Here is a 57671-nt window from a genome sequence, read left to right as displayed (position 1 = left end):
AGTACGGCGGCACCCCGCTGACGGTCACCACGCAGGCGCGGCTGTTCGGGGACCTCCCGGTCGAGCAGAACGTCTGGATGAGCCACGGCGACGCCGTCAGCGCAGCCCCGCCCGGCTTCACCGTGACGGCGACGTCGACCGGTGCGCCCGTCGCCGCCTTCGAGGACGTCGACCGACGGCTCGCCGGGGTCCAGTTCCACCCCGAGGTGCGGCACACCGCCCACGGCCAGACGGTGCTCGAGCACTTCCTCTTCGACATCGCCGGGCTCCAGCCGACCTGGACGATGAGCAACGTCGTCGACGAGCAGGTCGCCGCGATCCGCGAGCGGATCGGCGACCGTCGGGCGCTGTGCGCGCTCTCGGGCGGGGTCGACTCCGCCGTCGCCGCGGCGCTGGTGCAGCGGGCGATCGGCGACAAGCTCACCTGCGTCTACGTCGACCACGGCCTGATGCGGGCCGGCGAGACCGAGCAGATCGAGCGGGACTTCGCCGCCACCACCGGCGCGGACCTGCGGGTCGTGGACGCGAGCGACCAGTTCCTCGCCGCGCTCGCCGGGGTCAGCGACCCGGAGGAGAAACGGAAGGTCATCGGCCGCGAGTTCATCCGGGTGTTCGAGCAGGCGGCCACCGACGTCGTCGCCGACGCCCAGGCGCACGGCGAGACCGTCGACTTCCTCGTGCAGGGCACGCTGTACCCCGACGTCGTCGAGTCCGGCGGCGGCAGCGGGACGGCGAACATCAAGAGCCACCACAACGTCGGCGGGCTGCCCGAGGACCTCACCTTCACCCTCGTCGAGCCGCTGCGCACGCTGTTCAAGGACGAGGTGCGCGAGGTCGGCCGGCAGCTCGGCCTGCCCGACCGGCTCGTGCAGCGCCAGCCGTTCCCGGGCCCGGGGCTCGGCATCCGCATCGTCGGGGAGGTCACCCGCGAACGGCTCGACGTGCTGCGCAAGGCCGACGCCATCGCCCGCGAGGAGCTCTCCGCGGCGAAGCTGGACGACGAGATCTGGCAGTGCCCCGTCGTCTTGCTGGCCGACGTCCGCTCGGTCGGCGTGCAGGGGGACGGGCGCACCTACGGCCACCCGGTCGTGCTGCGCCCGGTGTCCAGCGAGGATGCGATGACCGCCGACTGGACCCGCCTGCCCTACGACGTGCTGGCGAGGATCTCCACCCGGATCACCAACGAGGTGGCGGAGATCAACCGGGTCACCCTCGACGTGACCAGCAAGCCGCCGGGCACCATCGAGTGGGAATGAGGACCCTCCTGCCCCCCGACCCTCGCTGACGCTCGCGCCGGGCCCCTGCAGGAGGGCCGTACCAGCACGCCAGGTCGCCGCCGCGCGGACCTCGTGATTTTCTAGGCCTCCACAAGATCGCTGGAGGACGGAGGCGCGAGTGACCGCGACGTGGCCACTCGTGCCGAGCGTGCTCGCCCTGGTCGGGATGGGCGTGGTCATCGTCCTGGCCGGGGTGCGACTGACCCGCGTGGCCGACTCGCTGGCCGAGCGCACCGGCATGGGCGACGCCCTCGGGGGTGCCCTGCTCCTCGGTGCGGTCACGTCGCTGCCCGGCATCGTGACCACCGTGACCGGCTCCCTGGAGGGTGATCCGGGGTTCGGGCTCGCGAACCCGGTCGGCGGCGTGGCGGTGCAGACGGTCTGGCTGGCCATCGCCGACCTGATCTACCGCCGGGCCAACCTGGAGCACGCCGCGGCCTCGCTGGAGAACCTGCTGCAGGCCCTGATCCTGGTGGCGCTGCTGGCCGTCCCGGTCGTCGCCTACGCCACACCGGCTCTGCGGCTGGGGTGGATCCACCCGATCACGCTGCTCATCCCGGTCGTGTACGGGTACGGGCTCCACCTCCTCCGGCGCCTGCAGAAGTCACCGATGTGGGAGCCCGTGCTCACATCGGCGACCGAGAAGGAGGGCGACGGGCCGGAGGCGAGCCACGCCCGGATGAGCGCGCTCTGGCTGCAGCTGGCGGCCCTCGGCCTCGTCGTCGGGGTCGCCGGATGGGTCATCGGTCAGGCCGGCCTCGGCGTCATCGCGACGACCGGGCTGCCCAGCACCCTGGTCGGCTTCACCTTCACCACGGCGATCACGTCGCTGCCCGAGCTGGTCGTGCTCGTGACCGCCGTGCGGATGGGCATCCCGACCCTCGGCGTCGGCAACATCATCGGTGGCAACACCTTCGACACCCTGATGATCGGCATGGCCGACGTCTTCTACCTGGAAGGCCCGGTCTACCGGGACGCCGGCGACCCGAGCCTCGTCCTCCTCGGGGGCACCATGCTCATGACGGCCGTGCTCGCCGGCGGGCTGGTCGTGCGCGACCGCAAGGGCATCGGCTTCGAGGGCTTCGTGATCCCGCTCATCTACCTGGCCACGGTCGGGCTCATCTACGCGACGGGGTGACCGCAGGACGCGGCGAGGGCCCGGGAGCGGTCGCTCCCGGGCCCTCGCCCTCCGTCCCTCCTGCCGGTCAGCCCCGGCGGCGCGGTCTGCGGAGCTCCCGCACCAGCAGGGCCACGCCTGCCCCGACGAGGAGGAGCCAGAGGAGAGTGCCGTCCTCGAAGAGGCTGAAGGGCAGGTCGACGCCGACCAGCGCCGACAGCGCCAGCAGGATGAAGAGGACACCCGGGACGAGGGCGACCAGGTCGACCCTGCGCCGTGGCTCCGGGGCGGGCTGGTCCTCGGTCTCCAGGGGACGGACCATCTGCCACTGCTGCTCCTGCCACGCCGTCGGCGTGGTCGGGAACTCGCTGTAGTCAGCCACGGGACACCTCCACCTGTCCGATACCGCTGTGGATCTCGAGTTCGATCTCGGCCTCGCCGTCGTCGGTCCAGTCGGCGGTGCCGAGGCCGGCGACGTAGCCGCTCCCGGACGTGGTGGAGCCGAAGACGTCGACCTCGCCCACGCCGTGGTCCGCGGAGACCCGCACGTCGGCCGAGCGGGGGACGATCACCTCGACGTTCCCTATGCCGTGCTCGACCCGCACCTCGAGGGCCTCGTCGAGGTCGTCGAGGGGCACGTCGGAGAGGTCGACGGTCAGGTCGCCGATGCCCCCGCTGTAGACCTCCCGGACGTCGGCGGCGGTCTGGGGACGGTACGTCCGGTCGCCGACGCCGTCCCCACCGGAGGGCGTGGTCGTGGCGATCATCAGCGCCAGGGACAGGAGCACCCCGAGGGTGATCAGCCCACCGCGGGCGGTGCGGCCACCGGTGACGGCGGCGACGACCAGGCCGGCGCCGACGACGAGCAGCGCCGTGCCGAGGAAGGCGGCCGGCCCGGGGTCCCAGCCGGTGAGCCGGGACAGCAGGGCCAGCAGCCCCATCAGGATCAGCAGCCCGGCGATGGTGATGCCCGGGACCGGCGACCGCGGGGCCACGGGCCCCCGGGCCCGTGACGGCAGGAACGGGCGCCCGGGCGCCGACGGGGTGCCGTCCGCCGCGACCGGCATGAGCAGCCACAGCAGCAGGTACACCAGGACGCCGGTGCCGCCGGCGAGGGCGAGGGCGACGAAGCCGACCCGCCACAGGAGCGCGTCGACGCCGCTGTACTCGGCGAGGCCGCCGCTGACGCCGCCGATCACCTTGTCGCTGCGGCTGCGGCGCAACGGGGCGCGGTCGGGCGGGGGCGACCACGGGGGCGGCTCCACCGCGGGGGGAGCGGGAGGGGGTGCGGAGGTCATGGCAGCAAGCGTGCCGACCGGCGGGGCCGGTGACCATCAGGGAACCCCCGGAACCGACCCTGGTTCCCTTTCCGGGGTGATCACCGGTGTCGGCGGGCGGGCCGCCGGTGCGACGATCGGTAGCGTGACCACCGACCTGCGCCTCCCGCCGCGCCCGCCCCTGGCGCGTCCGCGCGAGGGGCGCCTCGTCGCCGGCGTCGCGGCCGGCACCGCCGCCCACCTGCGCCAGGACCCGCTGGTCGTGCGGGTGGCGTTCGTGCTGCTGGCGACGACGGGGCTCGGGATCATCGCCTACGCGCTGCTGTGGCTCACGATGCCGGTGGCCGCCCCCGGGGAGCCGACCGCGGTGACCGAGGGCTGGCGCCCGGCCGGTGCCCGGCAGTGGATCGCGCTGGTCGTGCTCGGCCTGATCGCCGTCAGCCTGCTCGGCCAGCTCAGCCAGTGGACGAGCTCCGACGTCGTGCTGCCGCTGATCCTGCTGGGCGGTGGGCTCACCGTGATCTGGCGGCAGCTGGACACCGACCGGACGCTCGCCGTCGCCGGCGTGCGCTGGGCCCTGGCCGGTGGGGTCGCCGTCCTCGGCGTCGGGTTGTTCCTCCTGCTCGCCACCACCGGCCAGCTGGCCAACGCACGCAACGGGTTCGCCGCCACCCTGCTCATCCTCACCGGGGTCGTCCTGGCCACCGCCCCACTCTGGCGGCGGCTGCTCGACTCCCGCGCCGAGGAACGCGCCGCCCGCATCCGGTCGGAGGAGCGGGCGGCCGTCGCCGCGCACCTGCACGACTCGGTGCTGCAGACGCTCGCCCTGATCCAGCGCAACGCCGAGGAGCCGCAGGCGGTGAGCCGGCTGGCCCGCAGCCAGGAGCGGGAGCTCCGGGCCTGGCTGTACGACCCCGCCGCGGTCCGCGAGGGCGGCACGTGGGCCGGGCTGGTGGCCGGCATGGTCGCCGAGGTGGAGGCCGACCACGCGTTGACCGTCGACCCCGTCGTCGTCGGTGACGCCCCGGTCGACGAGGAGCTCGCCGCCCTCGGCGCCGCGACCCGTGAGGCGCTGGTCAACGCGGCCAAGCACTCCGGCGAGCCGTCGGCGGACCTGTACACCGAGGTGACCGCCGACCAGGTGTCGGTCTTCGTCCGGGACCGCGGCAAGGGTTTCGACCCGGGCACGGTGCCGGACGACCGCCGGGGGCTGCGGGACTCGGTGCACGGCCGGCTGGCGCGGCTGGGAGGCTCGGCCCTGGTCCGGTCGACGCCGGGTGAGGGGACCGAGGTCGAGCTGGTCCTGCCGAGGAGGAGCGCGTGACGCCGGTCGAGCAGCAGAGCAGTACCCCACGGGTCTTCGTGGTGGACGACCACGCGATGGTGCGCACCGGCGTGCGCGCCGAGCTGGGCGGGGAGGTGGCCGTCGTGGGTGAGGCCGCCGACGTCGCCACCGCGGTCGAGGGGATCCGCACCACCCGACCCGACGTCGTGCTGCTCGACGTCCACATGCCCGGCGGAGGCGGCCGCGCGGTCCTGGAGACCCTCCGCGGTGAGCTGCCCGAGGTGAAGTGGCTGGCCCTCTCGGTGTCCGACGCCGCGGAGGACGTCATCGCCGTGATCCGGGCCGGGGCGCGGGGCTACGTCACGAAGACGATCTCGGGGCCCGACCTGCTCGACGCCGTCCGCCGGGTGGCCGACGGCGACGTCGTCTTCAGCCCCCGGCTGGCCGGCTTCGTGCTCGATGCCTTCGCCGCCGGTGGCGCCGCCGCACCGGAGCCGGCGGCGGAGGCGACGGACCCCGGCCTGGACCTGCTGAGCGCCCGGGAGCGGGAGGTGATGCAGCTGCTGGCCCGCGGCTACACCTACCGGGAGATCGGGTCCCGGCTGTTCATCTCGGTGAAGACGGTGGAGTCCCACGCCTCCAACGTGCTGCGCAAGCTGCAGCTCTCCAACCGCAACGAGCTCACCCGCTGGGCGGCGACCAACCGGTTGCTCTAGGTGCCGAACGCCGCGGCCCGGAAGGCACCGAACAGCGGGGGCGGCTGCGGCGAGGCCCACATCTGGTTGGTGAGCAGCACCGCCGTCACGCCGGTGACCGGGTCGCTCCACCAGGAGCTGCCCAGGCCGCCGTCCCAGCCGTAGGAGCCGGCGTGCCGGCCCCCGGGCTCGTCGGTGCGGCGGACGCCGACGCCCAGCCCCCACCCCCCGCCCTCGTCGTCGACCGGGCCCACCTGCTCGGTGGTCATGTCCCGCACCGCTGCCTCGCTGAGCACCCGTGCGTCTTCCCCGCACCGCCCGCCGTCGCCCAGCGCCCGGGCGAGCGCGGCGAGGTCGTCGACGGTGGACACCAGCCCGTCCCCGCCGTCGGGGAACGCGGGCGGGGAGGCCCACTGGCCCTCCGCCGGGTCGTAGACCTCGCGGCCGCCGTCGGGCCCGGGCGGCGTCCAGTGCGGCCCCAGCCGGTCCCGCGCGGCCGGGGGCACGCCGAACCCGGTGCTGCGCATGCCCAGCGGGTCGAGGAGGCGGTCGGCGAGGACCTCGGGCAGCGGCTTCCCGGCGGCGCGGGCGACGAGGACGCCGAGCACGCTCGCGCCCACGTGGTAGAGCCAGCGGGTGCCCGGCTGGTGCGCCAGCGGGACGCTGCCGACCACCCGCATCCACTCGTCGGGCTCCGGGGCGCGCTGCGGCGCCGGCGGGCCGACGGGCAGCCCGGCGGCGGCCAGCGCGGCCACCGTCGGCGTCGGCCACGGGGCGGCGAAGTCCAGGCCCAGGCCGAGGCGGGAGGTGAGGACGTCGCGGACGGTGATCGGCCGGGCCGCCGGCACCGTGCCGGCGCTCGCGTCGGAGGGGTCCCGCAGGACCTGCCGCTCGGCCAGTTCGGGCAGCAGGGCGTCGACCGGCTCGTCGAGGGCCAGGGTCCCGTCGTCGACCAGCGTCATCGCGGCCGCCGCGACGACCGGCTTGGTGGTGGAGGAGAGGCGGAAGACGCTGTCCGGCCGCACCGCGTCGTCCGCACCCGGGACGTGGACCCCGGCCGCACCGCGGGAGACCATCTCCCCGTGCCGGCCCACCCACCAGGCGGCGCCGGGCACCTGACCATCGGCGACCGCCCCGGCCACCGCATCCACCACGCGCTCCGCCCGGTCCCGATCAGTCCTCGCGCCGCTCACGGGGAGGAGACCACCGGGCCGGCCGGAACTCATCGGCGGGGGCCGGCCGGTGGTCCGCCCGTCAGCGGAAGTGGCTCTTGGGGATGACCGCGTGCACGCCGACGGTGCGGTCGACGACCTGCGAGACCTCGAAGTCGACCGCGGCCGACAGGTAGGCGTAGGCGACGGCGCGGTCCATCCCGAGGTCGTCCTGCAGGAAGTCCAGCGCGTGCACCACCGCCCGCCGGTTGGCGACGTCGAGGTCGCTGCCCTGCCCGAACCGGGCGCCGTCCGGGTCGGAGAGGCCGATCGGCAGCCAGGACTCCGGCGTCTCCCCGAAGGGGTAGCGGAACGCGACCGACGGGGCGTCGGAGGTGCCCGGGCGGCAGACGGTGAGCCGGAAGGTGAGGCGCAGCGAGCCCTCCAGCGCGGTGAGCGCGACCTCGCCGCTGCCCATCGACATGTGCGGGTCGCCGACGGAGAAGAGCGCGCCGGGCGCGACGACGGGGACGTAGAACGCCGAGCCGACGCCCAGCAGGTTCACGTCGATGTTGCCGCCGCCGACAGTGGGCGGGATGGAGTTGACCAGGGGGTCGTTGAGGGCCGCCGCGTCGCCGACCGTCGCCACCGCCATGAGCCCGGCGAAGGGGTCGACCGGCCAGGAGACCGAGCCCTTCGGGCCGCGGGGCAGCGACGCCCGCACCGCGCCGCCGCGGACCGCCAGCGGCGTGAAGATCGAGACGTTGCCGTACTGCAGCGGGTTCCCGGTGCTGCGCCCGTCGGGGGTGGTCGGCATGACCTCGCCGGCGGTGAGGTCGCCGGGAGCGGCGGCGAACGCGGCCGACAGCGCGCCCTTGCCGTGCCGGCTGGAGACGACGCCGTAGGGCACCCGCGGCAGCGCGGTCAGCGGCTCGATCTTGAGCACGTCGCCGGGGCGGGCGCCCTCGACGTGCACCGGGCCGGTGACCACGTGCGGCCCGTCGGCGTCGAAGTCCCGCGGGTGCCGGGCGTACTCCGCGGCGATGGCGACGGCGTCGTCCAGCACCTGCTCACGGGGCACGCCCTTGCTGCCGAACCAGGCGACGGGGTCGCGCCCCTGGTCCTCGAGGATCCCCTCGTGGCTGACGGTGTCGATGGTGATCGTGCCGCCCGAGCGGACGTGGGCCACCGGGGCGTCGGTGGTGCGCGGCAGGTAGCCCCAGCGGACCTGGTCGGGCAGGGAGGGCAGGTAGACCTGCCCGTCGATCGGGCCCTTGCCCGGCTGGAGCACCTCGCGCGGCAGGCGGGTCCGCGGTGCGGGGGCGGCGCCCGCCGGCCCGGCCGTCGCCGCGCCCGCGGCGAGCAGCGCCCCGGTCGCCAGGGCGGCCTGCACGAAGCCGCGGCGGCCCAGCCCCCGTTCGAGGCGCTCGGCCGCCTCCTGCGGGTCGGGGTGGGTGTGGTCAGGCGAGGTGGTCATGTGCTCTCCCGGTGCCGTGGGTGGCCGTCGGGGGAGTTGTACGGGCCCGGTGTTGCGTCCGCGTGGCGCCGGCGGGGCCCGGTGTTGCGGTCCCGTTTCGTCCCGGGGTCAGGCGGTGTGGACGACGTGGAAGGCCTCGGCGAGGCGGCCCGCCGGCAGGCCCAGCCGCTGCGCGGTCTGCCGCATCCAGCCGGTGAGGAAGTCGTCGAGGTCCTCGACGTGGCTCACCTGCGTGACGTGCCGGCGCAGCGCGGCGAGCTTGCGGTCGACGACGTCGGTGACGTCGACGGCGTGGTCGGCGCGCGGGCTGGCGCCCAGCCAGACCTCGGCGACGGTCCAGGCGTCGAGCCCCTCGTCGGCCAGCAGTTCGGGGAAGGCGAAGGGGTTGCGCGCATCGGGGTAGACCGCGCGCAGCGTCGACTCCCCGACGGTCATGTGGTCGGGGTGGCTCGCGCCGATCCGCTCCCAGAACCGCTCGGGGGAGCTGGTCAGCACCCGCTGCGGACGCACCTGCCGGATGACCCGGGTGATGTCGCGGCGCAGGTCGAGCGTGAGCTCCAGCCGGCCGTCGGGGTAGCCGAGGAATCGGACGTCGGTGACGCCGACCTCCTTGGCCGCCGCCACCTGCTCGGCCCGGCGCAGCGGGCCCATCTGCTCGCGCGGGGTGTCGTCGAACCCGCCCGCGTCGCCGTCGGTGACGATCAGGTAGGTCACCTCGGTGCCGGCCGCCGTCCAGGTCGCCACGGTGCCGGCGCTGCCGAAGTCGACGTCGTCGGGGTGGGCCAGGACGCAGAGAGCGCGCTCGACGTGCTCGGCGGGCTTCGGCTGGGGGAGGGTCACGCGGCGAGCCTAGGTGGGCCGGGCGCGGAGCCCGGGCGCCGCTCCCGCAGACTCGGGGGGTGCCCGGCTACACGCTCACCGTCGCGCTCCGGTCCTCCGCGCCCCTGGACGACGCCGCGATCGACGCCCTCCGCGCGGTGCTGCGGCCCGAGGACCCCGAGCTGCGGCTGTGGCGGGAGCCCGACCGCGCGGTGCTCCGCGTGGCCACCGAGTGCCAGGCCGAGGACCTCGACGCGGCCCTCGTGCTCGGCATGGAGCTGGCCGACGAGGCGAACGAGGCCCGCCCCGGCCGGGTGTTCGAGGTGGCCGCGATGGGCGACGAGGACTCGCAGGTCTGGCGCAGCGGCCCCTGAGCCGCCGTCCCGGCGCTACAGGCGGCCGCGCCCCTGGCGGAGCAGCACCATGCCCAGGGCGGCGCCGTCCGGGCCGAGCGCGGTGCGGAAGCGCGAGAGCACCTGCTGCTCGCGGGAGAGCGAGAGCCGGGTCCCGCCGGAGGCGGCGCGGAGCGCACCGATCTCCTGGCTGATCTCCAGCCGGCGCCGGACGAGCTCGATGATCTCGGCGTCGCAGGCGTCGATCGCGCCGCGGAGCGTGCCGATGCGGTCGGCGGGGTCCGCGGGGGCGGCCGGGCCCGCGACGGGGGTGGCGGTGGGGGTGCTCATCGGGTTCCTCGGTGGTGTGGGGGCCGGGAGGTCCGAGAACGAGAAACGCCCCGGGCTCCTCGGGCCCGGGGCGTCTGTTGCGGCGTGTGCTCAGCCAGCGGTGACGGACACCGGATCCCGGTGGCCGTAGAAAAAGCTGACGGTGGCGAGCACGGGCCGAGTGTGCCACAGCACCGCCGGGGTGCGCACCGCGCCGGGGCGTGGGGCGGGTGGTGCGGGCGGTCCCGGGCCCACGGGGACCGTCACCCGTCCGGCTTACAGTGGCACGGATGAGCGCTTCCCGAGCTTCCGGTTCCCTAGCGGAGCTGTGTTCATGAGCAGCAGCCTCCAGCAGTCCCTCCCCGGCACCGCCGCCCTGCAGCGCTCCGCTCCCGGCTCGCTCGGGCGGGAGCTGGACCGGATGCTCGCGGGCCTCAACGGCCCGCAGCGCGACGCCGTCGTCCACGAGGGCAGCCCGCTGCTCATCGTCGCCGGCGCCGGTTCGGGCAAGACGCGCGTGCTCACGCACCGGATCGCCTACCTCCTGGGCGCCCGCGGGGTGCAGCCGGGGGAGATCCTGGCGATCACCTTCACCAACAAGGCCGCGGGCGAGATGAAGGAGCGGGTCGCCGCGCTGGTGGGTCCGCGGGCGCGGTCGATGTGGGTGTCGACCTTCCACTCGATGTGCGTGCGCATCCTGCGCGCCGAGGCCGGCAAGCTCGGCATGAAGTCGTCGTTCACGATCTACGACCAGGGCGACTCGATCCGGCTGATGACGATGGTCGCCCGCGACCTCGACCTGGACGCCAAGCGCTATCCCGGCCGGAGCCTGTCCAACCAGGTGTCCAACCTCAAGAACGAGCTCGTCGACGAGGAGTCGTTCAGCCCCCAGACGGCGCCGGAGAAGGTGCTCAAGGAGGCGTACACGCTCTACCAGCGGCGGCTGCGCGAGGCGCACGCCATGGACTTCGACGACCTGATCATGACGACGGTCCACCTGCTGCAGGCCTTCCCCGACGTGGCCGAGCACTACCGCCGCCGGTTCCGGCACGTGCTGGTCGACGAGTACCAGGACACCAACCACGCCCAGTACATGCTGGTGCGCGAGCTGACCGGGACGGGGGAGGGCCCCGTCCCGCAGGCCGAGCTCTGCGTGGTCGGGGACGCCGACCAGTCCATCTACGCCTTCCGCGGCGCGACCATCCGCAACATCGACGAGTTCGAGCGCGACTACCCGCAGGCCACGACGATCCTGCTGGAGCAGAACTACCGCTCCACCCAGCGCATCCTCAAGGCCGCGAACACCGTCATCGCCAAGAACACCGGCCGGCGGCCCAAGAACCTGTGGACCGACTCGGGCGACGGCGAGCTGATCGAGGGCTACGTCGCCGACAACGAGCACGACGAGGCCGCCTGGGTCGCCGAGCAGATCGACGCCCTGGTCGACGAGGGCGCGGTCCGGCCCGCCGACATCGCGGTCTTCTACCGGACGAACAACGCCTCCCGCGTGTTCGAAGAGGTCTTCATCCGCGTCGGCATGCCCTACAAGGTCGTCGGCGGGGTGCGGTTCTACGAGCGCAAGGAGGTCCGCGACGCGCTGGCCTACCTGAAGCTGGTGGCCAACCCGGCGGACGTCGTGAGCCTGCGCCGCATCATCAACGTGCCCAAGCGCGGCATCGGCGACAAGGCGGAGTCGTGCATCGAGTCCTTCGCCGACCGGGAGCGGATCGCCTTCGGCTCGGCGCTGCGGCGGTGCTCGGAGATCGGCGCGCTCGCGACCCGCTCCCTCAAGGCGGTGCAGGAGTTCGTCGCGCTGCTGGAGGAGTTCGAGCAGCTGGTCGAGACCGGCTCGGGCCCGGCGGCGCTGCTGGAGAGCATCCTCGACCGCACCGGCTACCTCGCCGAGCTGCAGGCCAGCACCGACCCCCAGGACGAGGGCCGGGTCGACAACCTCAACGAGCTCATCTCGGTGGCCGCCGAGTTCGAGGCGGCCAACCCCGGCGGCTCGGTCACCGACTTCCTGGAGCAGGTCTCGCTGGTCGCCGACGCCGACCAGATCCCGGTGTCCGGCGACGACGCCGGCGTGGTGACGCTGATGACGCTGCACACCGCCAAGGGGCTGGAGTTCCCGGTCGTCTTCCTCACGGGCATGGAGGACGGCGTCTTCCCGCACCTGCGCGCGCTGGGGGACCCGCGCGAGCTGGAGGAGGAGCGCCGGCTGGCCTACGTGGGCATCACCCGGGCGCGCCAGCGGCTCTTCATCTCCCGGGCGACGGTGCGCACCAGCTGGGGGCAGCCGGCCTACAACCCGCCGTCGCGGTTCCTCGACGAGATCCCGGCCGAGACCATCCACTGGGAGCGGACCGACCCGGTGCCCGCGCCCTCGACCGGTTACCGGTCGGCGCAGACGCGGGTGGCGGCGACGGGGCTGTCCACCGGCGGCCTGCGCGGCGGCGTGGGCAACCGGCAGATCGTCTCGGTGGAGGTCGGTGACCGGGTGAGCCACGACGCCTTCGGTCTCGGCACCGTGGTCGAGGTGACCGGCGTGGCCGACAAGGCGCAGGCCACGGTCGACTTCGGCTCCGGCGGCACCAAGCGCCTCGTCCTCCGCTACGCCCCCCTCGTGAAGTTGTAGGGGGTCAGCTCTGTCCTGAGGAGTGGGGGCCGGAGGCCTCCGCGACCGAAGGACGAAGCGGCTCCGTCAGTCAGGGGTCGGCACCTGGTCGCGGTGTCGTCCGGAGGACGACGGTGTCATGGACCCGGAGGGTCTCCCGACGAACGGCTGGGAACGGCTCGGCTCAGCAGGGGGACCGCACCTGGCCGCGGTGTCGGCCGGAGGCCGACAGATCAGACGAAGGCCCCGCGCTCGGCCAGCCAGGCCCGGGGGTCGATCGGGCGGCCGTCCATCCCGCCGCGGTGGATCTCGTAGTGCAGGTGCGGGCCGGTGGACTGGCCCTCGTTGCCGATCTTGGCGATCTGGTCGCCGGCGGTGACGAGGTCCCCGGCCGAGACGTTGTAGTAGCGCATGTGCCCGTAGATGTGCACGTTGCCGTCGGCGTCCTGGATGTAGACGGCGTTGCCGTAGCCCGAGGCGCGGCCGGCCCGCACGACGACGCCGTCGGTGGCGGTGACGATGGGGATGCCCAGCGGCGCGGCCAGGTCGAGGCCGTAGTGCATGGTCCCCCAGCGCCGGCAGAAGCAGGTGGTCAGCGTGCCCTGCGTCGGGGCGACGATCTTGGGCTGCCGGGCGGCGCGCGAGGCGGCGAGCTCGCCGAGCCGCGCCTGGGCCTCGGCCTCGGTGATGCCGCGGCGGGCGTCGGCGCCCTCCAGGCCGCCGGCGAAGCTCACCTCGGTGCTGACGCCGAGCCCGTAGTCCGAGGCGGAGGCGGAGACGTTCCCGCGGTCGCCGGTCACGGCCGGGATGCCGGCGAGCACGGCCCCGGCGACCAGCGCCGCGAGCCAGAGGGGGGCGCGGCGGCCCGGCGGGTGGGGCAGGCGGCGCCGCGCGCGGGGCTCGTCGAGGACCTCGGCCTCGGCGGCGGCGAGGGCGGGCGTCAGGAGGGGCGTGCGGACCGGACCCTCTGCTGCGGCGCGGGGCCGGGGCACCACGACGACGTCGGACGGCGGTCCCTCCAGCACCTGGGCACTGCTGCGAGTCACGGTGGACCTTCCCGGACGACCTGCCCGGCGAGCGCCCGGAGGGCGTCCGTCGGGGGAGCGACGACGGCGAGGACGCCCGAGGGGGTCCGCCGGTCGTCCCGGCGCCGTGATCGGACCGTAACGATCCGTCATGGCCCGACCAAGCACCGGACGCTGCGTGTCGCGACGTGCACGTGTCGTCACGTCGACGAGTCGACACGGCTCCGGGGCCGCGCCTGGTCGGTCAGGCGACGGCGGCGAAGGGTGCGCCGGCGGTGCCGGGGTCGCGGGCACCGACGAGGGTCGTGGCCACCTCGTCGAGCACCCCCCGGTGGATCGGCAGCGACATGTGCCCGATGCCCCGGAACAGCACGTTGCGCGCGCCGAGATCGGGGTGGTCGCAGCGGCCGGAGCGCGTGGGCAGCACCACCTGGTCCAGATCGCTGTAGACCGCGGTGATGCGCGTCCGGCAGTGCGGCGCGGGCTCCTCGAGCTCCTCCAGCACCGGTGACCCGGGGCGCAGCTGGCGCATGAGCGGCGTGGGCCCGATGTGGGCGAGGAGCGAGCCCCGGTGCGGTGTGCCCAGCGTCACGAGCGTGCCGACCCGCCGGTCACCGCCCTGCCGCTGCACGTGGTACCGCGCGATGAGGCCACCGAGGCTGTGCCCCACGACGTGCACCCGGTCGTGACCGGTCTGCTCGCAGATCCGCTCGATGTGCTGGCCGAGCTCGGCGGCGCCGCGCGCCACGTCGGTGAGGAGGGGGCTGTAGTTCCAGGAGCAGACGGAGGCGAACCCGCGCCTGCGCAGGCTCCGCCGCATGACGGCGAAGACGGAGCGGTTGTCGATCAGCCCGTGGACGAGCAGGACCGGCGTGCGGGCCGCGAGCGGGTCGACGGCGTAGAGGGCCCGGACCGTGGGGGGCAGGTCGCCGGTCCGCGTGCCCGGGTCGGTGCGCAGCCGCTCCATGCGGGCGCCCAGCGGGTAGATCAGGGCGTGCGCCCCGACCCAGGCGAGCTCGGTCAGACCGCCGGCGATGCCGGCCGGGGAGCAGAGGGCGCGCAGTCCCCGTGGCGTGGCTTCTGCATCGTCCGCGGTGTGCCACCCTGGAGCAGAGTCGAGCTCGCTCGATCGGCGCATGGCCGTTCTCCCCGTCTGGAGCGTCCGGCAAGACCGCGGGTTTCGGGTCGCTCCGCCGGTGCGTTGCCCCCGTGTGTGCTCCGTTGACCCGACGGTAAATCGCCGATGTGTCGGGCGTCACACGATTGTCATCGTCGGTCGTCGATCGAGTCCTGTTCGTGACCACGCTGCCGAAGGGGGAACCGTGTCCACCCGCGACCACCGCGCCCGGACCGACCGCACCGGGGCCGACCGGGCAAGGGCCTCGGCCCGCCGGGAGGCCACCGCGCCGAGCGCCGCCGCCCCGGTGACCGCCGGGGACCGGGTGGTCGTCGGCGCCGTGCCCGGAACGGTGCGGCTCTGCGGCCTGCTGCTGGTGCTCGCCGGCCTGGCCGGGGTGCTCGCGGCCGTGCCCACGTACCTCGTGGTCGGCGGGGAGGAGCTGCGCCAGGTGCGCGGGGTGGGGGGAGCGCTGGCGACCCTGCTGGTGCCCCTCGTCCACCTGGCGGTCGGGGTGACCCTGCTCCGCCGGGCGGTGCCGAAGTTCGGGCTCGCCTACGCCTCCGTCGCCGGTGCGCTGGCCGTCGGGGAGCTGCTCATCGAGCTCTACCGGGGCAGCAGCTCGACGGCGCGCCCGGGCGTGGAGGTGCTGGCCGGCGAGCGGGTGCTCACCAGCAGCGTCCAGGTCGGGGCCGGCTGGGTGCTCGGGGTCGCCGCCCTGGTGCTGACGGCGCTCGCCGGCGTCGTCGGCGCGGCGGCCTGGGGTCGGACGGTCATGGAGGACCGCGGCCCCCTGGACCCGCTCCGCTCGGTGCTGGCCGGCGCCGCGGTGCTGCTCGGGGTGGCGGCGGTGCTCTCCCTCGCGCTGCCCGCCGCCGACGTCCCCGAGCAGCTGCAGATCGACCCGGTCACCGGCATGCGGGTCGTCGTGACCCAGGAGGGGCCGCAGGCGCTGCTCGAGCGGCCGGGGCTCGCGCTGCTCGGTGGGCTGCTGCTCGCCGGCACGCTGCTGCTCTGCGCGGTGATCGCGCCGTCGCTGCGACCGCGGCTGGCCGCGGTCGGAGGGCTGCTCGCCGTCGCCGTGACCGTGCTCGGCGCGGGGTTGGCGGGGCTGCGCGACGCCGCCTCGTCCGACGAGCTGGTGTGGACGGTGCCCGGCGCCGGCCTGCTCCTCGCGGGCCTCGGGCTGACGGGGCTCACGGCCTTCGCCTGGCGGGCCCGTCGCGCCGGGGCGTGACCCGCGCCACTCCCTCGGGCGGGTAGCTCCTAAGCTCCCAGCCGTGGTGGACGAACGCATCCGGGTGGTCATCGCCAAGCCGGGCCTCGACGGGCACGACCGCGGGGCGAAGGTGGTCGCGCGAGCGCTGCGCGACGCCGGGATGGAGGTCGTCTACACCGGCCTGCACCAGACCCCCGAGCAGATCGTCGAGACGGTGGTGCAGGAAGACGCGGACGCCGTCGGCCTCTCCGTCCTCTCCGGCGCGCACATGACGCTCTTCGCCCGGCTCACCGAGCTGCTGCGGGAGCGCGGCGTCGACGACGTCGTCGTCTTCGGCGGCGGGATCATCCCGGAGGAGGACGTCCCCGAGCTCCGGCGCATCGGCGTGACCGGCATCTTCACGCCGGGGGCGACCACCACCGAGATCGTCGAGTGGGTACGCGAGCACGTGGGCGAGCCCGCCGGCGCCTGACCCCGGAGCGCCTGCCCGCCTGTGACGCACCCCACCCCGGACCCGCTCCCTCCCGGCCCGGGGCAGCGGCGCGGTTGCGGGCGGGCTACGGTGCCTTTTCGTGGATCTCTTCGAGTACCAGGCCCGTGACCTGTTGGCCTCGCACGGTGTCCCCGTGCTCCCCGGCGGCGTCGCCGAAACCCCGGAGCAGGCGGAGGCGATCGCCCGCGAGATCGGGCAGACCGTCGTCGTCAAGGCCCAGGTGAAGACCGGCGGTCGCGGCAAGGCCGGCGGCGTCAAGCTCGCCGACAACCCCGAGGACGCCAAGGCGCGCGCCCAGGACATCCTGGGGCTGGACATCAAGGGCCACATCACGCACCGCGTGATGGTCGCCCAGGCCAGCGACATCGCCGAGGAGTACTACTTCTCCTACCTGCTCGACCGGTCCAACCGCACCTTTCTCGCCATGGCCAGCGTCGAGGGCGGCGTGGAGATCGAGCAGCTCGCCGTCGAGCGCCCCGAGGCGCTGGCCCGCATCCCGATCGACGCCAGCAAGGGCGTCGACACGGCCAAGGCCGCCGAGATCGTGGACGCCGCCGGCTTCGCCGCCGAGGTGCGCGACCAGGTCATCGCGATCGCCGTCCAGCTGTGGGACGTCTTCAGCAAGGAGGACGCGACGCTGGTCGAGGTCAACCCCCTCGCCAAGGCCCCCGACGGCACGGTGCTCGCCCTCGACGCCAAGGTCACCCTCGACGAGAACGCCGGCTTCCGCCACGAGGCGCACGCCGCGCTCGAGGACGCCGCCTCCGCCGACCCGCTCGAGGCGCGGGCCAAGGAGAAGGACCTCAACTACGTCAAGCTCGAGGGCGAGGTCGGGATCATCGGCAACGGTGCGGGCCTGGTCATGAGCACCCTCGACGTGGTCGCCTACGCCGGTGAGGAGTTCGGCGGCGTCAAGCCGGCCAACTTCCTCGACATCGGTGGCGGTGCCTCCGCCGAGGTGATGGCCAACGGCCTGGAGATCATCCTCTCCGACCCGGCCGTCAAGAGCGTGTTCGTCAACGTCTTCGGCGGCATCACCGCCTGCGACGCCGTGGCGAACGGCATCGTCCAGGCCCTCGGCATCCTCGGCGACGAGGCCACCAAGCCCCTGGTCGTCCGCCTCGACGGCAACAACGTCGAGGAGGGCCGGCGGATCCTCGCCGAGGCCAACCACCCGCTGGTCACCCTGGTCGACACGATGGACGGCGCCGCGCGCCGGGCCGCCGAGCTCGCCGCCTGATCGCCCCGACTCCCGACAGGACACCAGAGACATGTCGATCTTCCTCAACGAGAACAGCAAGGTCATCGTCCAGGGCATGACCGGCTCCGAGGGCATGAAGCACACGCAGCGGATGCTCGCCTCGGGCACCGCGATCGTCGGTGGCGTCAACCCGCGCAAGGCCGGCCAGTCCGTCGACTTCGACGGCACCAGCGTGCCGGTCTTCGGTGGCGTCGCCGAGGCGATGAAGGAGACCGGCGCCGACGTCAGCGTGATCTTCGTGCCGCCGCCGTTCGCCAAGGCCGCCGTCACCGAGGCCGTGGACGCCCGGATCGGGCTCGCCGTCGTCATCACCGAGGGCATCCCGGTGCACGACTCCACCTACTTCTGGGCCCACGCCCAGGGTGGCTCGACCCGCATCATCGGCCCGAACTGCCCCGGCCTGATCAGCCCCGGGCGCAGCAACGCCGGCATCATCCCGGCCAACATCACCAAGCAGGGCAAGATCGGCCTGGTGTCGAAGTCGGGCACGCTGACCTACCAGATGATGTACGAGCTGCGGGACATCGGTTTCTCGACCGCGATCGGCATCGGCGGCGACCCGGTCATCGGGACCACGCACATCGACGCGCTCCAGGCGTTCCAGGACGACCCGGAGACCGAGGCCATCGTGATGATCGGTGAGATCGGTGGCGACGCCGAGGAGCGGGCCGCGGACTTCGTCAAGGCCAACGTGACCAAGCCGGTCGTCGGCTACGTCGCCGGTTTCACCGCGCCCGAGGGCAAGACGATGGGCCACGCCGGCGCCATCGTGTCCGGCTCGGCCGGCACCGCCCAGGCCAAGAAGGAGGCCCTGGAGGCCGCCGGCGTGCGCGTGGGCAAGACGCCGTCGGAGACCGCGCAGCTCATGCGCGAGATCGTCGGCTAGCGGACGCCGCACCCCCGACCACCCCGCTGCCCGGTGACCCTCCTGGTCACCGGGCAGCGGTGCGTCCGGGCCGTGGTGCGCCGTTGCGCGCGCCGCGCCCCGACCGCCACGATCGACGCGCACCCGTTCCGTCCGGAGGAGATCACCGTGACCGCCAGCCAGCCCCCGCAGCCGCCCGAGGACGGCGGCTCTCCCGCGGGTGCCCAGCCACCCGAGGGGCAGGCGCACGAGGCCCCGCGGACGGCGGAGCCGGGGCAGCAGCCGCACGGCCAGGCTCCGCACGGACAGCTCCCGCACGGCCAGCCCCCGCAGGGGCAGGCGCCCTACGGCCAGCCCCCGCAGGGGCAGGCGCCCTACGGGCAGCCGCAGTACGGCCAGCCTCCCCATGGACAGGGCTACGGGCAGCCCCAGTACGGCCAGCCCCCGTACGGCCAGCCCCCGTACGGCCAGCCCCCGTACGGGCAGGCCCCCTACGGGCAGCCGCAGTACGGCCAGCCTCCCCACGGGCAGGGCTACGGGCGGCCCCCGTACGGGCAGCCCCCGTACGGGCAGCCCCCGTACGGGTCGCAGCCCTACGGTGCACCCCCGCCGGCCTACGGGCAGCAGCCCTACGGTCAGCCGGCCTACGCGCCGGGGTACGGACCGCCGCCGTACGGCCCGGGTGAGCCGACCGGGGGGCGGCCGGGGGGCGCGGAGTTCTCCGTCGACCCCAGGCGGCTGGCCTGGACCGACCTCGCCGTCGCGGGCGGCACGCTGCTGTTCCTCCTCGTCGGCTTCCTGCCCTGGTGGCGGTTCGGCGACGCGACGTTCGGGGTGACCTTCAGCGGTTTCGAGGACGGCATGGTGGTGGCCGCCTTCGTGCTCTTCCTGCTGGCGACGGCCTGGGCCGTCCTCCCCGCCTTCGTCCGGACGACGCTCACCTTCCCCCGCTCCGCGGTGACCGCCGGCCTGGCCGGTCTGGGGCTCACGCTCACCCTCTTCTCCTGGCTGGACACCCTGCGGTACGCCTTCTCGTTCTGGGCGCTGCTGGGCTTCCTCACCGGCGTCGCCATCACCGTGGTGGCGGTGCTCGCCCTGCGCCGTGAGCTGCGGGAGCGCCCCCCGCGGCCCGTCGTGCAGCACCACGGCGGGCAGTGGCCCGGCCAGCCCTACCCCTACGCGCCGTACGGTCAGCCCTACGCGCCGGGGCAGCCCTACCCGCACCAGCAGGCAACGTGGCCGCCGCAGCAGACGCGGCCCGCGTCCGAGGAGCACCCGGGTGGCGCCGGCGGCCCCGGCGGCTCGACCGCCTCCGGGGAGGCGTCCGGCACCACGCAGAGCGACCGGCCGGGCACGGACACCTGACCGACGTCCCGGCGCGGTCGCTGGAGGTCGGCCGGCTCCGGCGCGTGCGGCGGACATCGGCCGCGGGAGCTTGCGAGAGTGGTGAGGTGGTCCCGCTGCTCGCACGTCTGCCCTTCCGGCGGGACGCCGGGTCGGCCGGGTGGCCGGCACCCCCGGCCGTCCTGGCCGCCCTCGGCGCGGCCGCCGTCACGGTCGTCGGGCTCGTCGGTCTCTGGCTCGCGCTGGTCGTCGTGCACACCCTGGACCCGGCCGGCGGCATGTCGGCCGGCGGGTCGGCGGCCCTCGGCACCCGGCTGTGGCTGCTCGCGCACGGGGCCGAGCTCCGGCCGGCCTCCGGCCCCCTGGCGCTGGCACCCCTGCTGCTGACCCTGCTCGCGGCCGGGGGGCTGTCGTGGGCCGGGCGGGTCGCCGTCCGGGTCCTGGACGCCGGGGCGCACGGCCGGTCGGTGGCCCGGGCGGCGGCGACGGTGGTGCTCGTCCACCTGGCGCTGACCTGGCTGCTCGCGCTCGCGGTGGACGGCACCACGGCCGGCACCGGCTGGCCGCGCACGCTGCTGCTCCCCGCGGGCCTGACGCTGCTCGCCGTCGGGTGGGGCGCGGGCCGCGAGTCCGGGCTCGTCGACGCCGGGCTGGACAGGCTTCCGGGCGTCGTCCGCCCGGTGCTCCGCGGGATCCTCGCCGGGCTGCTGACCGCGCTGGCCCTGGCCTTCCTCGTGGTGGCGGTCGCGCTGGCCAGCGACGCCTCGGGGTACGCCGCGGTCTCCGGCGCGCTCGGTGGAGCGGGCGCGGGGGCCCTCGGCCTGCTCGGCCTGAGCGCGCTCTACCTGCCGAACGCGGCGGTCGCCGTCCTCGGGCTGGCCGCCGGGCCGGGCTTCTCCGTGGGCACCGGCACGCTGGTGTCCGTGCACGGCGTCACGCTGGGCAGCGTCCCCGCGCTGCCACTGCTCGCGGCGCTGCCGGACACGCAGGCGGTGCCGCTGGTCGCCTTCGTCTCGCAGGTCGTCCCCGCCGTGGCGGGCCTGGTCGCCGGGGTCACCCTGGGCCGGTGGTTCACCGACCGGGACGGCGGCTCGGTCGTCGCCGGTCTCGCCGGGCTGCTGGCCGGGTCGCTGCTCGGCCTGCTCGCCGGGCTGCTCGCCTGGACCGCTGGGGGCACGCTCGGCGACGGCGCCCTCTCGCTGGTCGGCGCCCCGCCGGTGGCCACCGGTATCGCGATCGCGGTGCAGGCGGCGATCGTCGCGGCGATCGCGGCCGCCGTCACCCGCTGGCGGGCCCTGGGCTGAAAGGAGCAGGATCCCGTCGCCCGGCTTCCTCGCAGGGGCCCGCCGCGAGCGTGCGAGCGGTGGGGGGCGAGGGGGTCCTTATAGGGTCGGCGACGTGCCCGCCCACGAGCCTCCTGCCCGGGCGAAGATCGTCGTCCTGCTGTCGGGTGCCGGATCGCTCTGCGCCGCGCTGCTGGCGGCCACCGACGACCCGGACTACCCGGCGCACGTGGTCGCCGTCGGGGCCGACCGCGAGGCCCCGGGGCTCGAGCACGCCCGCCGGCGCGGCCTGCCCACCTTCGTCTGCGCCCTCGGCCAGCACCCCGACCGGCCCGCCTGGGACCGCGCCCTGGCCGAGCGGATCGCCGGGTTCGAGCCCGACCTCGTCGTCTCGGCCGGCTTCATGAAGATCGTCGGGCCGGCGGTGCTCGCCGCCTTCGAGGGTCGGCTCCTCAACACCCACCCGGCGCTGCTGCCGGCGTTCCCCGGGGCGCACGCGGTCCGCGACGCCCTGACGGCCGGCGCCGCGGTGACCGGCGCGACCGTGCACCTCGTCGACGCCGGAGTCGACACCGGCCCGGTGCTCGCCCAGCGCGAGGTGCCGGTGCTGCCCGGCGACGACGAGGCGACGCTGCACGAGCGGATCAAGGACGTGGAGCGCCAGCTCCTGGTGGAGACGGTGGCGGCCGTCGTCGCCGCGCCCCCGACCACCCCCCACCGGACGAGGAAGAGCACCCGATGAGCGACCGCACCCCGATCCGCCGCGCCCTGCTGGGCGTCTACGACAAGTCCGGCGTCGAGGAGCTCGCCCGAGGGCTGGCCGCCGCCGGGGTGGAGCTGGTGAGCACCGGGGCCACCGCGCGCCGGATCGCCGACGCCGGCATCCCGGTCACCCCGGTCGAGCAGGTCACCGGTTTCCCCGAGTGCCTCGACGGCCGGGTGAAGACGCTGCACCCCGCTGTGCACGCGGGCATCCTCGCCGACCGGCGCAAGGACGAGCACGTCGCGCAACTGGCCGAGCTCGGCATCGCCGCCTTCGACCTGGTGGTCGTCAACCTCTACCCGTTCACCGAGACGGTGGCCTCGGGGGCCGCCCCCGACGAGTGCGTGGAGCAGATCGACATCGGCGGGCCGGCGATGGTGCGCGCCGCGGCCAAGAACCACCCCTCGGTCGCCGTCGTCGTCGACCCCGCCCGGTACGACGACGTCCTCACCGCGGTCTCCGCCGGCGGGTTCACGCTGGCCGAGCGGCGACGACTGGCGGCCGCCGCCTTCCGGCACACCGCCTCCTACGACGTCGCCGTCGCCTCGTGGATGGGGAACGTGCTCGCCCCCGACGACGACAGCGGATTCCCCGCCTGGGTGGGTGGCAGCTGGGAGCGGGCCGACGTCCTCCGCTACGGGGAGAACCCGCACCAGGCCGCCGCGCTGTACCGCTCGGAGAGGCCGGGGCTCGCCCACGCCGAGCAGCTGCACGGCAAGCAGATGTCCTACAACAACTACGTCGACACCGACGCCGCCTGGCGGGCCGCGCACGACCACGACGAGCCGTGCGTGGCGATCATCAAGCACGCCAACCCCTGCGGCATCGCCGTCGGCGCGGACATCGCCGCGGCCCACCGCAAGGCGCACGCCTGCGACCCGGTGTCGGCCTTCGGGGGCGTCATCGCGGCCAACCGCGAGGTCGACCTGACCATGGCCGAGCAGGTGGCCGAGGTGTTCACCGAGGTGGTCGTCGCCCCCGGCTTCACCGACGACGCCGTCGCGGTGCTGACGGGCAAGAAGAACATCCGGCTGCTGCGGCTGCCGCACCTGCCGGAGAACGGCGTGGAGTCCCGCCCGATCAGCGGCGGGCTGCTCCTGCAGACCCGGGACCGCATCGACGCCGCGGGCGACGACCCCACCACCTGGACCCTCGCGACCGGCGAGCCGCTGGACGCCGCGGGCCTCGACGACCTCGTCTTCGCCTGGCGGGCGGTACGCGCGGTGAAGAGCAACGCGATCCTGCTCGCCCACGACCGGGCCACCGTCGGCGTGGGCATGGGCCAGGTGAACCGGGTCGACTCCGCACGGCTCGCGGTCGCGCGGGCGGGGGAGCGGGCCGCGGGCGCCGTCGCCGCCTCCGACGCGTTCTTCCCGTTCGCCGACGGCCTGCAGGTGCTGCTCGACGCGGGGGTGCGCGCCGTCGTCCAGCCCGGTGGGTCGGTGCGCGACGAGGAGGTCGTCGCGGCCGCGGCCGCGGCCGGGGTGCCGCTGTACCTGACCGGTACCCGCCACTTCGCCCATTGAGGCCCCGTCCAGAGGCTCACCCTGAGCCTGCGAAGGGTGAGGGGGACGGGGTCCTTCAACCTCCCAAACCTCGCAGGCTCGGCGCGGGTCCCCACACGGGGCCACGGGCGTTCTCGTCCCGCCCGCACGTGCGGCCGCCGGAGGCCGGCGCCGTCGTCGAGGGGGAGGACTTCGCGCGGGTCGACTGGTGGGGGGTGCAGCTCGACGGCGTCACCTTCCGCCGGTGCCGGTTCGACGACGCCGGCCTGGAGGAGCTGGTCACCCGCCGTTGCGTCTTCGAGGAGTGCGTGCTCACCGGGGTTCGCATGGGCGGCTCGCGCCACCTGGGCACGGCCTTCCTCTCCTGCCGCTTCGACCGGGCGCGGCTGTTCGACACCACCCTCGACGGCTGCAAGCTCACCGGCTCGCACTTCGCCGGCGCGCAGCTGCGGCCGCTGACGGCGATCGACTGCGACTGGTCGTGGACGTCCCTGCGCGGGGTCGACCTCTCGGCGCTGCAGCTGTCGGGGCAGCGGTTCCGGGAGGCCGACCTCACCGACGCCGACCTGCGCGGCACCGACCTCAGCTCCGCCGACCTGGATCGGGCACGGCTGCAGAACGCGAAGCTGCGCGGGGCCGACCTGCGCGGCGCCTCCACCGACGAGCTGAACTGGCGCTCCTTCGAGCTGACCGACGTGCGGCTCGACGCCGTCCAGGCGGTGCAGTTCGCCCGCGCCCACGGCGCGCGCCTGGAGGCCTGAGGGCTACCTCGTCACGTACCGGGGACCGGTGAGCGCGGCCTTGAGCGAGCCGAGCAGCCCGAGGACGGCGACGGCGATCGCGCACCAGAAGCCGGGGCCGAAGAGGCCGAGGTCCCAGCCGGCGTCGGCGAGCGGCACCAGCACCGCGGCCGTCACGATCCCGCTGACCACCAGCGCCAGGAGCCCCACGAACCGGTGGCTGCGGGCGGGCAGCCACAGCGCCACGCCGAGGAGCAGCAGGAGGCCACCACCGAGCACGATGGCCAGGGGCTGCCAGCCGCCGTCGTCGAACACCCGTCCGAGGTCGTCGAAGGCATCGCGCACCAGCGACCACCCGCTGTCGTCGCGGTCGCGCAGCCAGTCCAGGGGGAGGCTGACGGCGGCGACGATCCCGGCGAGGATGAGCAGCAGCCCGCCCAGGCTCTCGGGCCCGCGGAAGGCCACCGGGCGGTCGGAGTAGGCGGGGTCGGTCGCCGCCGGTCCGGTGCCGTAGGACGCGGTCGCGCCGTGGTCGCGTTCGGTCATCGCGCACCTCCGGGGTCGGCGGGGCCGGGCGCCCCGTTGCGCTCGACCCTAGGGCCGCACCGACGCCGGCGGGAGCCGTTCCGGCAGACTGTGCGCGTGCCCGCGACGATCCTGGACGGCAAGGCCACCGCGGCGGCGATCCGCGCCGAGCTGACCGAGCGGGTGGCCGCTCTCTCCGCGGCCGGTCACCGGCCCGGTCTCGGCACCCTGCTGGTGGGTGACGACCCGGGCAGCCGGTGGTACGTCAACGCCAAGCACTCCGACTGCGCCGAGGTCGGCATCGCGAGCATCCAGCGCGAGCTGCCAGCCACGGCCACCGAGGCCGACGTGCTGGCCGTCGTCGCCGAGCTGAACGCCGACCCCGGCTGCACCGGCTACATCGTGCAGCTGCCGCTGCCGGCGGGCATCGAGGAGAGCCGGGTGCTGGAGGCCATGGACCCGGCCAAGGACGCCGACGGCCTGCACCCGGTCAACCTCGGCCGGCTGGTCCTGAACGTCCCCGGGCCGCTGCCGTGCACACCGGTCGGCATCGTGGAGCTGCTGCGCCGCTACGACGTGCCGATCGCCGGCGCGGAGATGGTCGTCATCGGCCGCGGCATCACCGTCGGCCGGCCACTGGGCCTCCTGCTCACCCGGCGCACCGAGAACGCGACGGTCACCCTCTGCCACACCGGGACCCGGGACCTCGCCGCGCACGTGCGCTCGGCGGACGTCGTGGTAGCCGCAGCCGGTGTGCCCGGCCTGATCACCGCCGGGATGGTCAAGCCCGGGGCCGCCGTCCTCGACGTCGGCGTGAGCCGGGTGGACGGGAAGATCGCCGGCGACGTCGCGAAGGACGTCGTCGAGGTGGCCGGCCACGTGGCACCGAACCCGGGCGGGGTGGGGCCGATGACGCGGGCGATGCTGCTGCAGAACGTCGTGCTCGCCGCCGAGCGGGCCGCCGCGCTCGAGGCCCTCTCGGCCTGACCGTGAGCCGCCCGCCGCTCTACGTCCGCCGCCCCTTCCTCGCGGGGCTGGTGCGGCAGCTGCCGCTGCTGGCGGTGCTGGTCGTGGTCGGGTTCGGGCTGCTGCTGGTCACCTTCGAGCACTGGCGCCGCGGGCTGGTCGTCATCGGGCTGGCGATGGTCGGCGCGGCACTGCTGCGGCTCCTCCTCCCGGTGCGCCGGGTCGGCTTCCTCGCGGTGCGCAGCCGGGCGGTCGACGTCGTGCTGCTCGCCGGTGCCGGGATCACGCTCACCGCCGTCGCGCTGGCCATCCCCGGGACGTGAGGGTCCCCGGGGCGGCACGAGGCGCCGAGCACCGCTAGGTTGACGGCCATGGCGAAGCAGCCCAGGAACGGCAAGGTCACCGTCGTCGGTGCCGGTTTCTACGGCTCCACCACCGCGCTCCGGCTCGCTGAGTACGACGTCTTCGAGACCGTCGTCCTCACCGACATCGTGGAGGGCAAGCCCGAGGGCCTGGCGCTGGACATGAACCAGTCCCGGCCGATCGAGGGATTCGAGACCGAGGTCATCGGCGTCGGAGGCGGTTCCTACGAGGGCACCGAGGGCTCCGACGTCGTCGTCATCACCGCCGGCCTCCCGCGCAAGCCCGGCATGAGCCGCATGGATCTGATCGAGACGAACGCGGGCATCGTCCGGCAGGTCGCGGAGAACATCGCGCGCACCTCGCCCGAGGCCGTCGTCATCGTCGTCTCCAACCCGCTCGACGAGATGACCGCCCTGGCGCAGCTGGCCACCGGCTTCCCGAAGCAGCGGGTCATGGGCCAGGCCGGGATGCTCGACACGGCGCGCTTCACCAACAACGTCGCCGAGGAGCTGGGCGTCCCCGTCTCCTCGGTGCGCACCCTGACGCTGGGCTCGCACGGCGACACCATGGTCCCGGTGCCGTCGCGCTGCACGGTCGACGGCAAGCCGCTGTCCGAGGTGATGGCGCCCGACCGCATCGAGCACCTCGTCCAGCGCACCCGCAACGGTGGTGCGGAGGTGGTGGCCCTGCTCAAGACCGGGTCCGCCTACTACGCTCCGTCCGCCGCCGCCGCCCGCATGGCCCGCGCGGTCATGGAGGACTCCGGCGCCGTCATGCCGGTGTGCGCCTGGGTCGACGGCGAGTACGGCATCTCGGGGGTCTACCTCGGGGTGGAGGCCGAGATCGGCCGGGAAGGCGTCCGCCGGGTCGTCGAGAGCGACCTGGCGGAGAGCGAAGTGGCGGGTCTGCGCGAGGCGGCCGAAGCAGTGCGCGCGAAGCAGGCCGACGTAGCCGACCTCTGAAGAAGTAGAAGGACCCCGCTGCCCCCCACCGCTCGCGCGCTCGCGGCGGGACCCTCCAGCGGGGCCACGAGACACAAGGAGAATGCGTGAGCAAGATCAAGGTCGAGGGCACCGTCGTCGAGCTCGACGGCGACGAGATGACCCGGATCATCTGGCAGTTCATCAAGGACCAGCTGATCCTCCCGTACCTCGACGTCAACCTGGAGTACTACGACCTGGGCATCGAGTCGCGGGACGCGACCGACGACCAGATCACCGTCGACTCCGCGAACGCCATCAAGAAGCACGGCGTCGGCGTCAAGTGCGCGACGATCACGCCCGACGAGGCGCGCGTCGAGGAGTTCGGCCTCAAGCGGATGTACCGCTCGCCCAACGGGACGATCCGCAACATCCTCGGCGGCGTCATCTTCCGCGAGCCGATCATCATGGAGAACGTGCCGCGGCTGGTGCCGGGCTGGACCAAGCCGATCGTCGTCGGCCGTCACGCCTTCGGTGACCAGTACCGCGCGACCGACTTCAAGTTCCCCGGCGAAGGGACGCTGACGATCACCTTCACGCCGAAGGACGGCTCGGAGCCGATCGAGCACGAGGTCTTCCAGTCGCCCGGCGGCGGTGTCGCGATGGCGATGTACAACCTCGACGACTCGATCCGCGACTTCGCGCGCGCTTCGATGAACTACGGGCTCCAGCGCGAGTACCCGGTCTACCTCTCCACCAAGAACACGATCCTCAAGGCCTACGACGGCCGGTTCAAGGACCTGTTCGAGGAGGTCTTCCAGGCCGAGTTCAAGGAGAAGTTCGACGCCGCCGGCATCACCTACGAGCACCGGCTGATCGACGACATGGTCGCCGCCTCCCTCAAGTGGGAGGGCGGCTACGTCTGGGCCTGCAAGAACTACGACGGTGACGTGCAGTCCGACACCGTGGCGCAGGGCTTCGGCTCGCTGGGCCTCATGACCTCGGTGCTGATGAGCCCCGACGGCCGCACCGTCGAGGCCGAGGCCGCGCACGGGACGGTGACCCGGCACTTCCGCCAGCACCAGCAGGGCAAGGAGACGTCGACCAACCCGATCGCGTCGATCTTCGCCTGGACGCGGGGCCTGGCCCACCGCGGCAAGCTGGACGGCACCCCCGAGGTGACCCGCTTCGCGGAGACGCTGGAGAAGGTCTGCATCGACACCGTCGAGGGCGGTCAGATGACCAAGGACCTGGCGCTGCTGATCAGCAAGGACCAGCCGTGGCTGACCACCCAGGACTTCCTGGCGGCCATCGACACCAACCTCAAGAAGGCCATGGCCTGAAAAAGGACCCCGTCCTCCTCACCCCTCGCAGGCTCGGGGTGAGCCTCTGGACGGGGCCGGGCGGCCCCCGCACCCCTCCGGGTGCGGGGGCCGCCGCGCATCCGGGGCCGCCCGCCGCCGACTTTCGCCCAATTGGTCTTCGCGGGCTCGCTGGACGCCCGATCTGCCGCGTCTCGCCCCCTGTGGACGGGGCCCGCGGAAGCGCCGCCGTCCCCGGCAGGCTTCCGACGTGCCCAGCGCTCGCCGTCCCGAGGTCCTGAACGGTGCCGTCTTCCGCGGCCGTGACGTCGTCGCCGACGGCGTGCTGACGGCGGAAGAGTTGCGCAGCTCAGCGTGGCGGCGGATGTTCCACGGGATCTACGCCGACGCGCGGCTGCCGGAGTCGTTCGGCCTGCGTGTGCGCGGTGCCCGGCTGCTCGCGCCGGACGGCGCGGTGTTCTGCGGCCGCACGGCCGCCTACCTGCACGGCGTCACCGGGCTCGTCGATGCGCAGAGCCCCGTCGAACTCATCGTGCCGCCGTCGTCGCGTTGCGGTGCGGCGGCGGGTCTGGCCGTCCGGCGGACCGCGGTCGAAGCCTTCGACGTGGTGCAGAGGGGGCCTTTCCGGTTCACGACCGGCGTGCGGACGGGCGTGGACCTCGCCCGGTTCGAGCCGCTGCTCGACGCGGTCCCGGCGCTCGATGCGCTTGTCGCGGCCCAGGTCGTGGGGCTGGTCCCGCTGTCGGAGGCGGCTGCGGCGCTGCGAGGAGTGCGGGGCGCCAGTCGGTGCCGCCGGGCGGTCTCGCTGGTGGACCCGCGGGCGGAGTCGCCGCAGGAATCGCGGCTGCGCGTCGTGCTCGCGCTGGCCGGGCTGCCTACGGTGCCGCAGCACGTCGTCCGGGATGCCCAAGGCTTCGTCGCACGGGTCGATCTGGCCTTTCCGGACCTCCGCATCGCGCTCGAGTACGACGGCGCCTGGCACGGCGCGCCGGACCAGTTGCGCCGCGACCGCCGCAGGCTCAACCGCCTGGTGGCCGCGGGGTGGACGGTGCTGCACGTGACCGCGGCGGACCTGCGGAGTCCCGAGAGATTGCTCGCACAGCTACGCGCCCTGGTGGAGTTGGCCGAGAGACGCCGGATCGGGGTCTGATCGGCGCCCCCGAGCCCGATATGGCGGATCTCGCTGGCCCCCGGTGAGGGGCGAGGTCAGCCGAACAGCTGGGTCCACCAGGGGCCGCCGCTGCCGGTCGCCACACCGACCCCGAGCCGGGTCAGCCCGCAGTTCAGGATGTTGGCCCGGTGCCCGGGGCTGTTCATCCACGAGGTCATGACGGCGGCCGGCCCGGACTGGCCGCGGGCGATGTTCTCGGCCCGGGCGGAGACGCCCGCGCGGTCGGCGCGGTCGAAGGGGCCGACTCCGTCGGGGTTCACGTGGTCGAAGAAGCCGCGGTCACGCATGTCGGCGCTGTGCGCCCGGGCAACCGAGGCGAGCCCGGCGTCCCCACCCACGGGGCCGCACCCGGCCTTCGCGCGCTCGGCGTTCACCAGCGCCAGGACCTCGCCCTCCTCCCCCGGAGCCGCGGGTGCGACCGCGGGAGCGGGGGGCGGCGGGGCCGCCGGAGGAGGTGGTGCGGGTGCGGCGCGCGTCACGGCGGGAGCGGGAGCAGGGGCCGGGGCCGGAGCCGGAGCGGGGGCCGGAGCGGGGGCCGGCGCAGGAGCGGGGGCCGGAGCAGGAGCCGGCGGTGGAGCCGGGGCCCTCGTGGCGGCCGGGGCAGGGGCGGCCGGCGCGGTCGGGGTCGCTGCGGCGCCGGAGGGCCCGGGTGCCGGCCCGGGGACGGCGCCCGCAGGCTGGTCGCCACCGGCGTCGCCCGGGACCTCGGGCTGCGTGGGCGCGTCCGGGAACACCGACGTCGACGAGCCGGGAGCCGACCCGGCCGAGGACGACGCGTCGATCGCGCGCGGGCTCACCTCCGGGCCCGAGACCACCGGGGCGGTGAGGAGGACGGCGGTGACCACGGAGGTCAGCGCCAGGCCGAGCCCCACCCGTGGCAGACGGCGGCGCCGCGCGCTGCCGACGGCGGCGGAGCGGTGGGCGGGGAGCGGGGGACCGGACGGCCGGTGGTGCATGCGGGTCCTCAAGATGAGCACGATCCGTTATCGGAGCGAGACTATCCGTGTTCAGAGCCCCGGGGAAGGCCGTCGGCGTGTCCACCCTCACGCCACCCGGCAGGGGCCCCCGAGCGTGCGCGGGCCACCGGCGGGCAGCATGGACCCGGCACCATGGAACGGTCCGCCCCACCCCGAACCCCTGAGGAGCACGCCGCCGGTGAGCGACGTATGGCTCAACATCGTCATGGTCGTCGTCTTCATCATGATCGGCGGCGCGTTCGCCGGTGCGGAGATCGCGCTGGTCTCGCTGCGGGAGTCGCAGGTGCGGGCCATGGCCGAGCAGGGTGGCCGCCGCGGTCAGGCGGTGCAGAAGCTCCTCGGGGACCCCAACCAGTTCCTCGCCGCCGTGCAGGTCGGCGTCACCCTCGCCGGGTTCTTCTCCGCCGCGTTCGGTGCGAGCACCCTGTCGGCGCCCCTGGCCGACTGGCTGCAGACGCAGGGCGTGGGAGAGGGGCTGGCCGGCACGCTGGCGCTGGTCCTGGTCACCGTCGCGATCAGCTACGTGTCCCTCGTCGTCGGCGAGCTGACCCCGAAGCGGCTGGCCCTGCAGCGGGCCGAGGGCTTCTCGCTGATGGTCGCCGCCCCGCTGAACGCCATCGCCAAGCTGTCGCGGCCGATCATCTGGCTGCTCTCGAAGTCCACCAACGGGCTCGTCCGGCTGGTCGGCGGTGACCCCAAGGCCAGCGGTGAGTCGATCAGCCAGGAGGAGCTGCGCGACCTGGTCGCCGCGCACGAGTCGCTGAGCAGCGACGAGCGCCGGCTCATCGACGAGGTGTTCCGCGCCGGCGAGCGCGAGGTGCGCGAGGTGATGACGCCGCGCACCGAGGTCCAGTTCCTGGAGGCCTCGATGACCGCCAGCCGCGCCGCCAAGCTGGTCGCGGAGTCGAACTGGTCGCGGTTCCCCGTGGCGGGCCAGGACCAGGACGACGTCGTGGGGTTCGTGCACGTGCGCGACCTGTTCCTGCCCAACCACCCGGCGGGACGGGCGGCGACCGTGGGTGACCTGGCCCGCCAGGTCACCCGGTTGCCCGGGACCGCCGCCGTCCTCACGGTGCTCAGCGAGATGCGCCGGGACAACCAGCACCTCGCGATCGTCGTCGACGAGTACGGCGGCACCGACGGCATCGTCACCCTCGAGGACCTCATCGAGGAGGTCATCGGGGAGATCTACGACGAGTACGACGAGGAGGTCGCGCCCGAGGCCCGGCAGGCGCCCGACGCACCGCGCGAGGTGGACGGCCTGCTCAACCTCGACGACTTCGCCGACGCGACCGACCTGCGGCTGCCCGAGGGGCCGTACGAGACGGCCGCCGGTTTCGTCCTCGCCGAGCTGGGCCGGCTGCCCGAGGTGGGCGACACCGTCGAGGTCGAGGGCCGCAGCATCGAGGTGCTCGAGCTCGACGGCCGGCGGATCGCGCGCCTGCGCGTCGGCCCACCGCCGGCCCCCGCCGTCCCCGAGGACGCCTCGGAGTCGACCGAGGCTAGCTAGCCCAGAGCTAGCCCCGGCGGGCCTGGGCGACGTCCCAGGCGTCCCGGACGATGCCGACCAGGTCGGTGTGCTTCGGGGCCCAGCCCAGGTCGGCGCGGATCCGATCGCTGGAGGCCACCAGCTGCGCCGGGTCGCCGGCCCGTCGCTCGCCGATCGTCACCGGGATGGGGTGGCCGGTCACCTCGCGTGCGGCCTCGACGACCTCCTGCACCGAGAAGCCGGTGCCGTTGCCGAGGTTGTAGATCCGGTGCTCCCCGGCCGCCGGCGCGGGCAGCGCGAGCAGGTGCGCGTCGGAGAGGTCCTCGACGTGCACGTAGTCGCGGATGCAGGTCCCGTCGGGGGTCGGGTAGTCCTGGCCGTAGACGGTCATGGACTCCCGCTGCCCGGCCGCGACCTGCAGGGCGATCGGGATGAGGTGGGTCTCCGTGGCGTGCCGCTCCCCGAGCCCGTAGGCGGCGCCCGCGACGTTGAAGTACCGCAGGCTCACCGCGGCGAAGCCGTGGGCGACCGCGTACGAGGTGAGCATGTGGTCGACGGCGAGCTTGGAGGCCCCGTACGTGTTGGTCGGCCGGGTCGGCGCGTCCTCGCGGATCGGCACCTGGTCGGGCTCGCCGTAGGTGGCCGCGGTGGAGGAGAAGACGATCCGCCGGCAGTCGGCGGCCCGCATCGCCTCCAGCAGCGCGAAGGAGCCGCCCACGTTGGTGTGCCAGTAGTCCTCGGGCTGCTGCTGGGACACACCCACCAGCGACCTGGCCGCGAAGTGCAGCACCGCCTCGGGGCGGACCTCGGCGAGCACCGGCGCCGAGTCGTGCAGCGACACCTCCGCCAGCGCCGCGCCCTCGGGCACCGCGTCCGCGTGCCCGGTGGACAGGTCGTCGAGCACGGTGACCTCGTGCCCCCCGGCGAGCAGGGCGGCGGTCACTACGCTGCCGATGTAGCCGGCGCCGCCGGCGACGAGTACGCGCATGGGGCACACCCTAGAAGGGCGGGCCCCCGGGAGGTGGAGGTCCACGTGGTCAGTGCCCGACCGGCGGTGCAGTCGCTCCCCGCGTACCGGCCCGGCCGCAACCCGGCCGACCTCGCCCGCGAGATCGGCGTCGAGCGCGCCGTGAAGCTCGCCAGCAACGAGGTGGCGTTCCCGCCGCTGCCCGCCGTCGTCGAGGCGGTGACCACCGCGGTCGCCGGCACCAACCGGTACCCCGACAACGGCGCCGTCGTCCTCACCGGGGCGCTGGCCGAGCGCTACGGCGTCGACCCCGCCCAGGTCGCCACCGGTTGCGGGGCGGTTGCCATCTGCCAGGAGCTCGCCCAGGCCTACAACGACCCGGGCACGAGCATGGCCTTCGCCTGGCGTTCCTTCGAGATGTACCCGCTGCTGGCCCGCGTCGCCGGCGCCCGCGCGGTCCAGGTGCCGCTGGTGCCGGGCCGGCCCGGTGGGTCGCCCGACACCCACGACCTCGAGGCGCTCGCCGCGGCGCTGGACGACAGCACCCGGCTGGTGTTCGTCTGCAACCCGAACAACCCCACGGGCACGGCGGTGCACCGCGCGGAACTGGAGCGCTTCCTCGACGCGGTGCCGGCGGAGACGCTGGTCGTCCTCGACGAGGCCTACCGCGAGTTCGTCACCGACCCGCGGGTGCCCGACGGCGTGGAGCTGATGCGCGGCCGGCCCAACGTCGCCGTGCTGCGCACCTTCTCCAAGGCATGGGGGCTGGCCGGGCTGCGCGTCGGCTACCTGCTCGCCGAGGACCCATCGGTCGCCGAGGCCGTCCGCAAGACCCACCTGCCGTTCAGCGTCGGCATGGTCGCCCAGGCGGCGGCGGTCGCGGCGCTGGCCAGCGAGGACGAGGTGCGGGCCCGGTGTGCCGCCGTCGTCGCCGAGCGCGAGCGGCTGACCGCCGCCCTGCGGGACCGGGGCCTGGAGGTCTCCGACAGCCAGGCCAACTTCGTCTGGCTGCCGACCGGCGAGCGGACGGCGGAGCTCGCGACCGCGCTGGAGTCCCGTGCGGTCATCACGCGCCCCTTCGCGGGGGAGGGCATCCGGGTCACGGTGGGCACGCCCGAGGAGGACGACGTCTTCCTGGCCGCGCTCGACGACGCGCTGCCCGACGCGCTCCGCTGACCAGCGCCGACCGGGCCGTACCGACGGCCGGCGCCCGGGCGCCACGGGGGAGCCCGGAACGGACGGCGGCCCCGGCTGGTTTGATGGCCGACGTGGCTCTTCCCCGCGTCCTCTCCGGCATCCAGCCGACGGCGGACTCCTTCCACCTCGGGAACTACGTCGGCGCCCTCCGGCAGTGGGTCAGCATGCAGGAGGACCACGACGCCTTCTACTGCGTCGTCGACTTGCACGCGATCACCCTCGAGCAGCCGGACCCGGCCGTGCTCCGGCAGCGCACCCTGGTGTCGGCGGCGCAGCTGATCGCCCTCGGCGTCGACCCGGCCCGCAGCACCCTGTTCGTGCAGAGCCAGGTGCCCGAGCACGCTCAGCTGGCCTGGGTGCTGCAGTGCCTCACCGGCTTCGGGGAAGCCAGCCGCATGACGCAGTTCAAGGACAAGAGCACGCGCGAGGGGGCCGGCCCGACGTCGGTGGGGCTGTTCACCTATCCGGTGCTGCAGGCCGCCGACATCCTGCTGTACCAGGCACACCGGGTCCCGGTGGGGGAGGACCAGCGGCAGCACCTGGAGCTCACCCGCGACCTGGCCGGCCGGTTCAACGGCCGGTACGGCGAGACCTTCACGCTCCCCGAGGCCTACATCCCCGCCGGCGCCGCCAAGATCCTCGACCTGCAGTCGCCGGACAAGAAGATGAGCAAGAGCCTGCCGCCGGCGGGCTGCGTCAACCTGCTGGACGACCCGAAGGTCACCGCGAAGAAGATCCGCTCCGCGGTCACCGACACCGGGCGGGAGGTCGTCGCGGACCCCGAGGGCAAGCCCGGCGTCACGAACCTGCTCACCATCCACTCCGCCTTCTCGGGGCGGAGCATCGCCCAGCTCGAGGAGCACTTCGCCGGCCGCGGCTACGGCGACCTGAAGAAGGAGCTCGCCGAGGTCGTCACCGACGCCCTCGCCCCCGTGCAGCGGCGCACGGCCGAGCTGCTGGCCGACAGCGCCGAGCTGGAGCGCCTGCTCGCCGCGGGCGCCGCGCGGGCCCGCGAGGTGGCCGGCCGCACGCTGGCCGCCGTGTACGAGCGGGTCGGCTTCCTCCCACCGGCCGGGCCGGCGGCATGAACGACGACACCTTCGTCGGCCGGCTTGCGACCGGACCGGAGACGGCGGTGCTCGGGGTGATCGTGCCCGTCCCCGAACCCTGGTCGGCGCTGCTGGTCGACTGGCGCACCAAGGTCGGCGACCCGCAGGCGGCGCTGGTGCCGCCGCACGTGACCCTGCTCCCGCCGACGGAGGTGCCGGTCGCGGACCGCGACGCCATCACCGAGCACCTCGCGGCCGTCGCCGCCGCGCACCCGCCGTTCGACATGCACCTGGCCGGCACCGGCACCTTCACGCCGGTCTCCGACGTGGTCTTCGTGACCGTGGCGCGGGGGATCGGCAACTGCGAGCTGCTGGCCAACGACGTCCGCCAGGGCCCGCTCGCCCGCTCGCTCTCCTTCCCGTACCACCCGCACGTCACCGTCGCCCACGACGTGCCGGCGGACATGCTCGAGCTCGCCTACTGCGGGCTCCAGGACCTCTCGGCCGAGTTCCGGGTGGAGCACTTCACCGAGTTCGAGCAGTCGGCGGCCGGCAGCTGGGTCGTCGCCCGCGAGTACCCCCTGACCGGCCCCGCGCACTGAGCCGGCACCGCGTCAGGACCCTGCGAGGGGACGGGGCAGGCCCCAGACTCGGGCGGTGAGCTCCACCCCCACCCGCGAGGCCCCCGACCAGGAGGCAGCCGTCCGGAAGGGGTGGCCGGCGCGCGCGTGGGACCGCGTCGAGAGCGCGGTCGACGCCGCCCGCCGGCGGTCGCCCCGGCTGGACCACGTGGCCCGGGCCGGCGGGCGCTACCGGCGGACGCAGGGCGACCTCATGGCGGCGGGCGTCACCTACTTCGTCTTCCTGGGGCTGTTCCCGGTCCTGCTCCTGGTCGCCTCGGGCATCGGTCTGGTGCTGGCCGGCAACGAGCTGCTCCAGCGCGAGCTCTACGAGGCCATCCGCACCACCTTCCCGGGCAGGACCGGAGAGGACCTCGTGGCCGACCTGCGCGGGGCGGTCGGCTCCGCCGAGGTGGTCGGCGTGATCGGGCTGGTCGGCTTCGTCTACGCCGGCCTCCGGGCGATGGACAAGCTGCGCATCGGCATGGAGCGCATCTGGAAGGGGCGCGCCGAGGAGCCGGAGTTCCTCCGGGACAACGTGCAGGACCTCCTGGCCCTGCTGCTGCTCGGGGCGGTCGGCCTGCTGAGCCTCGCGCTGACCGGTGTCGCGACGGGGGCGACGTCGTGGCTCCTCGGGGTGCTCGGGCTCGAGGGCGCGCCCGGCCTCGCGCTGCTCGCCACGGTGGCGAGCCTGGCGCTGGCGTTCCTGGGCGACGTCGTCGTCTTCCTGTGGCTGCTCAAGGTGGTTCCCTCCACCCCGCACCCCGTGCGCCGCCTGTTGCCGGGGGCGCTGTTCGGCGCGGCCGGCTTCGAGGTGATGAAGCTGATCGGGAACCTCTACCTCTCGCTGATCTCCGGCAGCGTGACCGCCTCGGCGTTCGGTGGCGCCGTCGGCATCCTGGTCTGGATCAACATCGTCTTCCGGTTCGCCTTCTTCACCGCTGCCTGGACCGCCACCCTGCCGGCGGTGGAGGCCGCCGGCCGGCCACCGGAGCGGGAGACGGCCGGCGACGTCGACGCACGATCGCAGTGACCGCGCCGAGCCCCACCCCGGCGAGGACGGCGAGGGCCCACGGAGCGGGAGCCGTCTGCGCCCCGGAGGCGGCGAGCGCCGTGCGCCGCAGCGACGGGGAGGGTGCGGTGCTGGCCGGCGGCGGGGTCGACCGCGGGGTGGCGGCGACCAGATCACCCGGTCGGACCAGCCGCCCGACCCCGGGGACGGCGGCCGGGACGGCGAACCCCCAGTCGAGCAGGCGGGCCGCCTGGTCGGCCGCGGTCAGCGGCCGGTTCTCCGTGTCCAGGACGCTGACCACCAGCCGGCGGCCGTCGCGCTCCGCGGCGGTGACGAAGGTGTGGCGGGCGGCGTCGGTGAAGCCGGTCTTGCCGCCCAGGTTGCCGGGATACGTCGTCCGCAGCGGGTTCTGGTTCTGGATCTGGTAGCCGGGGAACCGGCCCTCCACCGCCGGCATGTCGGCCGTCGGGACGCGCAGCACCTCGGCGGTGACCGGGTCCTCGACCAGCGCTCGGAAGATCAGGGCCAGGTCGTACGCGGAGGAGGACTGCCCGGCGACGTCGAGGCCGGAGGGGGAGCCGGCGACCGTGTCGTAGGCCCCCAGCGCGGCCGCCGTGCGGTTCATCTCGGCGAGCGTGGCCGCCTCACCGCCGAAGGCCCGCGCCAGGGCCGTCGCGGCGTCGTTGCCCGACTGCAGCACCAGTGCCCGGAACAGCAGCGGGACGGGGTACTGCCCGCCGGCGACCAGCCCCACGCGGCTGCCCTCCACGCGCTCGTCCTCTTCCGTGCCGACCACCACCAGGCCCGGGTCGAGCCGGTGCGCGAGCGCCAGGAAGGTCAGGGTCTTGAGCGTGCTCGCCGGGTAGTAGCGCCCGTGCGGGTCGCGCGCGGCCAGGACGGCGCCCGAGCCGGCGTCGGCGACCAGCCACCCGGACGCGGCGAGGCCGTCGGGGAGCGGGGGAGCGCCGTCGGCGACGACCACGCCTCGTGTGCGCAGCCGCTCGCCGCCCACCGTGCTGCCGTCGGGCGCGGTGCCCCGGGGTGGGAGGGCGGTGCGCGGCGCGGTCGGCGTGGGCGCGGCCGGGTCGACCGTGGGGCGCGGCGCCGCCGTCGGTGTCGTGGTCGGGAGGGGGCCCGCCACGGCGGGCGCCGGCCCGGCCGCGATCGCGAGGACAGCGGCGGCGGCCGCCAGCCAGGTCGCCCGTCGTCCTCCCACGACGAGGAGGCTAGGCGGACGTGAGGTGGGACACGGCCCCGAGGGGAGGCGCGGCCCCGAACGGAGGAGTGTTCGCAACGATCGGGTCTCAGTCCGGGGGAGAGGTGGTAGCGGGCCCCGTCACCGCGGTTAGCGTCCGGGGTCGTGCCCCCTGCGGGCCACCCCCTCGGGGCGGCTCCGGGGCGCGAGCAACCCACACCCGGGAGACCCTGCCACGCGGCGGGATCTTCCCCCAGAAAAGGAGACCGTCTTGCGCCGAGCGCGGATGACGAAGGCCGCGGCGCTGCTGCTGGCCGGCAGCCTGGCCCTGGCGGCCTGCGCCAGCGACGAGGAGCCCGCGGCGGGCGGTGGTGACACCGGCGGTGGTGCCGCCGCGGAAGGTGGACCGCAGGTCGGCCTGGCCTACGACGTCGGCGGCCGTGGTGACCAGTCGTTCAACGACTCGGCGTACGCCGGTGTCGAGGCGGCGATCACGGCCCTGGACGGCGAGGTCCAGGAGTTCAGCCCGAACGACGACGGCTCCGACCGCGTCGAGGGGCTGGCCAACCTGGCGGAGGCCGGCTACGACCCGGTCATCGGCGTCGGCTTCGCCTACGCCGAGACGATCGCCGAGGTCGCCGAGGAGTTCCCCGACACGACGTTCGCCGTCGTTGACTCCTCCGTGGCCGACATGGGCCTGGAGAACGCGACCGGCCTGCTGTTCGCCGAGGAGCAGGGCTCCTTCCTCGCCGGCGTCGCCGCCGCGCTGAAGAGTGAGACCGACCACGTCGGCTTCGTCGGCGGCGTCGAGATGCCGCTGATCCAGAAGTTCGAGGCCGGCTTCACGGCCGGCGCCAAGGCCGTCAACCCGGACATCCAGGTCGACGTCGAGTACATCTCCCCCGCCGGTGACTTCTCCGGCTTCGGTGACCCGGCCCGCGGCCAGATCCTGGCCCGCAGCATGTACGACGCCGGCGCGGACATCGTCTTCCACGCGGCGGGCGGCTCGGGCAGCGGCGTCTTCCAGGCGGCCGCCGACACCGGCAACCGGGCGATCGGTGTCGACTCCGACCAGTACCAGACCGTCGACGACCCGGCGCTGCAGGCGGTCATCATGACCTCGATGCTCAAGCGGGTGGACAACGCGGTGGAGTCGTTCATCACCGACTACTCCGAGGGCAACGTCCAGGGCGGCATCGACATCCTCAACGACCTGGAGAGCGACGGCGTCGGCCTGGCCACCTCGGGTGGGCAGATCGACGACATCCAGCAGCAGATCGAGGACTACCGCCAGCAGATCATCTCGGGCGAGATCACGGTCCCGACGACCCCGTGAGCCAGGGTGCGCCGGCCGGATCCCTCCGGCCGGCGCACCGGAGCGAACCACCGACGGCGGGTCCGGGCGTGCTGCCCGGGCCCGCCGTCGTGGTGAGCGGGGCGCCGCCCCGCCCGCGCGGGGGGCGCGCTCCCGGTCGCCGCGGGGGTGCGTCATCATGCCCAGGGCAGGTGCCCTCACCCGGGTTCCCCGCCCGACCACCGGCAGCCCGGGGGGACGACGACCGGACCGGCGTCGTCACCGGTGCGCCGGATCGAGACCAGCGCCGCCCGCGCGGCGCACCGTGAGAGAGAGGCCCACCCATGGCCCAGGCTCCAGGAGCCGGTGCCGCGCAGCCCGACGGCGGGGCGGCGCGGTCGCCGTACGCGGTCGAGCTGCGCGGCATCACCAAGCGCTTCCCCGGCGTCGTCGCGAACAAGGACATCGAGCTGGCGGTCCGCCGGGGCGAGGTGCACGCGATCGTCGGTGAGAACGGCGCGGGCAAGTCCACGCTGATGAAGACGCTGTACGGCGAGCACCGGCCGGATGAGGGCACGATCCTCGTCGACGGCCGCCCCGTGCAGTTCCGCAGCCCGGCCGACGCGATCGCGGCGGGCATCGGCATGGTCCACCAGCACTTCATGCTGGCCGACAACTTCACGGTCCTCGAGAACGTGGTCCTGGGCAGCGAGCCGACGAAGGGCGGCCGGCTGGACCGGGCCGCCGCCGGCCGCCGGATCGAGGAGATCTCCGAGCGCTACGGGCTGGGGCTGCGCCCCGACGACCTGGTGGAGGACCTCGGCGTCGGTGACCGGCAGCGCGTCGAGATCGCCAAGGTGCTCTACCGCAACGCCCGGACGCTGATCCTCGACGAGCCCACCGCCGTCCTGGTCCCCCAGGAGGTCGACGAGCTCTTCGGCAACCTCGCGGAGCTCAAGCGCGAGGGCCTCACCGTCATCTTCATCTCACACAAGCTCGACGAGGTCCGGAAGGTCGCCGACGCGATCACCGTGATCCGCCGGGGCACCACCGTCGGCGAGGCCGATCCCCGCACGACCACGGCCAAGCAGCTCGCCGAGATGATGGTCGGGGCCGAGCTGCCGACGCCGGAGCTGCGCAGCTCCACCGTGCGCCAGACGCCGGTGCTGCGCCTCGCGGGCGTCACCGTCGCCTCGGACGCCGGGCGGCCGCTGGTCGACGGCGTCGACCTCACCGTCCGCGAGGGCGAGGTCGTGGGCATCGCCGGGGTCGAGGGCAACGGCCAGGCCGAGCTCGTCGAGGCGATCATGGGCCTGCGCTCGCTGGCCGCCGGCACCGTGCACCTGGGCGAGCAGGACCTCACCGGGTGGAGCACCCGCGCCCGCCGGGAGGCCGGCATCGGGTTCATCCCCGAGGACCGGCACCGGCAGGGGATGCTGCTGGACGCCCCGCTCTGGGAGAACCGCATCCTCGGCCACCAGACCCGGCCGCCGGCCGCGCGAGGGCCGTTCATCGACCGCAAGGGCGCGCGCGCCGACACCGAGCGGATCATGCGCGAGTACGACGTCCGGGCACCCGGCCCCGACACGCTCGCGGTGGCGCTCTCCGGCGGCAACCAGCAGAAGCTGATCGTCGGCCGCGAGATGAGCGCCGCCCCCCGCCTCCTCATCGCCGCCCACCCCACCCGCGGGGTCGACGTCGGCGCGCAGTCGGTCATCTGGGAGCTGCTCAAGGACGCCCGGGGCGAAGGGATGGGGATCGTCCTGGTGTCGGCCGACCTCGACGAGCTGATCGGGCTCTCCGACACGCTGCACGTCATGTTCCGCGGCCGCCTGGTGGCGACGGTGGACCCCCGCCAGGTCACCCCCGAGGAGCTCGGCGGGTACATGACCGGCGCCCGGACCGCGGCAGGTGCGGCGTGAACCGTCTGCGCAGCACCGGCCTGGCGCTGCTGGGCCCGGCGCTCGCCGTCCTCGTCGCCCTGGTCATCTCGGCCCTGGTCATCGCGCTCATCGGCGAGAACCCGATGCGGGCGCTCCAGGTCATGACCGACCTCGGCGACGCGCCCTCCCAGCAGGTGCAGTCGATCGTGGTGATCCTCAACCGCGCCGTCCCGCTCTTCCTGGCGGGGCTCGCGGTGTCGGTCGCCTTCCGCATGGGGCTGTTCAACATCGGCGTCGAGGGCCAGTACCGGCTGGCCACCGTCGTCGCCGCCGCCGTCGGTGCGGCCGTCGTGCTGCCCGGCCCGCTGCACGTGCTGCTGGTCATCGTCGTCGCCATGGTGGTCGGCGCGCTGTGGGCCGGCATCGTGGGCGTGCTCAAGGTGACCCGCGGCGTCAGCGAGGTCATCAGCTCGATCATGCTGAACTTCATCGCGCTCGGGCTGGCGTCCTTCCTGCTCACCGGCCCGTTCCGGGGGAGCCCCGAGGGCGCGTCCATCATCACGACGACGCCGCTGCCGGAGTCGGCGTGGTTCCCGGGGCTCAACGGCGTGCTCGGCGCCTTCGGGCTGGCCGAGCCCCGCACGGAGCTGTTCGGGTTCCTGCTCGTCGCCGTCGTCGTGGGCATCGTGATCGCGGTGCTGATCCAGCGCACCCGCTTCGGCTTCGACCTGCGGGCCACCGGCATCTCGGCCTCCGCGGCCACCGCCAGCGGGGTCGACGCCCGGCGCATGGTGGTCACCACGATGCTGCTCTCGGGCGCGGTCGCCGGCCTGATCGGGCTGCCGGACCTGCTCGGCGACACCCGCGCCTTCGGCACCGAGTTCACCGCAGGGCTGGGCTTCCTGGGCATCGCCGTGGCGCTGCTCGGCCGGAACAACGTCGTGGGGATCGCGCTGGCCGCGCTGCTGTTCGCCTTCCTCGACCGCGCCGCCCTGCCGCTGCAGTTCGCCGACATCCCGGCGTCGGTCGTCACGATCATCCAGGGCACGATCGTGCTCGCCGTCGTCATCGCCAACGAGATCGCCCGCCGGTTGGCCCTGCGCTCGGCCGAGCGCTCCGGCGCCGAGGCGACCGGCGCGCCCCCGGACCCCGGTGGCAGCGCCGACCCGGGCGGTCCCGGGCCCGGCACCGGTCCGGACGGCGGGCACCGCGTCCGCACCGGGGTTCCCGGCTCTTCCGAGGAGGCGCGCGCATGAGCGAGTTTGCGAGCTCGAGAAAGGCAGAGCCACCAGTGGGCATGCGGTCACCGAGCGTCAGCGAGGGGGGAGCATGACCACCGCGACCCCGTCCGGGGGCAGCACCGCCACCCGGCCCAGCCGCGGCCCGCTGACCGACCGGCTCACCGGCGGCGGCCGCGGCACCCGCATCGTGTGGCTGGTCCTCGGCCTGCTCTTCGTCTTCTCCGTCACCCGCGCGATCTCCGGTGAGGAGGCGCTGACCTCGTCCTCCACGATGCGGGCAGCCCTGCTGCTGGCGGTGCCGATCGGGCTCGCCGCGCTGGGCGGGCTCTACTCCGAGCGCGCCGGCGTGGTCAACATCGGCCTCGAGGGGATGCTGATCCTCGGCACCTGGGGCGCCGGCTGGGCCGGCTGGCAGTGGGGTTGGGTCGGCGCCATCATCGGCGGCACCGTGCTCGGCGCCATCGGCGGCCTGCTGCACGCGATCGCGACGGTGACCTTCGGCGTCGACCACGTCATCTCCGGCGTGGCGATCAACATCCTCGCCGCCGGCGTCGCGCGCTTCCTCTCCGAGCTGGTCTACATCGAGGGGACCGGGGGCGGGCCGACGCAGTCGCCGTCCGTGGGCAGCGACCCGCCGAGCTTCTCGGTCCCGGTGCTCTCCTCGGGACCCGACCTGCTCGGCGACGTGGAGAACACCGGCTGGTTCCTGATCAGCGACCTCGCCGGGGTGCTGCGCGGGCTCACCAGCGGGCTGGGCGTGGTCACGCTCCTGGCGATCCTGCTCATCCCGATCTCCTACGTCGTCCTCTGGCGGACGGCGTTCGGGCTGCGGCTGCGCTCCTGCGGCGAGAACCCGGCGGCCGCCGACTCGCTGGGCGTGCCGGTGTACCGGATGAAGTACATCGCGGTGATCATCTCCGGCGCGCTGGCCGGGCTGGGCGGCGTCTTCCTGGTCTTCGTCGCCGGGATCTACCGCGAGGGCCAGACCGGCGGGCGCGGCTTCATCGGCCTGGCCGCGCTGATCTTCGGCAACTGGCGCCCGGGCGGGCTGGCCGCCGGCGCCGGGCTCTTCGGCTTCTCCGACGCCCTGCAGCTGCGCAGCCGGACGGCGGTGGTCGCGCTGCTCCTGCTGGTCGCGCTCCTGCTGGTCGGCGTCGCGGTCTACCAGGCGATGAAGCGCCGCTGGGTCCCCGCGGTGCTGTCCGCCGCGGTGGCTGCGCTCGCGCTCGTCGCGTTCCTCTCGATCGAGGAGCTGCCCGACGGCATCGTCTTCTTCACCCCGCACCTGACCACGCTGCTGGTGCTCTCGCTGGCCTCGCAACGGCTGCGGATGCCCAAGGCCGACGGACTGGTCTACCGACGAGGGGAACACTGATGGAGAACGGGGTGGTGGGGCGGGTGGACGACGCGGACTGGGACGCCCTGCGCGCCGCGGCCCGCGAGGCGATGACCCACGCCTACGCGCCGTACTCGAGGTTCCCGGTCGGCGTCGCCGGGCTGGTGGACGACGGCCGCGTCGTCACCGGGTGCAACGTCGAGAACGCCTCCTACGGGCTCGGCCTGTGCGCCGAGTGCGGCATGGTGAGCGACCTCGCCCGCACCGGGGGCGGCCGGCTGGTCGCCGTGGCCTGCGTCGGCGGGGACGGCCGGCCGCTCATGCCGTGCGGCCGCTGCCGCCAGCTGCTGTGGGAGCACGGGGGCGCCGAGATGCTCATCGAGACGGTGTCGCTCGGCATCGTGCCGATGCGCGAGGTGCTGCCGGACGCCTTCGGCCCCGACGACCTGGTCGCGGCGGCCGAGAGAGGGCAGGGCTGATGGCCGGGCACGACGCGATCGACGTCATCCGGGCCAAGCGGGACGGCGTCCCGCTCACCCCGGAGCAGATCCGCTGGGTGATCGGCGCCTACACCGCGGGACAGGTCCCCGACGAGCAGATGAGCGCGCTGCTCATGGCGGTGTTCTTCCGCGGCATGACCGCCGACGAGCTCGCTGCCTGGACCCAGGCGATGATCGACTCCGGCGAGCGCAAGGACCTCTCGTCGCTGGGCCGCCCCACGGCCGACAAGCACTCCACCGGCGGGGTCGGCGACAAGATCACGCTGCCGCTGGCGCCCCTGGTCGCCGCCTGCGGGGTGGCCGTGCCGCAGCTCTCCGGCCGGGGCCTGGGCCACACCGGGGGCACGCTGGACAAGCTGGAGGCGATCCCCGGCTGGCGGGCCGACGTGCACGAGGAGGCCTACCTCGCCCAGCTCCGGGACGTCGGGGCGGTGATCTGCGCGGCCGGCCACGACCTCGCCCCGGCCGACAAGCTGCTGTACGCGCTGCGCGACGTCACGGGCACCGTCGAGTCGATCCCGCTCATCGCCAGCTCGATCATGAGCAAGAAGATCGCCGAGGGCGCGGACGCGCTGGTCCTGGACGTCAAGACCGGCTCGGGCGCCTTCATGAAGAACTCCGACGACGCCCGCACGCTGGCCCGCACGATGGTCGGGCTCGGGGAGGCCGCCGGGGTGCGCACGGTCGCCCTGGTGACCGCCATGGACCGGCCGCTGGGCCGCGCCGCGGGCAACGCGGTGGAGGTCGCGGAGTCGGTGGAGGTGCTCGCCGGTGGGGGGCCCGCCGACGTCGTCGAGCTGACCCTCGCGCTGGCCCGGGAGATGCTGGCCGGCGCCGGACGGGACGACGTCGACCCCGCCGACGCGCTGGCCGACGGGCGGGCCATGGACGTCTGGCGCCGCATGATCGCGGCACAGGGCGGCGACCCCGACGCCCCGCTGCCGCAGCCTGCCGAGCGGCACGTGGTGACCGCCCCCGCCGACGGCACGCTGACCCGACTGGACGCCTACTCCCTCGGCGTCGCCGCCTGGCGGCTGGGCGCGGGCCGGGCCCGCAAGGAGGACCCGGTCTCGGCCGCCGCCGGCATCACCTGGACGGCGGGCGTGGGGGAGCGGGTGACCGCGGGCCAGCCGCTGCTGGAGCTCCAGACCGACGACGCCGACCGCATCCCGCGGGCGCTCGAGGCGCTCGAGGGCGCCATCGGCGTGGACACGGGCGACCAGCCGCTGCCGCTGGTGCTCGACCGCATCACCGCCTGACCCCCGTCGTGATCATGGCGCCGTGACCACCTCCGGACCCGGACCCGTGGTCCCGGCGCCGTGATCACGGGGGGAGGGGCGCGGGCGGTCCGAGCCGAGGGGGGAGACTGTTCCCTCGTGCAGAAGGACTCCCTCCTCCCCACCACTCGCGGGCTCGCGGCGGGACCCGTGAGGGAGCCGGTGGACCCGGACGCGGCGATATCCATCCGCGGCCTGGTCAAGCGCTACGGCGACCGCGCGGCCGTCGACGGCCTGGACCTCGACATCCGCCGGGGGGAGATCTTCGCGCTGCTGGGGCCGAACGGGGCCGGGAAGACGACGACGGTCGAGATCTGCGAGGGGTACCGGGACCGCGACGGCGGGGAGGTGCGCGTGCTCGGCGTCGACCCGGCGCGGGGCGGGCGCCGCTGGAAGGCCGAGCTCGGCATCGTGCTGCAGTCCGGCGCCGGGGACAGCCAGCTCTCGGTGCGCGAGCTGCTCACCGCCCAGGCGTCCTACTACGCCGACCCGCGGGATCCCGACGAGGTGCTGGAGCTGGTGGGGCTCACGGAGAAGGCGGGCGCCCGCGGGCGGACCCTCTCCGGCGGGCAGCGGCGCCGGCTCGACGTGGCGCTGGGCATCGTCGGCCGGCCGCGGCTGCTCTTCCTCGACGAGCCCACCACGGGCTTCGACCCGGAGGCCCGCCGCCAGTTCTGGTCGCTGATCCGGTCGCTGCGCGAGCTGGGCACCACGATGCTGCTCACCACCCACTACCTCGACGAGGCCGAGGAGCTCGCCGACCGCGTCGGCGTCATCGCCCACGGCCAGCTCGCCGAGGTCGCCGTCCCCACCGCGCTCGGCGGCCGAGGCACCGCGCCCGCCGTCGTCAGCTGGACCGAGGACGGCGCCCGGCGCACCGCCGAGACCGCCACGCCCACCGCCTTCGTGGCCGACCTCGCCGCCCGCTTCCCGGGTGAGGTGCCCGACCTCGCGGTCAGCCGGCCCACCCTGGAGGACGTCTACCTCAAGATGATCGGGGACCGCTCGTGACCACCACCGCGCCGGCGCCGGCCCCGCTGCCCTCGGTCGCCCGGGTCTCCCGCACCCGGGCCGGGGTGGAGCTCAAGGAGTTCTTCCGCCAGCGCGAGTCGGTCGTCTTCACGCTCGTGTTCCCGGTCATCCTCCTGCTGGGGCTGGGCGCGGTGCTGGAGTACGACCTCGGCTCGGGCGTGGACTTCCCGCAGTACTTCATGGCGGGGGTGATCGCCGCGGGCATCGTCGGCGCGAGCCTGCAGAACATGGCGATCCACATCGCGGGGGAGCGCTCCGACGGCACCCTCAAGGCGCTGGCCGGCAGCCCGATGCCGAAGACCGCCTACTTCGTCGGCAAGGTCGCCCAGGTCGTCGCGGTGACGATCGCGACCATCGTGCTGCTGCTGGTGGTCGGCGTCCTGGTGTTCGGCATCGACCTGCCCACCGGGGCCGACTGGCTGACCTTCGCCTGGGTCACCGTGCTGGGAGCGGCGGCCTGCACGCTGCTGGGTGTCGCGGTCTCCTCCCTCGCCCGGAACTCCCGGTCCGCCTCGGCGACGGTCACGCCGATCGCGCTGGTGCTGGAGTTCATCTCCGGCGTCTTCATGCCCTTCGACCAGGTGCCGGGGTGGCTGCAGGACGTCGCCGCCGTCTTCCCGGTGAAGTGGCTGGCGCAGGGCCTGCGCTCGGTCTTCCTGCCCGACTCCCTCGCCGCCCGTGAGCCGGCCGGTTCCTGGGAGCTCGGCACGGTGGCGGTCGTGCTCGCCGTCTGGTGCGTGCTGGGTCTGCTGCTCTGCATCCGCACCTTCCGCTGGCAGGACCGATAGCACCGCGGTCCTCCGGACCTCGTCATGACACCGATCGGTGGGTCGGTAGCTTTCCCGTGTGCCTGCACCGCTGAATGCCGAGTACGTCCGTCGCGCACCCAAGGTCCTGCTGCACGACCACCTGGACGGCGGGCTGCGACCGCAGACGGTGCTCGAGCTGGCCGACCAGCTCGGCTACCGGGAACTCCCGGCGTCGGACGCCGAGGCGCTCGGGCGCTGGTTCCACGAGGCGGCCGACTCCGGCTCCCTCGTGCGGTACCTGGAGACGTTCGCGCACACCGTCGCGGTGATGCAGACCCCGGACGCCGTGGCGCGGGTGGCCCAGGAGTGTGCAATGGACCTCGCCGCCGACGGCGTCGCGTACGCCGAGGTCCGCATGGCCCCCGAGCTGCTCACCAGCGGGATGCCCCTGGAGACCGCGGTCGAGGCCATGCTGGACGGTTATGCGCGGGGCAGCCGGGACGCCGCCGCCGCGGGCACCCCCATCCGCATCGGCACCCTGCTGTGCGCCATGCGGCAGGAGGACCGCTGGGAAGAGGTCGCCGGCCTCGTCGTCCGCTACCGCGACGCCGGCGTCGTCGGCTTCGACCTCGCCGGCCCGGAGGACGGGTTCCCGCCCGACCGGATCCCCGCCGCGATCGCCCTGCTGGACCGCGCCGGGGCGCACCGCACGGTGCACGCCGGGGAGGCCGCCGGCATCGGCAGCATCGTGTCCGCGCTCGACGGCGCCGGCGCCGAGCGGCTCGGCCACGGCGTGCGGATCGCCGACGAGGTCGCCGCTGACGGCACGCTGGGCCCGGTCGCGCAGCGGGTGCGCGACGCGCAGGTCCCCCTCGAGGTCGCGCCGTCGTCCAACGTGCAGACCGGCGCCTACCCCTCCCTGGCCGAGCACCCGGTGGACCGCCTGCACCGGCTGGGCTTCGCCGTCACGCTCAACACCGACAACCGGCTGATGAGCGGGGTGTCGCTGACCAGCGAGGTCACCGACGTGGCGACGACGTTCGGCTGGACGTGGGACGACGTCCAGACGGTGACCGAGCGGGCGCTGGCCGCCGCCTTCCTGCCCGACGAGGAGCGCCGGCGGCTGCTGGACGAGGTGGTCCGCCCCGGGTACGCCGCGCTGGAGGGCTGAACCGTGGAGGTCCTGCTCGCCGAGACGACCGGGGAGTCCCTGGACCGGCTGGCCGACCTCGGGGTGGCGTTCGCCCTCTCGGCGCTGATCGGGTTCGAGCGGGAGCTGCGGCAGAAGGCGGCCGGGCTGCGGACGCTCACCATCGTCGGGTTCGCCGCGGCGCTGTTCATGGTGATCAGCGGGGCGGAGTTCGGCGACTCCCGCATCGCGGCTCAGGTGGTGTCCGGGCTCGGCTTCATCGGCGGCGGCCTGATCTTCGTCCGGCGCGACGCCGTCCGGGGGCTGACGACCGCCGCCGTCGTCTGGCTCACCGCCGCCGTCGGCATGGCGGCGGGGGCGGGGCTGTGGACGTACGCCGCCGTCGCCACCGCCGGTCACCTGCTGATCGCCTACGCCTTCACCCCGCTGGCCCGCCGGCTCTCGGGCCGGGCGGCGCACGCCTACCCGCTGGTGCTGACCTACCGGGACGGGCAGGGCGTGCTGCGCCGGGCGCTGGCCGAGTGCACGCAGCAGGGCTTCACGGTCCGCAACCTCGACACGTCCGTCGAGGCCGAGCAGCGCAGCGGTGTCCCGCAGGCCACGGTGCGGCTCACCTTGGAGGGCACCGGACCGGTGACGACGCTCGCCGCCCGGCTCGCCGATCTCGAGGGGGTGCTGGCGGTCTCGGCCGGGCACCGGGACGAGGACGCCGACTGACTCCGGCGGGGTGGGCGCCGTCACCCCCGTCCGCGGGAATGGCGCCATGATCTCCGCTGCTACGGTAGAGGCACCGGCACAAGGCCGGTCATCCTCCCGGACGGTCGGTCCGGGAACGAGCGCATCCGTGCAGATCCCGCGTCCTCCCAGGGCGCAGCTGATCGCCAAGTGAGGACGCCGGCACGTGCCGGGGCTCGTCCTCTTCCACGGGACGCGCTCCGAGCAGTATCGGAGCCCCACCCCGCATGACGTTGATCCACCCTGCCCCGCTCGAGTCGAACGAGGCCGAGACCACCCCGGTCCAGGCCCCCGAGGCGCCCGCCGGTCCCACCTTCGCCCAGCTGGGTCTGCCCCAGCCGCTGGTGACCGCGCTCGAGCGGCGCGACATCCGCCACCCCTTCGCCATCCAGACGTCGGCCCTGCCCGACGCGCTCGCCGGCCGCGACGTGCTCGGCAAGGCAGCCACCGGCTCGGGCAAGACCCTGGCCTTCGGCCTGCCGCTCCTGGCCCGCATCGGTGCCGAGGTCAAGCACGGCCGCCGCGCCCCCCGCGGGCTGGTCCTCGTGCCGACCCGCGAGCTCGCCCAGCAGGTGCACGACAACCTGGCCCCCCTCGGCCAGGCGACCGGCGTGCAGCTCGCCACCGTCTACGGCGGCGCGCCCATGTACCGCCAGATCCAGCAGCTGCGCCGCGGCGTGGATGTCATCATCGCCACCCCCGGCCGGCTGCAGGACCTGATCAGCCAGGGTGAGGCCAGCCTCGCCGAGGTGGTCATCACCGTCCTCGACGAGGCCGACTTCATGGCCGACCTGGGCTTCCTCCCGGTCGTCAAGGAGCTCCTCGACCAGACCGCCGCCGACGCCCAGCGCCTGCTGTTCTCGGCGACGCTGGACGGCGAGGTCGACGCCCTGGTGCGCCGGTACCTCAAGGACCCGGCGCGGCACGAGGTCAAGCGCCCCGGGGACGACGCCCCGCCGGCCGAGCACCGCGCCTACACCCTGGCGTTCCGCGACAAGGTCGCGCTGACCAAGGAGCTGGCCCAGCGCCCCGGCCGGACGCTCATCTTCGTCCGCACGCAGCTGGGTGCCGATCGCCTGACCGAGCACCTGCTCGAGACCGGGGTCAAGGCGGCCGCCATCCACGGCGGCCTGCCGCAGTCGGCTCGCAAGCGCGCGCTGGAGGCGTTCACCGACGCCCGCTCGCCCGTGCTGGTGGCCACCGACGTCGCCGCCCGCGGCATCCACGTCGACGACGTCTCGCTGGTCGTGCACTACGACCCGCCGGCGGACTCGAAGACCTACCTGCACCGGTCGGGCCGCACGGCCCGCGCGGGTGCGGCCGGTGTCGTCGTGTCGCTGCTGCTGCCCGACCAGGTCGGCCAGTCCAAGCGCCGGTTCCGCCAGGCCAAGGTCGACCCGGCCCTGCGCCGGGTGACCCCGGGTGACCAGGAGATCGCCGAGCTCGTCGCCAGCGGCGTGCACGTCGAGCCGGTCGAGCGCGCGGTCCGCGACTCGCGTCGCGCCGGTGGCCCCGGCGGCCGTCCGCGCCGCGAGGGCGACCGGCCCGGTGGCGGCCACCGCGGTGGCCCCCGCCGCTCCTACGGGGACCGCAACCGCTCCGGCGGCGAGCGGTCCGGCCGGCCCGGCGGTAGTGACCGCCGGTTCGGCGGCGAGCGCTCGGCCCGACCCCCGCGCCAGGGCAGCTGACCCCACCCCAGCACGCAGACGGCGGCCCGTCCCGGACATCCGGGGCGGGCCGCCGTCGTACGGCCCCGTCCAGAGGCTCGCCGCGAGCCTCGGGACGGGGTCCTTCGTCACTCGCGGAAGACCAGGGCTCCGCTCACCGCGGCCACGACCTCGTCCCAGTCGGTGCGCAACCGGGCGGCCTCGGCGGCGTCCAGGGGCTCGTCGGGCTGCCGGTCCGCACGCGCCAGCGCCCGGCCGAGCGGTGCGGTGGGGGCGAGCAGCTCCTCCACGCGGGTCAGCCCCGCGTACTCGCCCAGGTCGCGCACGCCCTCCGCGGGCTGGACGAGCGCCCGGTGGGTGACCAGCCCGGCGGCGCCGTCGGCGACCTCGCCCAGCACCTCGGAGAGCTCGGTGAGGTCGTAGCGGTCCTGCTCGGCCGGCAGGGGCGGTGTGTCGGTGTCGGCGACCTCGGGCCAGGAGGCGATCTCGACCAGGTCGTGCCGCTCGTTGCCGGAGCAGAACCGCGCGAGGTCGGCCGGGGTGTCGAAGAGGAAGACCTCGCCGTCGCGGCCGAGGAACCGGGCGACGTCCTCGACGTAGCAGCGCAGGGTCACCCCGGCGCCCTCGGGGACGACCACCTCGACCGGCAGGATGCCGACGGCCTCCCAGAACTCGGCGGCGGCGGCGACCGCGGCGGGGGAGGCGGTCACCCGGCTGCCGCGCGCGATCGTGCTGACGCCCGGCCGACCGGCCACCGACGCGGCCGTTGCGCCGGCCGGCTCGGCGTCGGCGATCTCGACCTGGTCGGGCAGGTCCTCCTCGTCGCCGGGCACGTCGTCGCCGGCCTCGGAGGCCGACGGGTACTCCTCGAGCGTGGCGGTGCCCCCGCCGGTCCAGTCGAAGTGGTCGGAGAGCTCCTCGACGACGTCCTCCCAGAGCTCGTCGAAGACGCTCCCGACACCGATCCAGGCGTCCTCCCCGGAGCGCCCGGCGAACGCCTCCACGCCCAGGCCGAGGGAGCCGATCTCGGGCTTGGCGGCGAGCTCGGCGACGGCCTCGAACTGCTCCTCGTCGTCGTCCTCGTCGGTGGTGTCCAGGCACTCGGCCAGCCGGCTCACGATGTCGACGGTGGCGGCCAGCTCCTCCACCGCCCACCGGTCGGGGTTCTCGGCGGCGATGTCGTAGACCCCGTCGAGGTCGTACCGGTGGTCCTCGTCCGGGGTCAGGTCGGGGGCCGCCAGCCCGGCGACGACCGGCCACACCGGGTGGTCGGCGAGGTCGTGGTCGGTGCGCGTGCGGCAGAAGGCGGCGAGCTTCGCCGGCGTCGGGAAGAGGTGCACGGTGGCGACGTCGCCCTCGGTCGTGCCGAGGAACGCCTGCCACTCCTCGCCGTCCTCCTCCCACGGCGGAGCCCACAGGGTGTACCCCGTGCGGTCGTCGAGGGTCAGTGCGATGGGGACGATGCTGGGCCTGGCCACCCGCCCATCCTGCCCTGTCGCCCCGGGGACGCATCTCCGGGCCGCGCCGGGGGTCTCAGAGGTTGATCATGTGGCCGGCGAGGCCGTGGATCGCCTCCTGCAGCCCCTCGCTGAGCGTGGGGTGGGCGTGCACGTTGCGGGCGAGCTCGGTGGCGGTGAGGTCCCACTTCTGCGCGAGCGTCAGCTCGGGGAGCAGCTCGGTGACCTCCGGGCCGACCAGGTGCCCGCCGAGCAGCTCGCCGTAGGTCTCGTCGGCGATCAGCTTGACGAAGCCGCCGGGCTCGGCCAGCCCCTGCGCCTTGCCGTTGGCGGTGAAGGGGAACTGGGCGACCTTGACCTTCCAGCCCTTCTCGTCGGCCAGCTCGCGGGCCTGCGCCTCGGTGTAGCCGAAGCTGGCGACCTGCGGCGAGCAGAACGTGGCCCGCGGCATCATCACGTAGTCGAGCTCCATGGTCTCCGCGCCGGCGATCGTCTCGGCGGCGACGACGCCCTGGGCCTCGGCGACGTGGGCGAGCATCAGCTTGGCGGTGACGTCGCCGATGGCGTAGACGTGCGGCACGTTCGTGCGCATGCGCTCGTCGATCGCGATCGCGCGGACGCGCTCGGTTAGCTCGACGCCCAGCTTCTCCAGGCCGTAGCCGTCGACGCGGGGCTGGAACCCGATCGCCTGCATGACCTTGTCCGCGTGGAGTTCGCGGGTGCCCTTGGCATCGGAGACGGTGACCGTCACCTGGTCGCCCGTGTCGTCGATCCGCTCGACCTTGGTGGAGGTGAGCACCTCCACGCCGAGCTTGCGATAGGCCTTGGCCAGCTCCTTGGAGACGGCGGCGTCCTCGAGCGGCAGCATCCGGTCGGCGTACTCGACGATCGTGACCTGCACGCCGTAGTTGCGGAGCACGAAGGCGAACTCGACCCCGATCGCGCCCGCGCCCGCGATGATGATGCTCGCCGGCAGCTCGCGGCTGAGGATCTGCTCCTCGTACGTGACCACGCGCTCGGAGAGCTCCGTGCCCGGCAGGAACCGGGTGTGCGCCCCGGTCGCGATGATCACCGCGTCGAAGGTGACGGTCTCCTCGCCGCCGGCGTTCAGGGCGACCTGCAGGGTGTGGGGGTCCGTGAAGGTGCCCCAGCCGTCGATCTCGGTGATCTTGTTCTTCTTCATCAGGAAGTGCACGCCCTTGACCCGGCCCTCGGCGACCGTGCGGCTGCGGTCGAAGGCGGCGCCGAAGTCGAAGGAGACGTCGCCGGAGATGCCGAAGGTCTCGGCTCCGTCGCGCACCAGGTGGGCGAGCTCGGCGTTGCGCAGCAGCGCCTTCGACGGGATGCAGCCCACGTTCAGGCAGACACCGCCCCAGTACTGGGACTCGACCACCGCCACGCTCTTGCCGAGCTGGGCGGCGCGGATGGCCGCGACGTACCCGCCGGGGCCGGCACCGAGGACGACGACGTCGAAATGAGGCACGGGGCGAGGGTAGTGGCCCCCTGCAGGGGCCCGCCGCGAGCCTGCGAGCGGTGGGGGGCAGGGGGTGTTCTCTCAGACGCCCATCGGATGCCACACCGTCTTCGTCTCGAGGAACGGCGTCATGCGGGAGAGGCCCGGGTCGGCGGTCCAGTCCGGTTCGGTGGCCGGCGGGCGGACGACCCGCTTGATGGTGCCGGCGGCCTCCCGCTCGAACTCCATCGCGCGGCCGGCCGGGGCGCCGGTGAGGTCGATGGCGTCGACGTCGGCGTGCTCGGCCAGCCACGGGCCGAGCTCCTCGGCGTCGCCGGTGAGCAGGTTGACCACACCGCCGGGCACGTCGCTGGTGGCGAGCACCTCCCCGAGGGTGACGGCCGGGATCGGCCGCTCCTTGGACGTGACGACGACGGCGGTGCAGCCGGTCGCGAGCACCGGGGCGAGGACGCTCACCAGGCCGAGCAGGCTCGACTGCTGCGGGGCCAGGACGGCGACGACGCCGGTCGGCTCCGGGAGGCTGAAGTCGAAGTACGGCCCGGCGACCGGGTTGGCCCCGCCGAGGACGGACGCCAGCTTGTCGGTCCAGCCGGCGTACCAGACCCAGCGGTCGATGGCGGCGTCGACGGCGGCGCGAGCCTTCCCCGCCGACAGCCCCTCGCCGTGCGCGACCTCCTCGCAGAACTGGACGTGCCGGCCCTCCATCACCTCGGCCACCCGGTAGAGCACCTGGCCGCGGTTGTAGGCGGTCGCGCCCGACCACTTGGGGAAGGCGGCCCGGGCGGCGACGACGGCGTCCCGGGCGTCCTTGCGCGAGGCCCGGGCGGCGTTGGCCACGAAGTGGCCCTTGGCGTCGGTGACCTCGTAGGTGCGCCCGGACTCCGAGCGCGGGAAGACGCCCCCCACGTAGAGCTTGTAGGTCTTCCGGACGGCGAGCCGGTCGCTCCCGATCACTGGTCAGCACCCTTTCCTCTGGGGAGCTCTCGCGCGCGCTCCGCTCCTCGCTCGCTGGCGCTCGCTGCGATGCTCACTTGCTGTCAGCTCCCGTCAGGTACGCGGCGAGCCCGTGGCGGCCGCCCTCGCGGCCGTAGCCGGACTGCTTGTAGCCGCCGAAGGGCGACGTCGGGTCGAACTTGTTGAAGGTGTTGGCCCAGACCACGCCGGCGCGGAGCTGGTCGGCGATCTTCAGGATCCGCGACCCCTTCTCGCTCCAGATGCCCGCCGACAGCCCGTAGGTGGAGTTGTTCGCCTTCGCCACGGCCTCGTCGGGGGTGCGGAAGGTGAGCACGCTGAGCACCGGGCCGAAGACCTCGTCGCGGGCGATGCGGTGGGCGGGGGAGACGTCGGTGAAGACCGTGGGCGGGAACCAGTAGCCGCGCGCGGGCAGCTCGCAGGCCGGCTGCCAGCGCTGGGCGCCCTCGGCCTCGCCGATGTCGGAGAGCTCGCGGATGCGGGCCAGCTGCTCGGCGGAGTTGATGGCCCCGATGTCGGTGTTCTTGTCCAGCGGGTCGCCGATGCGCAGGGTGCCGATCCGGCGCTGCAGCGAGGCGATGACCTCGTCGTGGATCGACTCCTGCACCAGCAGCCGGGAGCCAGCGCAGCAGACGTGGCCCTGGTTGAAGAAGATCCCCTGGACGATGCCCTCGACGGCCTGGTCGATCGGGGCGTCGTCGAACACGATGTTCGCCGCCTTGCCCCCGAGCTCCAGCGTCAGCTTCTTGCGGGTGCCGGCGACGGCGCGGGCGATCGACCGGCCGACCTCGGTGGACCCGGTGAACGCGACCTTGTCGACGTCGTCGTGCTCGACGACGGCCCGGCCGGTCTCCCCGGCGCCGGGAACGATGTTGACCACGCCCGCGGGGAGGTCGGCCTGGCGGCAGATCTCGGCGAACAGCAGCGCGGTGAGCGGGGTGGTCTCGGCCGGCTTGAGGACGACGGTGTTGCCGGTGGCGAGCGCGGGCGCGACCTTCCACGCCAGCATGAGCAGCGGGAAGTTCCACGGGATGACCTGGCCGGCCACGCCGAGGGGCTTCGGGGCCGGGCCCAGGCCCGCGTGCTCGAGCTTGTCGGCCCAGCCCGCGTGGTAGAAGAAGTGGGCCGCGGCCAGGGGGACGTCGACGTCGCGCGACTCCCGGATCGGCTTGCCGTTGTCCAGCGACTCGAGGACGGCGAACTCCCGCGCCCGCTCCTGCAGCAGCCGGGCGATGCGGAAGAGGTACTTGCCGCGGTCAGCGGGGCGCATCGGGCCCCACGTCTTCTCGAAGGCCCGGCGGGCGGCGCGGACGGCGCGGTCGACGTCGGCCTCGCTCGCGGCGGAGACCTCGCTGAGGACCTCCTCGGTGGCCGGGTTGACCGTCTTGAACGGCTCGCCGGTGCCGTCGACGAACTCGCCGTCGATGAACAGGCCGTAGGAGGGGGCGATGTTCACGATCGAGCGTGACTCGGGGGCGGGGGCGTACTCGAACACGGACGTGGGCCGGGCCGGGCTGGGCGGGGGAGTAGGCATTGCGGTCAGTCCACCGTGACGTAGTCGGGGCCGGAGTAGTGGCCGGTGCGCAGCTTCTGCCGCTGGAGGATGAGGTCGTTGAGCAGGCTGGAGGCGCCGAACCGGAACCAGTCCGGGTCCAGCCAGTCGGGGCCGGCCGTCTCGTTGATCATCACGAGGTGCTTGATGGCGTCCTTCGTCGTCCTGATGCCGCCGGCGGGCTTGAAGCCGATCTGGCGGCCGGTGGCGATGCGGAAGTCGCGGACCGCCTCGAGCATCACCAGGCCGACCGGCAGGGTGGCGGCGGGGGTGACCTTGCCGGTGGAGGTCTTGATGAAGTCGCCGCCGGCGAGCATGGCGATCCAGGAGGCGCGGCGGACGTTGTCGAGCGTCGTCAGCTCACCGGTCTCGAGGATCACCTTGAGGTGCGCGGGGGTGCGGCCGGGAGGGGAACACGCCTCCTTGACCGCGACGATCTCCTCGTAGACGTCGAGGTAGCGGCCGGTCAGGAAGGCGCCCCGGTCGATGACCATGTCGATCTCGTCGGCGCCGTTCTCGACGGCGTCGCGGACGTCGGCGAGCTTCACCGCGCGGCTGGCGCGACCGCTGGGGAAGGCGGTGGCGACGGCGGCGACGTGGATGCCGGTGCCCTGGAGCGCCTCCCGGGCGACGCCCGCGAGGTCGCCGTACACGCAGACGGCGGCGACCTGCGGCGTCGTCGGGTCCGAGGGGTCGGGCTGCCGGGCCTTGGCGGCGAGGCTGCGCACCTTCCCCGGGGTGTCGGCGCCCTCGAGGGTGGTCAGGTCGACCATCGAGATGGCCATGTCGATCGCCCACGCCTTCGAGGTGGTCTTGATCGACCGGGTGCCCAGCTGGGCCGCGCGCGCCTCGGCACCGACCTGGTCCACGCCGGGCAGGCCGTGCAGGAAGGCGCGGAACGCCGCGTCGGAGCGGGTCACGTCGTCGTACGGCGGCGACGGCGCGTGCACCGCGGAGGTCGCCCCGGGGAGCGCGTCGGGGTCGAGGACGTGGGTCATGCGCGCCATTCTCCCCTGCCGTGCGCCGGTCCCCGAACCCGCTCACCCTGCCGGAGCAGGAGGACGCGACCGAGGGTGGTCGATCCGTCCGCCGAGTCGTCCTGGGCCGGTGGGGGACGTCGGGGATCCGCACGGGCATGGGGGCGCAGGCGCACCCTCGCGACGCAGGTTCCTCGTCGCCGTTCCGCCCTCCTGGTGATCAGTGGACAGGCCACTGAGCTGGGGATTCGTGCTGCGGATGTCGTCGGCCGGCGGTAGTATTCGCACATGTGTTCGACAGGTGCGGCCGATGCGGTGGACCGGTTGGTCGCGGCGCTGGACGACCTGGCCGGCGAGCGGCTCGAGGGCGCGTTCGGGCCGCAGCTGATCGAACGGCTGGCCCCGCTGCTGGTGGCGGGGAACCGGCTGACCACCGAGATCGCCCGCACGGTGCGGCAGTGCGAGCTGACCGGGGCGTCGGAGCACGACGGGCAGAAGACGATGGCGTCCTGGCTGCGCGGGCACGCCCGGTACTCGTCCGCCGCCGCATCCAGGCTGGTGAGCACCGGACGGGCGATGGAGGCCCTACCGGCGGTCGCCGCCGCGGCGGCGA

Annotated in this window: 53 protein-coding genes and 1 pseudogene (1 of these 54 running past the window's edge); 37 read left to right on the top strand and 17 right to left on the bottom strand. The window is 74.2% G+C overall.

Annotated elements, in window-relative coordinates:
* Together guaA and ACI79P_RS03310 are read left to right on the top strand one after the other, a co-directional pair.
* Positions 1-1256, top strand: partial view of a glutamine-hydrolyzing GMP synthase gene (gene guaA / locus ACI79P_RS03315; protein ID WP_456579622.1) — the 3' portion only. Its footprint begins 307 nt before the window's first position; 1256 of the gene's 1563 nt are visible here — the last part of the coding sequence; the start codon falls outside the window, past its left edge; its stop codon occupies positions 1254-1256.
* A gap of 139 nt (positions 1257-1395) precedes the next feature.
* Positions 1396-2415, top strand: coding sequence for a sodium:calcium antiporter (locus tag ACI79P_RS03310; RefSeq protein WP_456579621.1), 1020 nt, complete (start codon positions 1396-1398; stop codon positions 2413-2415).
* 67 nt (positions 2416-2482) lie between these two features.
* Here ACI79P_RS03310 and ACI79P_RS03305 read toward each other — a convergent pair whose 3' ends face one another.
* Positions 2483-2776 (bottom strand): hypothetical protein, encoded by a 294-nt coding sequence (locus ACI79P_RS03305; protein ID WP_456579620.1) that lies wholly within the window; start codon positions 2774-2776, stop codon positions 2483-2485.
* Entirely contained in the window at positions 2769-3692 is a 924-nt protein-coding gene (locus tag ACI79P_RS03300) for a PspC domain-containing protein (protein ID WP_456579619.1), read from the bottom strand. The genes ACI79P_RS03305 and ACI79P_RS03300 overlap by 8 nt, the downstream gene beginning before the upstream one ends.
* 124 nt (positions 3693-3816) lie before the next feature.
* On the opposite strand from ACI79P_RS03300, the gene ACI79P_RS03295 reads away from it, so the two are divergent.
* Entirely contained in the window at positions 3817-4995 is a 1179-nt protein-coding gene (locus ACI79P_RS03295) for an ATP-binding protein (protein WP_456579618.1), read from the top strand.
* Positions 4992-5672: a response regulator gene (locus ACI79P_RS03290; RefSeq protein WP_456579617.1), complete on the top strand. Its 681-nt coding sequence runs from the start codon at positions 4992-4994 to the stop codon at positions 5670-5672. Before ACI79P_RS03295 ends, ACI79P_RS03290 begins: the two co-directional genes overlap by 4 nt.
* Here the strand turns inward: ACI79P_RS03290 and ACI79P_RS03285 are convergent.
* From ACI79P_RS03285 to ACI79P_RS03275, 3 genes are all read right to left on the bottom strand, one after another.
* Positions 5669-6802, bottom strand: a complete 1134-nt coding sequence (locus ACI79P_RS03285) for a serine hydrolase domain-containing protein (protein WP_456579616.1) — start codon at positions 6800-6802, stop codon at positions 5669-5671. The genes ACI79P_RS03290 and ACI79P_RS03285 overlap by 4 nt on opposite strands.
* 103 nt (positions 6803-6905) lie before the next feature.
* A complete protein-coding gene (locus ACI79P_RS03280) occupies positions 6906-8279 on the bottom strand; it encodes an acetamidase/formamidase family protein (protein WP_456579615.1) in 1374 nt (457 codons plus the stop codon).
* Between the two features lie 108 nt (positions 8280-8387).
* Complete coding sequence (locus tag ACI79P_RS03275; protein WP_456579614.1) at positions 8388-9119, bottom strand: PIG-L deacetylase family protein; 732 nt, start codon at positions 9117-9119, stop codon at positions 8388-8390.
* Positions 9120-9178: 59 nt separating this feature from the next.
* Between ACI79P_RS03275 and ACI79P_RS03270 the strand changes: the two genes are divergently transcribed.
* Positions 9179-9472, top strand: coding sequence for a hypothetical protein (locus ACI79P_RS03270; protein WP_456579613.1), 294 nt, complete (start codon positions 9179-9181; stop codon positions 9470-9472).
* Between the two features lie 15 nt (positions 9473-9487).
* Here the strand turns inward: ACI79P_RS03270 and ACI79P_RS03265 are convergent, their stop codons facing one another.
* Entirely contained in the window at positions 9488-9781 is a 294-nt protein-coding gene (locus ACI79P_RS03265; RefSeq protein WP_456579612.1) for a chorismate mutase, read from the bottom strand.
* A gap of 313 nt (positions 9782-10094) precedes the next feature.
* On the opposite strand from ACI79P_RS03265, the gene pcrA reads away from it, so the two are divergent.
* On the top strand, positions 10095-12395 hold the full coding sequence (gene pcrA, locus ACI79P_RS03260; protein WP_456579611.1) for a DNA helicase PcrA: 2301 nt from the start codon (positions 10095-10097) through the stop codon (positions 12393-12395).
* 212 nt (positions 12396-12607) lie between these two features.
* Here pcrA and ACI79P_RS03255 read toward each other — a convergent pair whose 3' ends face one another.
* Positions 12608-13420 carry a M23 family metallopeptidase gene (locus tag ACI79P_RS03255; protein ID WP_456579610.1) on the bottom strand — a complete coding sequence of 271 codons (813 nt, stop codon included), beginning with the start codon at positions 13418-13420 and terminating at the stop codon, positions 12608-12610.
* Between the two features lie 223 nt (positions 13421-13643).
* Positions 13644-14537, bottom strand: coding sequence for an esterase/lipase family protein (locus ACI79P_RS03250; RefSeq protein ID WP_456579609.1), 894 nt, complete (start codon positions 14535-14537; stop codon positions 13644-13646).
* A 184-nt stretch (positions 14538-14721) separates the two neighbouring features.
* On the opposite strand from ACI79P_RS03250, the gene ACI79P_RS03245 reads away from it, so the two are divergent.
* From ACI79P_RS03245 to ACI79P_RS03205, 9 genes are all read left to right on the top strand, one after another.
* Positions 14722-15753, top strand: a complete 1032-nt coding sequence (locus ACI79P_RS03245; RefSeq protein ID WP_456579608.1) for a hypothetical protein — start codon at positions 14722-14724, stop codon at positions 15751-15753.
* Positions 15754-15796: 43 nt separating this feature from the next.
* Positions 15797-16207: a cobalamin B12-binding domain-containing protein gene (locus ACI79P_RS03240; protein ID WP_456579607.1), complete on the top strand. Its 411-nt coding sequence runs from the start codon at positions 15797-15799 to the stop codon at positions 16205-16207.
* Positions 16208-16307: 100 nt separating this feature from the next.
* Entirely contained in the window at positions 16308-17468 is a 1161-nt protein-coding gene (sucC, locus tag ACI79P_RS03235) for an ADP-forming succinate--CoA ligase subunit beta (protein WP_456579606.1), read from the top strand.
* A gap of 31 nt (positions 17469-17499) precedes the next feature.
* Positions 17500-18375, top strand: a complete 876-nt coding sequence (gene sucD, locus ACI79P_RS03230; protein ID WP_456579605.1) for a succinate--CoA ligase subunit alpha — start codon at positions 17500-17502, stop codon at positions 18373-18375.
* 147 nt (positions 18376-18522) lie between these two features.
* A complete protein-coding gene (locus ACI79P_RS03225) occupies positions 18523-19719 on the top strand; it encodes a hypothetical protein (protein WP_456579604.1) in 1197 nt (398 codons plus the stop codon).
* An 86-nt stretch (positions 19720-19805) separates the two neighbouring features.
* Positions 19806-21002 (top strand): cell division protein PerM, encoded by a 1197-nt coding sequence (locus ACI79P_RS03220; protein ID WP_456579603.1) that lies wholly within the window; start codon positions 19806-19808, stop codon positions 21000-21002.
* 94 nt (positions 21003-21096) lie between these two features.
* On the top strand, positions 21097-21723 hold the full coding sequence (gene purN, locus ACI79P_RS03215; protein WP_456579602.1) for a phosphoribosylglycinamide formyltransferase: 627 nt from the start codon (positions 21097-21099) through the stop codon (positions 21721-21723).
* On the top strand, positions 21720-23270 hold the full coding sequence (gene purH, locus ACI79P_RS03210) for a bifunctional phosphoribosylaminoimidazolecarboxamide formyltransferase/IMP cyclohydrolase (RefSeq protein WP_456579601.1): 1551 nt from the start codon (positions 21720-21722) through the stop codon (positions 23268-23270). The genes purN and purH overlap by 4 nt, the downstream gene beginning before the upstream one ends.
* Before the next feature lie 128 nt (positions 23271-23398).
* Complete coding sequence (locus tag ACI79P_RS03205) at positions 23399-24010, top strand: pentapeptide repeat-containing protein (RefSeq protein WP_456579600.1); 612 nt, start codon at positions 23399-23401, stop codon at positions 24008-24010.
* A 3-nt stretch (positions 24011-24013) separates the two neighbouring features.
* Here the strand turns inward: ACI79P_RS03205 and ACI79P_RS03200 are convergent, their stop codons facing one another.
* Complete coding sequence (locus ACI79P_RS03200) at positions 24014-24535, bottom strand: hypothetical protein (RefSeq protein WP_456579599.1); 522 nt, start codon at positions 24533-24535, stop codon at positions 24014-24016.
* A 96-nt stretch (positions 24536-24631) separates the two neighbouring features.
* Here ACI79P_RS03200 and ACI79P_RS03195 point away from each other — a divergent pair, with 96 nt between their 5' ends.
* The 5 genes from ACI79P_RS03195 (at position 24632) to ACI79P_RS03175 (ending at position 29235) form a co-directional block, all read left to right on the top strand.
* Positions 24632-25501 carry a bifunctional methylenetetrahydrofolate dehydrogenase/methenyltetrahydrofolate cyclohydrolase gene (locus ACI79P_RS03195; RefSeq protein ID WP_456579598.1) on the top strand — a complete coding sequence of 290 codons (870 nt, stop codon included), beginning with the start codon at positions 24632-24634 and terminating at the stop codon, positions 25499-25501.
* 2 nt (positions 25502-25503) lie between these two features.
* Positions 25504-25803 (top strand): DUF3017 domain-containing protein, encoded by a 300-nt coding sequence (locus tag ACI79P_RS03190; RefSeq protein ID WP_456579597.1) that lies wholly within the window; start codon positions 25504-25506, stop codon positions 25801-25803.
* A 48-nt stretch (positions 25804-25851) separates the two neighbouring features.
* A complete protein-coding gene (mdh, locus tag ACI79P_RS03185) occupies positions 25852-26805 on the top strand; it encodes a malate dehydrogenase (RefSeq protein WP_456579596.1) in 954 nt (317 codons plus the stop codon).
* An 86-nt stretch (positions 26806-26891) separates the two neighbouring features.
* A complete protein-coding gene (locus ACI79P_RS03180) occupies positions 26892-28106 on the top strand; it encodes an NADP-dependent isocitrate dehydrogenase (protein WP_456579595.1) in 1215 nt (404 codons plus the stop codon).
* Positions 28107-28449: 343 nt separating this feature from the next.
* Positions 28450-29235, top strand: a complete 786-nt coding sequence (locus ACI79P_RS03175; RefSeq protein WP_456579594.1) for an endonuclease domain-containing protein — start codon at positions 28450-28452, stop codon at positions 29233-29235.
* Between the two features lie 56 nt (positions 29236-29291).
* Here the strand turns inward: ACI79P_RS03175 and ACI79P_RS03170 are convergent, their stop codons facing one another.
* Positions 29292-29735: a CAP domain-containing protein gene (locus tag ACI79P_RS03170; RefSeq protein ID WP_456579593.1), complete on the bottom strand. Its 444-nt coding sequence runs from the start codon at positions 29733-29735 to the stop codon at positions 29292-29294.
* A gap of 676 nt (positions 29736-30411) precedes the next feature.
* On the opposite strand from ACI79P_RS03170, the gene ACI79P_RS03165 reads away from it, so the two are divergent.
* The gene (locus ACI79P_RS03165; protein WP_456579592.1) at positions 30412-31743 is read left to right on the top strand and encodes a hemolysin family protein; all 1332 of its coding nucleotides are present in this window, start codon (positions 30412-30414) and stop codon (positions 31741-31743) included.
* Positions 31744-31750: 7 nt separating this feature from the next.
* Here the strand turns inward: ACI79P_RS03165 and galE are convergent, their stop codons facing one another.
* Complete coding sequence (galE, locus tag ACI79P_RS03160; RefSeq protein WP_456579591.1) at positions 31751-32710, bottom strand: UDP-glucose 4-epimerase GalE; 960 nt, start codon at positions 32708-32710, stop codon at positions 31751-31753.
* A gap of 45 nt (positions 32711-32755) precedes the next feature.
* Between galE and hisC the strand changes: the two genes are divergently transcribed.
* The 4 genes from hisC (at position 32756) to ACI79P_RS03140 (ending at position 36588) form a co-directional block, all read left to right on the top strand.
* A complete protein-coding gene (gene hisC / locus ACI79P_RS03155; protein WP_456579590.1) occupies positions 32756-33865 on the top strand; it encodes a histidinol-phosphate transaminase in 1110 nt (369 codons plus the stop codon).
* Positions 33866-33948: 83 nt separating this feature from the next.
* Positions 33949-34974 (top strand): tryptophan--tRNA ligase, encoded by a 1026-nt coding sequence (trpS, locus tag ACI79P_RS03150; protein WP_456579589.1) that lies wholly within the window; start codon positions 33949-33951, stop codon positions 34972-34974.
* Complete coding sequence (locus tag ACI79P_RS03145) at positions 34971-35537, top strand: 2'-5' RNA ligase family protein (RefSeq protein ID WP_456579588.1); 567 nt, start codon at positions 34971-34973, stop codon at positions 35535-35537. The genes trpS and ACI79P_RS03145 overlap by 4 nt, the downstream gene beginning before the upstream one ends.
* Positions 35538-35592: 55 nt before the next feature.
* The gene (locus tag ACI79P_RS03140) at positions 35593-36588 is read left to right on the top strand and encodes a YihY/virulence factor BrkB family protein (RefSeq protein WP_456579587.1); all 996 of its coding nucleotides are present in this window, start codon (positions 35593-35595) and stop codon (positions 36586-36588) included.
* Here ACI79P_RS03140 and ACI79P_RS03135 read toward each other — a convergent pair.
* Positions 36491-37783 (bottom strand): D-alanyl-D-alanine carboxypeptidase family protein, encoded by a 1293-nt coding sequence (locus ACI79P_RS03135; protein ID WP_456579586.1) that lies wholly within the window; start codon positions 37781-37783, stop codon positions 36491-36493. The two genes, ACI79P_RS03140 and ACI79P_RS03135, sit on opposite strands and share 98 nt — an antisense overlap.
* Before the next feature lie 250 nt (positions 37784-38033).
* Between ACI79P_RS03135 and ACI79P_RS03130 the strand changes: the two genes are divergently transcribed.
* The 11 genes from ACI79P_RS03130 (at position 38034) to ACI79P_RS03080 (ending at position 50647) form a co-directional block, all read left to right on the top strand.
* Positions 38034-39098, top strand: a complete 1065-nt coding sequence (locus ACI79P_RS03130) for a BMP family lipoprotein (protein ID WP_456579585.1) — start codon at positions 38034-38036, stop codon at positions 39096-39098.
* A 302-nt stretch (positions 39099-39400) separates the two neighbouring features.
* The gene (locus ACI79P_RS03125) at positions 39401-40978 is read left to right on the top strand and encodes an ABC transporter ATP-binding protein (RefSeq protein WP_456579584.1); all 1578 of its coding nucleotides are present in this window, start codon (positions 39401-39403) and stop codon (positions 40976-40978) included.
* Positions 40975-42195: an ABC transporter permease gene (locus ACI79P_RS03120; protein WP_456579583.1), complete on the top strand. Its 1221-nt coding sequence runs from the start codon at positions 40975-40977 to the stop codon at positions 42193-42195. The genes ACI79P_RS03125 and ACI79P_RS03120 overlap by 4 nt, the downstream gene beginning before the upstream one ends.
* Positions 42196-42268: 73 nt before the next feature.
* Positions 42269-43555 carry an ABC transporter permease gene (locus ACI79P_RS03115; RefSeq protein ID WP_456579582.1) on the top strand — a complete coding sequence of 429 codons (1287 nt, stop codon included), beginning with the start codon at positions 42269-42271 and terminating at the stop codon, positions 43553-43555.
* A complete protein-coding gene (locus tag ACI79P_RS03110) occupies positions 43555-43995 on the top strand; it encodes a cytidine deaminase (RefSeq protein ID WP_456579581.1) in 441 nt (146 codons plus the stop codon). The genes ACI79P_RS03115 and ACI79P_RS03110 overlap by 1 nt, the downstream gene beginning before the upstream one ends.
* Positions 43995-45275: a thymidine phosphorylase gene (locus ACI79P_RS03105; RefSeq protein WP_456579580.1), complete on the top strand. Its 1281-nt coding sequence runs from the start codon at positions 43995-43997 to the stop codon at positions 45273-45275. The genes ACI79P_RS03110 and ACI79P_RS03105 overlap by 1 nt, the downstream gene beginning before the upstream one ends.
* 168 nt (positions 45276-45443) lie before the next feature.
* Positions 45444-46304, top strand: a complete 861-nt coding sequence (locus ACI79P_RS03100; RefSeq protein WP_456579579.1) for an ABC transporter ATP-binding protein — start codon at positions 45444-45446, stop codon at positions 46302-46304.
* Positions 46301-47113, top strand: coding sequence for an ABC transporter permease (locus tag ACI79P_RS03095; protein ID WP_456579578.1), 813 nt, complete (start codon positions 46301-46303; stop codon positions 47111-47113). Before ACI79P_RS03100 ends, ACI79P_RS03095 begins: the two co-directional genes overlap by 4 nt.
* A 58-nt stretch (positions 47114-47171) precedes the next feature.
* On the top strand, positions 47172-48245 hold the full coding sequence (locus ACI79P_RS03090; RefSeq protein ID WP_456579577.1) for an adenosine deaminase: 1074 nt from the start codon (positions 47172-47174) through the stop codon (positions 48243-48245).
* A 3-nt stretch (positions 48246-48248) separates the two neighbouring features.
* Entirely contained in the window at positions 48249-48941 is a 693-nt protein-coding gene (locus ACI79P_RS03085) for an MgtC/SapB family protein (protein WP_456579576.1), read from the top strand.
* A 245-nt stretch (positions 48942-49186) separates the two neighbouring features.
* The gene (locus tag ACI79P_RS03080; RefSeq protein ID WP_456579575.1) at positions 49187-50647 is read left to right on the top strand and encodes a DEAD/DEAH box helicase; all 1461 of its coding nucleotides are present in this window, start codon (positions 49187-49189) and stop codon (positions 50645-50647) included.
* Between the two features lie 107 nt (positions 50648-50754).
* Here ACI79P_RS03080 and ACI79P_RS03075 read toward each other — a convergent pair whose 3' ends face one another.
* The 5 genes from ACI79P_RS03075 to deoC all read right to left on the bottom strand — a co-directional run bounded on the left by ACI79P_RS03075 (position 50755) and on the right by deoC (position 57079).
* On the bottom strand, positions 50755-52104 hold the full coding sequence (locus ACI79P_RS03075) for a hypothetical protein (protein WP_456579574.1): 1350 nt from the start codon (positions 52102-52104) through the stop codon (positions 50755-50757).
* 55 nt (positions 52105-52159) lie between these two features.
* Positions 52160-53566: a dihydrolipoyl dehydrogenase gene (lpdA, locus tag ACI79P_RS03070; protein ID WP_456579573.1), complete on the bottom strand. Its 1407-nt coding sequence runs from the start codon at positions 53564-53566 to the stop codon at positions 52160-52162.
* 72 nt (positions 53567-53638) lie between these two features.
* Positions 53639-54511, bottom strand: coding sequence for an aldehyde dehydrogenase family protein (locus ACI79P_RS03065; protein WP_456579572.1), 873 nt, complete (start codon positions 54509-54511; stop codon positions 53639-53641).
* 73 nt (positions 54512-54584) lie between these two features.
* Positions 54585-55985: an aldehyde dehydrogenase family protein gene (locus tag ACI79P_RS03060; RefSeq protein WP_456579571.1), complete on the bottom strand. Its 1401-nt coding sequence runs from the start codon at positions 55983-55985 to the stop codon at positions 54585-54587.
* Between the two features lie 83 nt (positions 55986-56068).
* Positions 56069-57079: a deoxyribose-phosphate aldolase gene (gene deoC, locus ACI79P_RS03055; protein WP_456579570.1), complete on the bottom strand. Its 1011-nt coding sequence runs from the start codon at positions 57077-57079 to the stop codon at positions 56069-56071.
* A 267-nt stretch (positions 57080-57346) separates the two neighbouring features.
* On the opposite strand from deoC, the pseudogene ACI79P_RS03050 reads away from it, so the two are divergent.
* A pseudogene (locus ACI79P_RS03050) lies at positions 57347-57671 on the top strand (endonuclease); the annotation flags it as partial.

It is taken from the genome of Blastococcus sp. SYSU DS0510, assembly GCF_054050835.1.
This window is presented reverse-complemented; position numbering and strand designations above follow the sequence as displayed.

Coding starts and splice junctions, on each gene's coding strand:
- ACI79P_RS03250 (WP_456579609.1), bottom strand. CDS start 14,537: ATGCGCCGATCGAGCGAGCTCGACTCTGCTCCAGGGTGGCACACCGCG.
- ACI79P_RS03300 (WP_456579619.1), bottom strand. CDS start 3,692: ATGACCTCCGCACCCCCTCCCGCTCCCCCCGCGGTGGAGCCGCCCCCG.
- ACI79P_RS03145 (WP_456579588.1), top strand. CDS start 34,971: ATGAACGACGACACCTTCGTCGGCCGGCTTGCGACCGGACCGGAGACG.
- ACI79P_RS03200 (WP_456579599.1), bottom strand. CDS start 24,535: ATGACCGAACGCGACCACGGCGCGACCGCGTCCTACGGCACCGGACCG.
- deoC (WP_456579570.1), bottom strand. CDS start 57,079: ATGACCCACGTCCTCGACCCCGACGCGCTCCCCGGGGCGACCTCCGCG.
- mdh (WP_456579596.1), top strand. CDS start 25,852: ATGGCGAAGCAGCCCAGGAACGGCAAGGTCACCGTCGTCGGTGCCGGT.
- purH (WP_456579601.1), top strand. CDS start 21,720: ATGAGCGACCGCACCCCGATCCGCCGCGCCCTGCTGGGCGTCTACGAC.
- pcrA (WP_456579611.1), top strand. CDS start 10,095: ATGAGCAGCAGCCTCCAGCAGTCCCTCCCCGGCACCGCCGCCCTGCAG.
- ACI79P_RS03280 (WP_456579615.1), bottom strand. CDS start 8,279: ATGACCACCTCGCCTGACCACACCCACCCCGACCCGCAGGAGGCGGCC.
- ACI79P_RS03115 (WP_456579582.1), top strand. CDS start 42,269: ATGACCACCGCGACCCCGTCCGGGGGCAGCACCGCCACCCGGCCCAGC.
- sucD (WP_456579605.1), top strand. CDS start 17,500: ATGTCGATCTTCCTCAACGAGAACAGCAAGGTCATCGTCCAGGGCATG.
- galE (WP_456579591.1), bottom strand. CDS start 32,710: ATGCGCGTACTCGTCGCCGGCGGCGCCGGCTACATCGGCAGCGTAGTG.
- ACI79P_RS03175 (WP_456579594.1), top strand. CDS start 28,450: ATGTTCCACGGGATCTACGCCGACGCGCGGCTGCCGGAGTCGTTCGGC.
- trpS (WP_456579589.1), top strand. CDS start 33,949: ATGGCCGACGTGGCTCTTCCCCGCGTCCTCTCCGGCATCCAGCCGACG.
- ACI79P_RS03080 (WP_456579575.1), top strand. CDS start 49,187: ATGACGTTGATCCACCCTGCCCCGCTCGAGTCGAACGAGGCCGAGACC.
- ACI79P_RS03110 (WP_456579581.1), top strand. CDS start 43,555: ATGGAGAACGGGGTGGTGGGGCGGGTGGACGACGCGGACTGGGACGCC.
- ACI79P_RS03265 (WP_456579612.1), bottom strand. CDS start 9,781: ATGAGCACCCCCACCGCCACCCCCGTCGCGGGCCCGGCCGCCCCCGCG.
- ACI79P_RS03105 (WP_456579580.1), top strand. CDS start 43,995: ATGGCCGGGCACGACGCGATCGACGTCATCCGGGCCAAGCGGGACGGC.
- ACI79P_RS03125 (WP_456579584.1), top strand. CDS start 39,401: ATGGCCCAGGCTCCAGGAGCCGGTGCCGCGCAGCCCGACGGCGGGGCG.